The sequence below is a fragment of the Pseudomonas sp. PIC25 genome, assembly GCF_002286785.1.
Classification (GTDB): domain Bacteria; phylum Pseudomonadota; class Gammaproteobacteria; order Pseudomonadales; family Pseudomonadaceae; genus Pseudomonas_M.
The window spans coordinates 1-42,355 of sequence record NZ_MUJY01000167.1 but is presented as its reverse complement, the minus strand read 5'-3'; the positions used below and the strand labels follow the sequence as shown (position 1 = coordinate 42,355).

Sequence of the window (42,355 nt, the reverse complement as noted above, 5' to 3'; positions counted from 1 at the left end):
GGAAGCCAGTTGCGGGGGCGAATGAATTCGCCCCCGCACGGAGTCCGGCTTTGCTTTTGTAGGAGCGAGCTTGCTCGCGAATGGAGCCACGCAAAGCTTCGCCAGCAGAGCTGGCTCCTACAAGCCCGGTGTGAGGCGACGGCCGGCGTATGATTTCCGCCTTTGGATGTACGACCCAGGCGGAAATCGATACTTCGGCAGGGTAGCCGACGAGCGTGCTCACGTTAATATCATCAAGCCAGTATGATCGAAATGTGACAGGGCTGACCGACTGCCCGTTGCCCGGCCCACCTTCTTCACGCCCCCAGAGACGGTCCCGTATGAGCGCCCTGCCCCGTTTTTTCGCGTGCCTGCTTCTGTTGCCCGCCTTCGTTTCCTCCGCGTTGGCCGATGATCGCTGGCAGAGCCAGCCGGAGGGGCCGGTGATTCTGACGGTGACGGGCCAGTTGGGCTGTTGCCCGGAGGGAGTGGCGTTGTTCGACCGGGCGCGGCTGGAGGCGTTGCCGCAGACGAAGGTCAAGACGCTCACGCCCTGGACGGAGCAGGCGGATACCTATGAGGGCGTGTCGATCCGCGATCTGCTCGGGCAGCTCCAGGCCAGTGGCCGGTTCATCGAGGCGAAGGCGCTGAACGACTATCACACCCGTTTCGAGGTGCAGACGGTGCTGGATTACCCGGTGATCCTGGCGACGCGGAAGAACGGCGAGCCGATGCCGGTGCGCAACAAGGGGCCGATCTGGATCATCTATCCGCTGAGTGACTTCCCGCCGCTGCGCAAGGAGCTGCATCACCAGGCGATGGTCTGGCAGCTCAAGTCCCTGACCATCGTCGAGTAGCGACCCATGCTGCGTTTGCGCTATCTGTTCCTGACGCTGGTCACCCTCGGTTTCGCCGGCGGGATCGTGGCGTCGCTGGTGCACAACCAGCGCAGCGCGGAGATGAATACGGCACGCATCCAGCTCTCGGCCTGGTCGCTGGCGCAGTTGGAATTCGAGTATCTGCGGTTCTACGACACGCTGCGTCTGTACCGGGCAGGCGCGGCCGATGCGGGCCGGCTGAGGATGTCGTTCGACCTGCTGTGGAGTCGCCTGGACGTTTTCTTGACCGGCGATGAGAACCGCGCGATTCGCCAGCGTTTCGGCGGGGAGAATACGGCGAAGGCGCTGCTTGCGCAGTTGCAGGCGGACGAGCCGTTGATCTTCGCGCCCGACCTGAAGCCGGACGCGGGCCTCGATGCGGCGATCGCCCGCTATGCCGCGTTCCAGGCGCCAATCCGCGATCTGATGATCCATAACTTCACCGGGCCGGACGCGGCGCACATCGCCGATGAGATCAACCGCCACCATTACCTGACGCAGGTGTTCCTGCTCGGCCTGCTGTTCTGCGGTGGCGCGCTGGCGTTGATGCTGTTCTACGAGGCGCGGCGCAATCACCACATGGCGCGCAACGACGTGCTGACGCAACTGCCCAACCGCTTTCACTTCAAGACCTTGCAGAAGTCCCTCTCCCACCGCCATTGCTGTGCCCTGGCGGTGATCGAGCTGAGCAATTTCCGCGCGGTGAACGAGAACATCAGCCACGATGCGGGGGACCTGCTGCTGACGCGGGTCGGCGAGATTCTCAACAGCCTGAAGCCAGAAGGCAGCTTCATCGCCCGGGTGGATGGGGACGAGTTCGTGATGACGTTTCCGGATGGCTTCTCCGAGGAGCTGGTGAAGTCGACGCTGAACAGTCTGGCCATCGCCCTGTGTTTCGACTTCCAGAACGACAAGCACCTGTTCCAGGTCGGCACCCGCATCGGGCTCTGCTTCAACCCGGACCGGGCGTTCGATCTGCAGAAACTCTACCAGTTCGCGACGCTGGCCGTGCGCGAGCAGCGGTTGAGCAAGCGCAACGGACTGGCGCTGTTCACCGAGGAGATCAACAACCGCTATCTGCGCAGCCAGAGCCTGTTGAGCGACCTAAAGCGCGCCCTGGCGCCGGGTAGCAGGGCCGGTAACGACCTGTTGCTGCACTACCAGCCGATCGTCGCCTGCCATGGCGGGCAGACAGGGGTGGAAGTGCTGCTGCGCTGGCTGCATCCGCAGTTGGGCTATATCTCGCCGCTGGAGGTGGTGGAGCTGGCGGAGAACAACCAGATGGGCCCGGATCTGGGACGCTGGGTGCTGCAACGGCTCAAGCGCGATCTGCTGAACATCCCGCCTTCCGTGCGCAATGCGCTGTTCTATTCGGTGAACATCGCGCCATCGCAATTTACCCGCGAGTTGCCGGAGCAGCTGCGGGCGTGGCTGGCGGAAACGCCGATCCGCGCGGAGCAATTGCAGGTGGAGATGACCGAGTCGATCTCGGTGGCCAATTTCGTCGATGGCTCGCTGATTCTCCGGCGGCTCAACCAGCTGGGTATCCAGGTGGCGCTGGACGATTTCGGGACGGGTTATTCGTCGCTCTCGTACCTGAAGGAGCTGAATATCCAGCGGGTGAAGATCGACAAGTCGTTCATCCAGGGCATCGGCCGCAATGCGCAGCAGCAACAGGTGGTGCGCAGCATTATCGCCCTCTGCCACACCTTCCATTTCAAGGTGGTGTGCGAAGGCATCGAGGACGAGCTGGATGCCCAGCAGGTGTCGAGCCTGGGCAGCGATTTCGCCCAGGGCTACTGGTATGGCAAGCCGATGCCGATGCAGGCACTGCTGGTGTGGCTCACCGTTGCGCAGGAGGCGGCGACACCGAGCTATCCACGTCATGCGCCGGTCGAGGTGCAGTCCGTTCCTCCGGTCGAGTGAGTGTTCGGACGAATGAATTCGCCCGACGGGCAGGCGTTTTTCAGCGGACGAAGGTCTGGGCGAAGCGTTCGGCGCTGCTGCGGATGGCGGCGGTTACCTGAGGGACCTGTTCCGCCAGCGCGATCTGGTCTCGCAGAACGGTTTCGACGGCGAGGAGAAGCCGCTCGATGCGTTCCTGTGGATGGCGGACGTCGCAACGGACGGCGAACTCGAGGATGCCCAGGCGGGAGGCGAACAGGCTCTTGCTGCCGCCGAGTTCCAGTGCCAAGGCGTCGTCCGGAAGGTAGGCGGTGGTATTGACGATATCGAAAGCCGGGGCCAGCCGCGCGTCCCGTGCCGATGGCTGGCTGTAGAGCAACCCGAAGTTCTTCAAGTGGGCATCGCCATTGCCGACGATGCAACTCAGGGCGACGCTGTCGAAAAGCTCGCTCAGGGAGCGTGCCTGGCTCTCGCCGAAGCAGAACAACCGGACGGCCTTGGCGATCAGCTCATAGCTTTTGCTGTACTTCATGGCCGCCGGCAGCCCCATGAGGGCGGCCATGTCTTCGAAGCCGATCGGCTGGCCGCTGTCGTCCCGGTCGAAGCGGCGCATGACGAACATCTGCAGATTGCGCGACAGATAGAACTCAGGCACCGGCAACCCGGCTTGCCTGGCCATGCTCATGCAGAGGAACTCATTGATGGCCAACCCGGGAAATTCGTCGCGCCCGCTCTTGACGATGAGGTCGGAAGTCCGTGCCGTGGCCTTGTCCCGGCTGCCCGCTTCCGGCACCAGGACCTTGGGCTGGACCCCGGAAATTCCAGCCCGCAGGATGTAGCGATCGACCAGTTCGGCGAACAGGTTTTCAGTGCCATCCCAGGCGAGGATATCCTCCAGTCGCTCCCCCGGCCCCGTGCGTTCCTGCCGTTTCAGCAAGGCATCGACCTGCTCCGATTGCACGGCCAGCCGACCGATGGGAGCACTGCTACCGCTCAAGGCAAGCAGCAGCATGGGATCGAGCGGGGTGATCTTGGCCAGGCGATTGCGCAACTGCTCCAGCAGATAGCCTTCCGGCAGGTTCATCTGGAATACCGGGTGCAATTCGCGGGACCGGTATTCCGCCGTTCGTACGGGCATCAGCAAGCTGATGGCACAGTCGCGGGTGGCATCGTCGGCGTAGCGGAACAGGTAGTCGTCGCGGTCGAGCAGCACGCTACCGCTCGGCCCCTGGGGCGTCGAGACCGAAAGACGGCCGATGGTACTCATCCGAAGAGGCCCCGGATGTCGTCAAGGGTCGGTAGTTGCGCCGGCACGACCTGCAGCTCGCCCTCCAGGCTGGCGATCACCCGTGTGTAGAAATTCAGCGCCACCGTACCGTGGCCCTTTTCGACCTCGATCAGCTTCTGGCGGGTAATACCGGCCATTCCAGCCAATTCAGCCTGGGTCAACCCACGCTTGAGGCGTAGCTGGCGGATTTCAGCACCGAAGCGTTCGTTGATGAGCTGATAATCCATGTCATACAAACCTTACATTTAATCTTCAATGTAATTTATGCGTGACATTACGGGTTTGTCAAAGATCGGCTCACGCCGTGCCCGTGCGAGGAAGGCCGCGGACCGCTCCCGTCGGAGACTGGGGCGAAACGCTGTCGATCTGCCGTCATCCGCACTACAATGCGCGGCTCTTTTGCCTCGTGCCGGCCGTTCCAGGCCGCGCCCTCTTCCGCAGGACACGCTTTTGATTTCCACCGCCAATATCACCATGCAGTTCGGCGCCAAGCCGCTGTTCGAGAACGTTTCCGTCAAATTCGGCAACGGCAACCGCTACGGCCTGATCGGCGCCAATGGCTGCGGCAAGTCGACCTTCATGAAGATTCTCGGCGGCGAGCTGGAGCCGTCCGGCGGCCAGGTGATGCTGGAGCCGAACGTGCGCCTCGGCAAGCTGCGCCAGGATCAGTTCGCCTATGAAGACTTTTCGGTGATCGACACCGTGATCATGGGCCACACCGAGCTGTGGGCGGTGAAGGCCGAGCGCGACCGCATCTATTCGCTGCCGGAGATGAGCGAGGACGACGGCATGAAGGTCGCCGAGCTGGAGGTGCAGTTCGCCGAGTACGACGGCTATACCGCCGAGTCCCGCGCCGGCGAGCTGCTGCTCGGTCTGGGCATTCCGCTGGAGCAGCATTTCGGCCCGATGAGCGCGGTGGCGCCCGGCTGGAAGCTGCGCGTATTGCTGGCCCAGGCGCTGTTCTCCGACCCGGAAGTGCTGTTGCTGGACGAACCGACCAACCACCTGGACATCAACACCATCCGCTGGCTGGAGTCGGTGCTCACGGCGCGCAACAGCACCATGATCATCATTTCCCACGACCGCCACTTCCTGAACAGCGTGTGCACGCACATGGCGGACCTGGATTATGGCGAGCTGCGCCTGTTCCCCGGCAACTACGACGAGTACATGACCGCAGCGACCCAGGCCCGCGAGCGCCTGCTGGCGGACAACGCCAAGAAGAAGGCGCAGATCGCCGAGCTGCAAACCTTCGTCAGCCGCTTCTCGGCCAACGCCTCCAAGGCCAAGCAGGCTACCAGCCGCGCCCGGCAGATCGACAAGATCCAGTTGGAGGAAGTGAAGCCGTCCAGCCGGGTCAGCCCGTTCATCCGCTTCGAGCAGTACAAGAAGCTGCATCGCCAGGCGGTGACGCTGGAGAAGGTCAGCCAGGGCTATGACGGGGTGCCGCTGTTCAAGAACCTCAGCCTGCAGATCGAGGCCGGCGAGCGCGTGGCGATCATCGGCCCCAACGGGATCGGCAAGACCACCCTGCTGCGCACCCTGGTCGACGAGATGCCGCCACTGGCCGGCGAGGTGAAGTGGACCGAAAGCGCTGACGTGGGCTATTTCGCCCAGGATCACGCCGAGGACTTCGCCGACGACATGACGCTGTTCGACTGGATGGCCCAGTGGACCCAAGGCGGCGAGCAACTGGTGCGCGGCACGCTGGGCCGCATGCTGTTCTCCAACGATGAGATCAAGAAGTCGGTGAAGGTGATTTCCGGTGGAGAACAGGGCCGGATGCTGTTCGGCAAGCTGATCCTGAAGAAACCCAACGTGCTGGTGATGGACGAACCGACCAACCACTTGGACATGGAGTCCATCGAGGCGCTCAACCTGGCGCTGGAGAACTATCCGGGCACGCTGATCTTCGTCAGCCACGACCGCGAGTTCGTCAGTTCCCTGGCGACGCGCATCATCGAGCTGTCGGAAAACGGCGTGACCGACTTCAGCGGTACCTATGACGACTACCTGCGTAGCCAGGGCGTGATTGTCTGAGGATCGCCAACCGGTGAACAAGAAGCCCGCACATGCGGGCTTTTTTGTTCACAGCAGAGACGCGGATATGCGAAGGGCGAATGAATTCGGCTCAGGACGGCTTGCCGAGGAAATCCATCTTGCCGATGTCCAGGCCGTTGTGGCGGAGGATGGCGTAGGCAGTGGTGACGTGGAACATGAAGTTGGGCAAGGCAAAGGCGAGCAGGTAGTTCTGGCCGTCGAATTTCAGTTCGATGCTGGGGAACGTTAAGGTGATCGGCTTGCCCTCGCTGCCGTCGATCTGTTCGGCCGTCACGCTCTTGAGGAAGCTCTGGGTCTTGTCCAGGCGGGCCTGGAGTTCGGCGAAGGTGGTTTCGGTATCGGGATAGCTGGGGTTCTCGACACCGGCCAGGCGTGCGGCACAGCCCTTGGCGGTGTCGGTGGCAATCTGCACCTGACGCGCCAGCGGCAGCATGTCCGGCGCCAGACGGGCGTTGATCAGCACGTTCGGGTCGATCTTCTTCGCTTCGGCGTAGGCGACCGCCTTGTCGAGAATCTGTGCGAGGTTGCCCAGCATGCGCTGGAACACCGGAATCGAAGCCTGGTACATGGAAAGGGACATGACGTACTCCTGCAAGGTTTGGAGGAATGCGATAAGCAGCCAGCCTAGCCGATAAAGCGCTGGACAAAAGAGCTGCCAAACACGGCGCGAAGGTACAGATAGTCGATCCAGATGGCCTGGTGCAACGCGACGATGATCCAGAACGGAATCTGGAAGGACAGTTTGCGGGTCTTGTGGCGGAACGCCTGCTGGGCGAGCAAGGCGCCCGGCCAGCCGCCAAGCAGTTCGGCGAGGTGCAAGGTGCTTTCCGGGGTGCGCCAGTGGCCGTTGCGGGCGCTGTGCTTGTCGCGCCAGTAGAGAAAGAAGGCGACCGGGCTGGCGAGCCCATAGAACAACGCGGGCCAGAATGTGCCCTTGCCCAGCCAGAGTTGCAAACAGCCCCACAGCGGCAACGTGCATAGCACCGCCAGGGCCAACAGCTTGAGACGGGCGTTGCGGATGCCTTCGTTGCGCGTGGAGCGTCGTGGCTGTCGGTTGCGGTCGTTCATGAACCTGTCCCTCTATCGAGTCCGTCCCTGTGGCATGCTTGGCGGCGCTCCAACAACCCACCGCGAGAAAGGAGACCCGCCATGAATGCCGACGACATTGCCGCCTTCTGCCTGAGCCTGCCCGGCGCCCGGGAAGACCTGAAATGGGGCGGTGTCCGGGTGTTTTCCGTGGCCGGGAACAAGATGTTCGCCGTGCTCGATTTCATGGGCGAGGGCCTGGGCTTCAAGGTGGACAAGGAGCTTTTCCTGGGTTTCTGCGACCGTCCGGGTATTCAGCCTGCGCCTTATCTGGCACGGGCCCAGTGGATTCGGATGGAACCACCCTACCCGCTCGGCGACCAGGAGCTGCGCGAGTTGCTGACACGCTCCCACCAGTTGGTGGTGGGCAAATTGCCCAAGCGCCAGCGCATGGGGTTGTTGTTGGATTAGCGCGGTACAGGGCGAATGAATTCGCCCGGCTCTCCCCTGACGATCAATCCACCGCCGTGGACCAGTCGATCACACCCAGTTGCCAGGTCGCCAGGATCAGCAGGCCGAAGGCGATCCGGTACCAGGCGAAGGCCGCGTAGCTGTGGCTGCCGATGAACTTGAGCAGGGCCCGCACCGCCAGCATGGCGAAGATGAAGGCGGTGACGAAGCCGATGGCGAACACGCCGAAGTCGCCCGGCTGGAACAGTTCGCGATGCTTGTAGCCGGAATAGACCGCCGCGCCGACCATGGTCGGCATCGCCAGGAAGAAGGAAAACTCGGTGGCCGCCTTGCGCGACAGGCCGAACAGCAGCCCGCCGATGATGGTTGCGCCGGAACGCGAGGTGCCAGGGATCAGCGCCAGGCACTGGGCGCAGCCGACCTTCAAGGCATCCTGCCAACGCATGTCGTCCACCGTTTCGGCGCGGATGCGATGCTCCCGGCGCTCGGCCCAGAGCATGATCACACCACCGACCACCAGCGCCGCCGCCACGGTGATGGGGTTGAACAGGTAGTGCTGGATCAGATCGGCGAAGGTGACGCCCAGCACCACCGCCGGAAAGAACGCGACCATCAGGTTGACCGTGAAACGCTGCGCCTGGCGCTCGGTGGGCAGGCCGATCACCACATCGAGAATCTTGCGACGGTATTCCCAAATCACCGCGAGGATGGCACCGAGCTGGATGATGATGTTGAAGGCCTTGGCCCGCTCGCCGCCGAAGCCGATGAGGTCGGCAACGATGATCTGGTGGCCGGTGCTGGAGACCGGCAGGAATTCGGTCAGTCCCTCGACAATGCCCAGAATCAGCGCCTGAGCGGCAGTCCAAAGATCCATCAATCCTCCCATGGGGTGCAAAACATCATCGAACGCGTGAGCGTGCTTCAGGGGACGGGCCCGGCGAACGCATCGCCTGGCCGACAGGCGGCAAAAACGGCAGGAAATTAACCGGCGGGCGCTCAGGTTTACCGTTTTGCGGCCGAAATGCTAACAGACAGGCGTCCTCGCCGCAGCTGTCCCGTCGAACCTCGGCGGGATTACGCATAAGAATGATCGGAGCCCCGAATGAGTATTCTTCGCAACCTGCCTATCAACCGCCGCCTGTGGCTGATCCTGGCGCTCGCCGTCTTCATGCTCTTCATCCTCGGCGTGATGATGCTGCGGCAGATCCACACCGATCTGTACTTGGCCAAGGAGGAAAAGACCCAGCACGTGGTGGAAAGCGCGACAGGTATTCTCCGCTACTACCATGGCCTCGAGCAGGCCGGCGGTCTGAGCCGGGAAGACGCCCAGAAGCAGGCGATGGAGCTGATCCGCGGGTTGCGCTACGACAAGGACGATTATTTCTGGATCAACGACCTCGCCCCGCGCATGGTCATGCATCCGACCAATCCGAAGCTGGAAGGCCAGGACCTCTCGGGCATCAAGGACCCGGATGGCAAGGCGCTGTTCAACGAGATGGTGCGGATCGCCAAGAGCCAGGGTGCCGGCATGGTCGACTATCGCTGGCCGAAGCCGGGCAGCAGCGACCCGGTGCCGAAGATTTCCTATGTCGAACTGTTCCAACCATGGGGCTGGATCATCGGTTCGGGCGTGTATGTGGACGACGTGCAAGACGAGTTCCGCCAGCAAGCCTTGCACGCAAGCGGCGTCGGCATTGCCATCGTGGTGGTGATGGCGCTGCTGCTCGGCGTCATCGTGCGCAGCATCACCCGCCCCTTGCAGGAGGCGGTGCATGCCATGGCCGACATCGCCAGCGGTGAAGGCGACCTGACCCGCAACCTCGATCCGCAGGGCCAGGACGAACTGAGTGCCCTGGCCAGCCACTTTAATGCCTTCACCGACAAATTGCGCCGGGTGATCCAGCAATCCCTGCAGGCAGCAGGTACGCTCGACCAGGCCGCCCGCTCGCTGGGCGGGGTCGCCGGCGACGCGTTGCAGCACAGCCAGCAGCAGTCGCAGCAGATGGAACTGGTGGCCACGGCGATCAACGAAGTCACCTACGGCGTGCAGGACGTGGCGAAGAACGCCGAGCACGCGGCCAGTGAGGTCCGTGCCGCCGAGGAACAGGCCCGGCACGGCCAGCAGAACATCGATACCAGCCTGCGGCAGATCGATCAGTTGTCCGCCACCATCGACCAGGCCGTGCAGGTGATCCAGTCGCTCGCCCAGGAAAGCACCCAGATCGGCAGCGTCCTGGAAGTGATCCGTTCCATCGCCGAACAAACCAACCTCCTCGCCCTGAACGCGGCCATCGAGGCGGCGCGGGCCGGCGAGCAAGGACGGGGCTTCGCCGTGGTAGCCGACGAGGTACGCCTGCTGGCCCAGCGTACCCAGCAGTCCACCGCGGAAATCCACTCGATGATCGAGCGCCTGCAAACCAATTCCGAAGCGGCGGTGAAAGTGATCCACGACAGCAGCCGCGCTTCCCAGGCCACCGTCGAGCAGGCCAGCCAGGCCGGCGAAAGCCTGACGCAGATCGCCCAGGCGCTGCGCAACCTCAGCGGGCTGAACGCTTCCATTGCCAGTGCTACGCTGCAACAAGCGCATGTGGTCGAAGACATCAACCAGAACGTGACCCAGGCCGCCGGGCTGGCGCACAACAACGCACTAGCGGCCGAGCAGTCCAGTTCGGCCAGCCAGAACCTTAATCAACTGGCCGAACAATTGAATCGGCTCTTGGGTCAATTCCGCGTATGAGATAGGCTCTGCCGGCATTTTCTCCCGAGGGGGCGAAAGTGCCGGTGAAGCAGGCGGGACGGGCATTCCGGACCGAGATATCCGTCACAGAAGACGGGTGAAGCGTATCAACAGAAAGAGCCCTGAATGAGCAGTATGGAACATCAGGAAGTCGACCTCAGCCGGCCTCAGAATCAGGACTTGGTCTGGGACCTGGACAGCATCGCCCGGCGCGAACTCGCCGAGCGCTTCATCCGGCTGTTCGAGAATCGCCTGTGCGTCTATTCCGAGTCGGTGCGCCAGCTCTATACCAATTACAACCTGCACTTCCCGTCCGATCTCGGTCGCAAGATGGTAGTGCTGCCTAACCCCTATGCCTTCCACGATACCCTGCACGGCATCGAATCCTCCGCCGTGCGCCAGACCGGCCTGTGTGTGCTGCCCGGCCTGGTTGCGGGCAAACCGGGCCTGCTGCTGACCACCCAGTCCAAAGAAGGCGGGCCAACGCCGAAGACCATGCCGTTCAAGCAAGCCCTGGCGCAGATCATCAGCAACCAGAAGAAGATCGGCGATGTGTTCCTGCCGATCCTGATGAAGGGCGACCTGCGCGAATTCGACCAGCGCACGCCCTACCTGCACCTGCACCGCCTGCAGGTGCACAAGCTCACCCACTTGTCCGAATTCGAACGCGACGACATCCAAGACACCATCACTCGCAAGCTGTTGCTGCTCTATCGCCAGGCCGACAGCCTGGTGTGCTGAGCAGGCGGAGCGCCGTCCGCGAGCAAACGCATTACTTCGTGGGAGCAAGGACCGCTCCGGTCGCGAAGGATTCGCGCCTGTAGAGGCCGATCGCTACAATCGCGTCTTTTCCGCCCTCCCCGCCGAACCTGGATTTCCGCATGTCCGCACTCGAACTCTTCGCTGCCGCCCTCGGCGTGCTGGCCGTCTGGCTTACCGTCCGGCAGAACCCTTGGTGCTGGCCGATAGGGCTGGTGATGGTGTTGCTGTATAGCTGGATCTTCTTCGAGGTGAAGCTGTATTCGGACATGCTGTTGCAACTGGTCTACGCCGTGCTGCAACTCTACGGCTGGTGGCAATGGACCCGCGGCGGCGACGCGCACCGGGGCCGCGAGGTCAATCGCCTGAGCGCTGGCGGGCTCGTCCTCAGCCTCGGTCTCGGCGCCGTCGGCAGCCTGGGGCTGGGCTATCTGATGGCCACCTACACCGACGCAGCCCAACCCTGGCTGGATGCCACCCTGACTGCCTTCAGCTTGGTGGCCCAGGCCTGGATGGCGCAGAAGCGCCTGGAATGCTGGCCATTGTGGCTGGTGCTGGATGTGCTCTTCGTCGGCCTGTTCGTCTACAAGGCGCTGTACCTGACCGCCGGGCTCTATGCCCTCTTCACGCTGTTGGCGGTCCAGGGCTGGCTGGCCTGGCGACGTGACCCGGCGCTGGCGGCGGCATGAAGACCCTGGTGCTCACCGGGCCGGAGTCCAGCGGCAAGAGCTGGCTGGCCGGGGAACTGCAAAGCGCCTTCGGCGGCATGGTGGTCGGTGAGTACGTGCGCCATTTCATCGAGTGCAAGGCGCGCGATACCTGCTACGCGGATATCCCCGCCATCGCCCGGGGCCAACTGGAGTGGGAAGACCGCGCCCGCCTGGCCGCCCCGCCGCTGCTGATCCTGGACACCCATCTGCTCAGCAACCTGCTGTGGAGCCATACGCTGTTCGGCGATTGCCCGGCCTGGATCGAGGAAGCCTTGCTGACGCGTCGTTACGACCTGCACCTGCTGCTCGCCGCCGATGGCGTGCCCTGGGTCGCCGATGGCCAGCGCTGCCAGCCGGATATCGATACCCGCCGGGCTTTCCAGCAGGCCTGCCGGGACTGGCTGGAGCACCGCCGCCAGCCCTTCGTCGAAATCGGTGGGGATTGGGAGGCACGCCGGCAGCGTGCGCTGCACGTTGTCGGGGATTGGTTAGTCGCCGGGTAGCAATACACTGGCCCAAGCCAGCAACAGACAAAGCACCACGATGATGGTGAGCGGTTTGCGTAGGGCCGGATACCAGCGCGGCGCCAGGCCGATGGACACGGCGTGGACATCCGCCATGTAGAGTCCGATAAAAGCCACCAGGAACACCGGCAGGGCCAACGCCACCGGCAGCCCGCTGGCCACCGCGGCCCAGCCGAGCATCGGCGGGATGACCGACAGCCCGAGCTGAATCCGGGCATGTTCGTCGGTTTCCCTGGCGCGCATCGCCAGCCCCCAGTGGATCGCCCCCATGAAGGCGAGGGTCACGGCCGAGTAATCCAACAAGGCGGCCATCACCATCGGCCGCCAGCCGACCGGAATCACCCAGATACCGAGGGCGCCGCTGACAAAGGGGATCAGCCCGGCATAGCCAAGCAGGAGGGCCAGTTGGTGGGGATCTTTAGCTTCGAATGGGTGCATTGCGAACTCCTGAACCATCTAGTCCGCAGGTTAGCAGCCGTGGTGGTATCCGCCCATGCGCCGAAAGATGTGTTTCCGTGGAAATATGACCCTGGAGCCGTTGGCTAATAATTTGCCCCACAGGTGGTCCGCTGGCTGGCGAAATCTCTCGCTGTCCATTTCGCGAGCAGCGCTCGCCCCTACAACTATCCGGACCGCGACGTGCCAAACCGTAGGAGCCAGCTCTGCTGGCGAAGCCAGGTCGCGCCTCATCCACATGCGGAGCCCTGCAACAAAGGCAACGCCGACTTTGTAGGGGAGATTCCTTCTCCCACCCCACCCTCACTGGGCGGATAATTTGTCCCCTTAGGATGGCCCCTCAGAGCAACTGATGCTTGTGCAACAGCCGGTAGAACGTCGGCCGGGATATCCCCAGCATGCGCGCGGCCAGGCTGAGGTTGTTGCTGTAGCGGGTCAGCGCATCGCAGAGGGCCTGGTATTCCGCGCGCCGCTTGTAGTCCTCCAAGGTGCCGAGCAGGCCGATGCCGGGCAGGCCGCCCTCCAGGCCGAGGTCGTTGGCCTCGATGGTGTCATCGGCCAGAGCGAAGCCGCGACGTACCCGCGTGGCCAGTTCGCGCACGTTGCCCGGCCAGTGGTAGCGGGCCATGGCGGCCAGTGCCCGGTCGCTGAACGTCGGCGGATGCCGTCCACTGTCCGCCCCGTAGAGCGCCAGGAAATGCGTGGCGAGCAAGGCGATGTCGCCCTGACGCTTGCGCAAGGGGGCGATGTCGACCGTCTGCTGCCCCAGCCAGCCGAACAGCCCGACATCGAACCGGCCCTGGGTCACGGCCTCGTGCAGGCTGCTCCGGGTCGTTGCCAGGATGCGGACATCGGCCCGCCCGCGGCGCGGCATGCTCAGCCGCTCGAACAGGGCCTGCTGGACGGTCAGAGGCATCGCGGCGATGTCGTCGAGCAACAGCGTTCCACCCCGGGCAGCGAAGAGCCGGCCGTGGTCGTCACCGCTGCCGAACAGGGTCTGGCCCAGGCGCTCTTCCGGAAATACCGCGCAATCGACCACCACGAAAGGCCCACCCACCCGGCGGGAATGGCGATGCAGGACACGGGCGGCCAGTGTCTTTCCGGTGCCGCTCTCGCCCTGGATCAGCACGGGTGCATCGCCCGGTCCGAGCTTGGCGAGCTGCTTGCGCAAGCCGCGCAGTGCACGGCTATGGCCGATCAATTCCTGCTCATGCAGGCGGCTGAGCCCCCGTAGCCGGACCAGGCTCATGGCATGCCCCAGGCTCTGCTGGAACAGCAGCGGATCGCCCGGCAGGGCATGGCCGTCGAAGAACCATTCGCCGATGAAGTCGTTGACGCCGGGTGCCGGCAGCAGCTCGGGATCGAATACTGTCATCCATTCCGTGCCGCTCTGGCTGATCAGTGCCCTGATGCTGCCCAGGTGGGAAAGATGCTCCGGGCGCAGGCAGAGCAGGCCGATCTCGTAGCCCGCCGTAGGCGCCGAATCCAGCTCGCAGCGCTCGATGCCCCAGGCACAAGCGCCCAGCGCTTCCAGAAGCGGCTCGCACTCATCGTCCGGATCGACTACCAGTACGCGTCGAGAGGTAGGGGTTACTGCTTCCAACATGCTCCATCCTTTGACGCCATTTTTTTGAAACTTTCAATAAAAACAAATGCTTGGCGTGGCTGGATGTAACACTAGCAATATTTTTGACGCGTTATGAATCAATTCGCTATAGGGTCAATGCCGTTTGGTTCTCGGACCAAGGCTGCCCCTGGCGCTTGAGCTCCAGGCGGCGGACGAACTCCATCAGGATGATGGCGTAGAGCTCGTCCTGCAGGTGGGCGTCCTCGATGCCGGCATCGACGTTGGGGTTGTCGTTCACTTCGATGACCACCACCTTGCCGTTCGCCTGCTTGAGGTCGACGCCATAGAGGCCGTCGCCAATCAGGTTGGCGGTTTCCACGGCCAGCTCGATCACCTCCGGCGGCACCTCTTCTACCGGCAGTGTGGTGAAATCCCCGCTGGACTCCTCGGCATCCGGGCTATGGTCGTAAATCTGCCAGTGCCCCTTGGACATGAAGTACTTGCAGGCGAAGATCGGCTTGCGGTTGAGAATACCGATGCGCCAGTCGTATTCGGTGTAGAAGAATTCCTGGGCCAGCAGCAACACCGAATGCTCGAACAGCTCTTCGCTGACCTTGAGCAAGGCGGCCTGGTCCTCCACCTTGATCACCCCGCGCGAAAAGCTGCCATCGGGAATCTTCAGCACCAGCGGGAAGCCCAGGCGCTCGCCGACGCGTTCCAGTTCCAGCGGCCGCTCCTTGTAGAGAATTTCGGTCGCCGGCATCCCCAGCTTGTGCGCCCTCAACAAGTCGGTGAGGTAGACCTTGTTGGTGCAGCGCAGGATCGATGCAGGATCGTCGATCACCACCAACCCTTCGCTTTCCGCCTTCTTGGCGAAACGGTAGGTATGGTCGCCGACGCTGGTGGTTTCGCGGATGAACAGCGCGTCGTATTCAGCCAGGCGGGAATAGTCCTTCTTCTCGATCAGGTCGACTTCGATTCCTAGGCGCTTGCCGACGCGGATGAAGTTCTTCAGGGCTTTGGTGTTGGAGGGCGGCAGCTCTTCCTCGGGGTTGTGCAGGATTGCCAGGTCGAAACGCACCAGGCGCCGCGACCGGGGTTTGCGCCAGATCTTCCGACTGAAGTTGTCCAGCGCATTGGCGAACAGGTCTTCCTGGTCCTCGCGCAGCTTGTGCAAGGCGCCTGGCTTGATTCCGGTGATGTGCCAACTGTCGTTGCGGCGGAACTCCACCAGCAGCAGCGGACAGGGAAAGGCTTCGAACAACTGCCGCGCCAGCTCCTGCAGCGGCTCGATGTCGGTCCGGCCGAAATAAAGCGTCAGGGTGAACCCGTCGGTGCTGCCGAACGGGTGATCGGCCAGCGCCTTGTCCAGCGTCCGGTCCAGATCCTCCAGGGCCAGGCTGTAGAGCGCCTTGCGCGCCAGTTCGCTGATGGTGCGTACCGAGGGGATGACCCGGTGGCCACGCGCCTCGGCCAGCAGCGAGCAGTAATAGCCGTGGCCAAGGTACTTGTAGTTGCGGCACAGGTTGATCACCTGCACACGCTTGCCGCTATCGTCTTCGTTGGGTTGCTCCAGGTATTCCTGGACGCTGATGACATCTTCGCTGGGGTAATAGGAGGTCCAGTCCTCTTTGCGTTCGACGACGATGACCAGTCTGCTCACGATGTTTTCCCACTCCCCGCAGGCATGCCTGCCGTCCTACTTCAATCATAGTGCGGCCTTGCTGAGTCGGCCCTCAGCGCCAATACTCGGCCTTAGGGTCGATCGACATGGCCCGTCCTTTCCGGATGCAGGTGCAGTCCCGTCCATGAAACTCGATTTGCGCCCCGCCACCAGCGAGGATCTGTCCGCCTTGGTGGAGTTGGAAAACCGCTGCTTTGAAATAGACCGACTGTCACGGCGAAATTTCCAATGGATGATCAGCCGTGCCCACGCCAGCCTCATCGTCGCGGAAGGCGAGGCCGGGGTGCTCGGCTATGCCTTGGTGCTGTTCCATCAGGGCACGTCGCTGGCGCGGCTCTACTCCATCGCCGCCGATCCTCGTGCGCGCGGCATCGGTCTCGGCCAGCGCCTGCTGGATGCCGCCGAGAATGCCGCCCGCGAACACGATTGCGCCTACTTGCGCCTCGAGGTACGACCGGACAACCGTACCGCCATCACCCTCTACGAGCGCAATGGTTACCGTCCCTTCGCCACGGTCAGCGATTACTACGAGGACCACAGCGAAGCCCTGCGCTTCGAGAAACGCATCCACCAGCTCAGCGCGAGCCGGCGGCGGCTCGCCCCCTTCTACCGGCAAACTACCGAGTTCACCTGCGGTCCGGCCTGCCTGATGATGGCCATGGCGGCGCTCGACTCCAGCTATCGCATGACCCGCCGTGACGAGCTGCGTCTGTGGCGCGAAGCCACCACCATCTATATGACCGCCGGGCATGGCGGCTGCAGCCCGCACGGCCTTGCCCTGGCCGCCTGGCGACGGGGCTTCCGGGTCGGCCTGCAGGTGAACGTGAGAGGGCCGCTGTTCCTCGACGGCGTACGCAGCGAGGAGAAACGCGCGGTGATGCGGGTGGTGCATGAGGACTTCTGCTCCGAGCTGGAACAGAGCGGCGTGGAGGATCTGCGCGGTGGCCCGCTGGACATCCCCTCCCTTCTCGCCGCCGGCGGCAAGCCGCTGGTCTTGATCAGCAGCTACCGCCTGACCCGCTCGAAAGCCCCGCATTGGATTCTGGTCACGGATTGCGACGAGGATTTCGTTTATCTACATGACCCCGACGTCGACCACAGCCTGCATCGCCAGCCCCTGGATTGCCAGCACGTGCCTGTCAGCCACGGAGAATTCGAGAAAATGAGCCGCTTCGGCCGTAGCAAACTGCGCGCGGCCGTCGTGCTCTACAAGGGCGGGCAGGAGCGTGATCAATCAGCCGCTAAGAAATAGAGGTATGTCACACTGATAGCATATTGCCAATCACCCTAAAGCTTGGCATAAACGTTCGCCATTGAATCCAAGAAGGCTACAAGGAAGTAATCTGATGCGTATTCTTCGTCGCGCCCTTCTGTCGATCCTTCTGATCGTGCTGGCCGGGCTGGCCGTCGTGCTGTACTACGTCGCCAATCCCAACTTGCCCACTTACCAGCGCCCCGAGCAGCTTCACTACCTGGACCAGTGGAGCCCGCAAGCCCGCCAGACCTACTACTACACGCCTCAGGGGACCCAGGTGAAAGGCCTGCGCTACGATTGGTTCACCGCGCTCGAACTACCCTTCTCCCGCGAGCGCTTCGCCACCCCGGAATACTTGGCGCGTTTCGGTTTCCTGATCGATCCCGAGCAAAAGCCCAGCGAGGTGAACCCCGGCAACCTGCCGGTCGGTTTCGCCCGTCACCAGGATGACGAAACCGGGGCCAATTACCTGGATGTCACCTGCTCGGCCTGCCATACCGGCGAGCTGCGCTACAACGGCCAGGCCGTGCGCATCGACGGCGGCTCCGCGCTGCACTCGCTGGCCTCCACCGTTCCGACCCTGCGCGGCGGCAGCTTCGGCCAGGCGCTGGGCATGAGCATGGCCTTCACCTACTACAACCCGCTGAAATTCAGGCGTTTCGCCGAGGCGGTGCTTGGCGACGACTATCCCCAGGGCAAGGACCAACTGCGCGCCGACTTCAAGGCGGTGCTGGACCGCCTGCTCGGCCAAGCCTGGAACGATACCCACCGGGGGCTCTACCCCACCGAGGAGGGCTTCGGCCGCACCGACGCCTTCGGCCGTATCGCCAATACCGTGTTCGGCGACGCCATCGATCCCGCCAACTATCGGGTCGCCAATGCACCGGTGAGCTACCCGCAGGTCTGGGATATCTGGAAATTCGACTGGGTGCAGTGGAACGGCTCGGCCATGCAGCCGATGGCACGCAACATCGGTGAGGCCCTGGGCGTCGGCGCCACCCTGCGCCTGTTCGAAGAGAATGGCCACACCCTGCCGGTCGACCAGCGCTACCCGTCCGGGGTGCGCCTGAACGATCTCTACACCGTGGAAGAGACCCTCAAGCAGCTCAAGCCGCCGACCTGGCCGGAAGAGATGTTCGGCAAGGTCGATCTGCGCCTGGCCAGTCAGGGCCGTGCCCTGTTCACGGAAAACTGCGCCTATTGCCACGCTCCCGATCCCAAGCCGGTCGAGGAGCGCCTCGCGCCGAGCCGCGATCCGGAATGGAAGATGCGCATCGTGCCGACACGCATCGTCGGCACCGACCCAACCACCGCCGACAACATTGCCGACCACCGTTTCGACATTCGCAAGCTGGGCTGGACCAAGGACGAGCTGAGCAAGCTGGACGTTCATCTGTACGGTTCCAGCCTCGACGAAGTGGACTTCTCGAACATCTCCAGCGCCAAGGGCCTGGCCTATCTCACCGCCTACGTGGAAGACCGGGCCTACCGGGATGCCGATATTTCCCCGGCGCGCCAGCAGGTGATGAATGGCTTCGGCATGGACATCGGCGTACAGGAGAAACGCGGCTACAAGGCGCGCCCCCTGCATGGCATCTGGGCCACGCCGCCGTTCCTGCATAACGGCTCGGTGCCCAACCTGTTCCAGCTCCTCTCCCCGGTTTCCGAACGCGCCAGCGAGTTCTGGGTCGGCAGCTTCGAGTTCGATCCCAAGCAGGTGGGCTTCCGTACCGAGAAATTCGACGGCGGCTTCCTGTTCCGCACCTCGGTCACCGGCAATGGCAACGGCGGCCACGAGTTCCGCGACGGTTGTCGCCAGGATGGGGTGATCGGTCGTGCCCTGGCACCCGAGGAGCGCTGGGCGCTGATCGAGTACCTCAAGGTGCTGGGTGACGAGCGCCTGGAGAATCAGTTGGAGTCGGTCGAGCCGAAACCCTGGAGCCCGGGACCGAACTGCCCGGGCTGATCCGCCCATCAACCGATTCGACGGAACGATAACGACAAGAGGGACCGCCCCATGCTCACACGCTTCTGGCTCTGGCTGGGCCGCCTGCTCGGCAAGCTCCTGCTGGCCCTGCTGCTCGTCGGCCTGCTCGGCTGGGGAATCGGCGAAGCCTATTACAGTTGGAAATTCTCCGGACCGGTGTCCGTCGAGGAGCAGATTCCGCCGGGCGAAGCGGCAATAAGCCGGGGCATCATCGAAGATGCCATCCGCATCGTCGAACAGCACCGCGACAACACCCGCGTCCTGCGTGATGCCCATGCCAAGGCCCACGGCTGCGTCAAGGCCGAGGTCCGGGTGCTGGACAATCTCGACCCGGACCTGCGCCATGGCGTACTGGCCGCCCCCGGGAAGACCTGGCAGGCGTGGATGCGTCTGTCCAACGGCAACGCCTACCCGCAGTTCGACAATTTGCGCGACGCCCGCGGCATGGCCATCAAGCTCCTCGACGTACCCGGCGAGAAACTACTGCCACTTCCCGCCCACGCCGGCGAACAGGACTTCGTGATGTTCAACCACCCGGTGTTCTTCGTGCGCGACGTGGCCGAATACAAGCAGAACTTCGCCGCCCAGGCCGACGGCAAAAAGGTCCTGGCGTTCTTCCCCGGCTGGGACCCGCGCACGTGGGAAATCCGTCATCTGATCATCGCTATGAAGACCCTGGCACCGCCGCCGGATAGCCCGACCCTGGCGACCTACAACTCCATCGCCCCGTTCAAGCTCGGCCCGCACAACATCAAGTACCGTGTGGTGCCTGCGCCGGAGAACTGCCCGGCCTATGAGCTGCCGAAGCAGAACACGGACCTGCCCAACTTCCTGCGCAATGCGCTCTACCAGCAACTCTCGCTGGACCGGGTGCCGGCCTGTTTCGCCCTCCAGATCCAGCGGCAGAAACCCGAGCACTTCATGCCCATCGAGGACACCAGCGTGGAATGGGACGAAGACCTCTCGCCCTTCGAGACCGTCGCCACCATCCAGGTGCCGGCACAGGACTTCGATAGCCGCGAGCAGAACCTGTTCTGCGACAACCTCTCGTTCAACCCCTGGCACGCCTTGCCGGAGCATCGTCCGATCGGGGGCATCAACCGCCTGCGCAAGGCGGTCTACCAGGCCGTCAGTACCTATCGGCACCAGCGGAACCAGGCCATCCCCAATCAGCCGTGAGATCGTTCTCGCTCCGCCTGAATGGGCAGCAGGCGGAGCGTTCAGCAAGCCGAACGGCGGATTAGACGGTGCCGGAGCCTTCCAACCATAGGGCTTCGTAAAACAGTCGTTTTACGCCACTATTTAGCCATGGAGCCGCAACGCCCGCCCCGTGCGGGCTGTGGCTTTAAGCCATCTTTGCGCCAAAAAATTTTCGTCAGAAAAGCGCGAAAAACGTCTCACCCGAAGCAGCACAATGCTACAGTCTCCAAACCAGTGGTCAGGCTAGCTCCCTCTCCCTGAACATACTGGGCCGAGGAGCCGCGGTCCTTCTTATTGCGTTGCCTGTAGGACTGCACGTTGAACAGACTCACCTTCGCCAAAGCGCTCGAGTTGATGAAGCTTCATTTCCACCCGTTCGGATTCGAAGCTACCCTTGAAACCCCCACCAGCCTCCTCGTCCGTGTCTTCGATCTGACCACCGGCGACACCCTGCTGACCGTCACGGGCATTCGCTGCTCGACAGCTCCCAGCCTGGACGATGTGGAACGCATCATTCGTACCGTCGAGTCCGATCTGGAAGTCATCCTCGAAGACCGCATCCCCCGCGCTATGTAAGGCGTGCCGGCCTGCTCCGCGCGAGGCCTTCGTCGTCGCGCGCGAAGGTCTATCTTTCAGCAATACGACAATCGCGATTATTTTTGCGACCCCCTGTGACTTTGGGGTCAGGTCTCTCCATCCATATGCGTAACTGGCCGCCGATGACGGCGGCCCGTCCATGATTGGGCACACCTACGGAGAATCCGACCCATGAACGCCCCGCTCCGTGTCAACGAAGCACTCTTGATTGCAGGCCGCGCTTTCCAACCGTTCCAGTGCGTGGCCTGGGCGCCGCAAGACGGCAACGGTGAACTCAACCTGAGCGTCATCGACCGCACCTGCAACCGCCTGCTGGGCCGCAACCGGATTTCCCGCAGCATCTATTCCGACCCGCAGCGCTTGGCCGAAATCCTTCGGGAAGCCCGTCAGGAACTGTGCCAGGAAGGCTTCAGCCTCGCTCCCTGGCAGATGCCCGAGTAAAGCGTCTACGCTGACAAGAGAAAGGCCGGGGATTGGTCACCCGGCCTGCTCTCGATAGCTCCACTTCGGCAATACCGACCGATCCGTCCAATTCGGGGTCTATCGAAAAGACGCTGAAAAGGAGACCGTCATGAAAGGTGCCGAAGCCTATGTGAACGACCAGTGGCAGACCTGCGGCCTGAACGATCTGCCCCAAGGCCCCGGACCGCTGGACGTCACCCTGCATTTCGCCATTCCTGGCGATACTCAGTTCACCGGCCTGCTCAACCACATCTGCGAAGTCGCCGAGCGCCATCTGTGCGAGGCCTATCCAGGACGCAGCGTTCATCATCAACCCATTGTCGGCTCGGTCGTCGGTGACGGCAGTGGCAACGGTATCGTGCTCCATTACCGGATCGGCCCTGCAGCCGAGTGATATCGAGCCGAGCAACGACGAACTCCAAGCGCGCCCGCTGTCTACTTTTGAGAGCGCTCCGATCTCGCCGGCCAAGGCCGCCGAGCCCGGTCGAATCCGCAACCCGTGGCTTCCGCCCGCTATCCCGCGTACAGGAGAACAGCATGGCAACCCCTTCTTTCACCCTCGATGAGGCCATGAGCATCGCCAGCCAGGCATTCCTGCCGTATCGCTGCGTGACGTTGCCACATGCCGAGGATGCGAGTTTCGCCATGCACATTCACGATGACACCGACCGGGAAATCCTCTCGGTCCCGCATGTGGCCCGCTCGCAGTACTGCGACCCGGTTCGCCTGGCCGGCATGCTGGAGCAGGCGCGACTCGACCTGAGCAAAGATGGCTACAGCCTGCTGCCCTGGTCCATGCCCTTCCAGCCGGACCTGGTCTTCGTCAATCACTGACGGTTGCATGCTGACAATCGGGTCGAACTGGTGCCCGCCCGTATCGGTCATTAGCAATGACGCCGGACATCCTGGCGCCGCGTGAGCCATGGCCACGTTGTCATATCCAGCGCAAAGGAGAACAGAATGCTTGGTGATCACTCCGAACTGCTGCAGCACCTCAACACCGCACGCAAGCATGCCGATCAGGCAGAAACCCAGAACAATCCCGCGCTGTATCGGGAAGCCATCGATGAACTGGTGGTGGCTGTAGAGCTGTTGGCACGCAACACGCCGGAACTGGAGGGCGAAATCCGCAAGGCCGCTTCCGAGCCGGAACTGCCCGCCTTCAAATAGCACCCGGAGCCCGGCGCCGTCCCCCGGCGCACCGGGCTCGCCCCATTCGCAGGGAGACCGCATGCGCTTCGACAGCGATGCTGCGACACAGGAGGCCCTACGCGGCCTTCTTCCCGCCGAAACAGAAGAGCCGGAGCCCCCCTCCGCCCCCCTCCTGCCACCGGACCTCCACTACGTCGACGACAGCCAGCCCGGCATTCGACGGCGTTCGTTGCGCGGCCGGTTCATCTATATCGATGCTCGAGGAGAACGCATCCGCGATACCGACGAGATCCGTCGGATCGAGCGCCTGGCGATTCCCCCGGCCTACCGAGATGTCTGGATCTGCTGCGATCCGCAAGGTCACCTGCAAGCCACCGGCCGCGACGCGCGCGGCCGCAAGCAGTACCGCTACCACCCGCGCTGGCGGGAAATCCGCGATGCCAACAAGTACGGGCGCATGCTCCAGTTCGGCCACAGCCTGCCAGCCCTGCGCGCCCAGATCGAAAAGCACCTGGCCCTGCGCAGCCTGTGTCGGGAAAAGATCATGGCCACGGTGGTCGCGCTGCTCGACGCCACGCTGATCCGCATCGGCAACCCGCAGTACGCCCGCGACAACCGCTCTTACGGCCTAACCACCCTGCGCAACCGCCATGTCGAGGTGAAAGGCGCCTCCATTCACTTCCGCTTCCGTGGTAAGAGCGGCGTCGAACACTGCCTTCGCCTCGATCATCCACGTCTGGCGCGGGTCATGCGGCGCTGCCGGGAGTTGCCCGGCCAGCACTTGTTCCAGTACCTGGATGACCAGGGAGAGCGCCGTGCGGTGACGTCCACCGACGTCAACGCCTACCTGCGTGAAATCAGCGGCGCCGATTTCACCGCCAAGGATTACCGGACCTGGGCCGGCAGCGCTCTGGCACTGGCCCGGCTCCGCGAGCAGCCCTGGGAGCCGGAGAGCGAGGCGCGGAAGAATCTGGTGGAGACGGTCAAGGTGGTGGCCAAGACCCTCGGCAACACCCCGGCCGTCTGCCGCAATTGCTATATCCATCCCAGCCTGCTGGATGCTTTCGGTCGGGGCGAACTGGCCCGCTTGCCAAAATCGCGCAAGCGCAAATGGCTGAACCCCGAGGAAGTCGCCCTGCTGCGCTTCCTCGAGCAGCAATCGGAAGATGCATGAGCTGATTTTCTCCTTAGAGCAACTGATCCAATACGTAATACAGCAGGTTGAACGGCTTCTGCCGGTCGGCCTGATCGCTGGTTTCGGAGGCTTCCAGTACCGGGCCGCTACCGTTGAGCACACTGCTGACGAAATCGTCCAGCTCCAGGTCCTGCTCCTGGATATCCGCGTTGGCGAACTCGATGATGCTGGTGCAGTGACTTTCGTTAACCGCCCGGTACTGCGGGAAGTAGCCGCCGAAGTTGCTCAGGTTGGCCAGTTCATTGCGCAGCCGGGCGGTGTCAACATCCCAACGGCCATGGATCAGTGCCTGCTTCGTTGCCAGGTCCGGCGCGTTGATGATGTCGGCATAGAAGCGCTCGTAGGAGTAGGACGAGTAGTTCAGGTCTTTCCAGAAATGGGTGTGCCCCATGCGGTCCCCCGGCAGGTTGGCCGACAGCGCCGAATACAGCGTGCCGAGGTCGTTGAGGTTCAACCCCGGCAAGCGGCTCTGCAGATAAGGCAGCGGTCCGGCGTCCAGTCCCCAGGCCTGGCGGATGAACCCCTGCAGCGGCAGCGATGGATAGTCCTGCGGATTGCCACTGGCGATGGCGCTGAACACCGGACCGGAATCGTCGATGAGGAAGCCGCGGTCCGGCGCGATGTCCTGTCGGATCGCCGCATGGTTGGTCAGGCTGCCCGCCCCGCCGGCGCTGCAACCAGTGGTGAGCATCTGGGTCGGACGTTGCAGGTTGTCCTTCAGCCAGCCGACCACCGCGCGCACGTTGCGCAACCCGTTGTGATGCCAGACCAGAGGCTGCTGCTCCGGGTTCTGCGGGTCCTGGTAGATCGCTACGCGGTCGCCGGAATAGATGTCCCCAGTGCAGTAAGGCACGTAGACCATGTTCCAGTTCTGCGTCTTTACCCGGCTCCAAGGGTGCAGGCGCACGACGAAGGGGCTGACCAGGCTGGCGCCCGGATTCAACAGGGCCATGTAGTCGTCGGGAATGCCGTTCGGGTTGCGCGCACCGCGGATACCGCCCTGCCCGCTACAGCTGGGGTAGTCCCAGCAGGCGCCGCCACCTTCCAGGTAGATGATGGTGTTGCGTGTGTTCGGCACGCGGTTGACGAAGAACTTATAGGGCGAGCCGTTACCGCAGACCGCGCCGGTCTGCGGTGCCAGTTGGATGGTCTGCCAGGCATAGTAGCTGCCCGGGCGGAAGCCGCTGTCGAAACCGGCGGGGTTGGCCAGCAGCGGATATGGCCCGAGCCGTTGTGCCGGCGTGACCGGGTTGTCCGCCGCCGGGGGCGAGACCAGGTTGATCATCGTTTGCCAAGCGCTGTAGTCCCCCGGTTCGGCGCGTAGCGACGCGAACGGAAGCAGCAGCAACGGCAGGACGAAAGCGGACAAGCGGAACGGCTTGGCTGCAGGCATAGCGAATCCCTCTTTTTGTCGTTATGCAGGGTCGACATGCCACAGGCAGCGGCTACCGCGCAGACCCGGGTTTCTCTCCTTGGCAAGGTAAATGGCAGGCGGGAGATTTTAGTACGTTAGTACAGCTTAGAATTCAAAAAATACCGTTTGGCTATAGCGCTCCCTCTCCCCGGGAACGCCGGGTTATGGCGGTGACAGCCCGTCCGCGACCGTAAAACCACGCTGTAACATCTCGCAACCGCTCTATATCAAGGGCTTCGCTGGCATAGGCCCGAGCAAATTTTTCTCGGCAAAAATTTCCTTACCCGGAAAGGCCCGCCTACACTCGAATTGACTCAACCGTTAAGAAACCGATTAGCGTCACTACGATCAAAGAAAAACCGTCCGTTGCCCAAGGAGCATCGGCATGCCTGATGTGGCCAGTTTGTCCCATCACTGGGGCTTTGCAGTTTTTCTTCTGGGGGTCTTCGGCCTCTGTGCGTTCATGCTCGGCGTCTCCAGTCTGCTGGGTAGCAAGGCCTTCGGCCGCAGCAAGAACGTCCCCTTCGAATCCGGGATCGTTCCCACCGGTGGCGCCCGCCTGCGCCTGTCGGCCAAGTTCTACCTGGTCGCGATGCTATTCGTGATCTTCGACGTGGAAGCCCTGTTTCTCTTCGCCTGGGCCGTTTCCGTACGGGAAAGCGGCTGGGCCGGCCTCATCGAGGCAAGCATTTTCATAGCCATTCTGCTGGCGGGTCTTGTCTATCTCTGGCGCATCGGGGCCCTCGACTGGTCTCCCGAATCGCGCCGCAGACGGCAGGCGAAGCTCAAACCTTGAGGCGTGGGTAATGCAATACAAACTCACCAGGATCGATCCCAACGCAGCTAACGCGCAGTACCCAATCGGTGAACGGGAGACCGTGCCCGACCCGCTGGAAAGCCAGGTTCACCGCAACGTTTTCATGGGCAAGCTGGAAGAGGTGCTGCACGGCGCGGTGAACTGGGGCCGCAAGAACTCCCTGTGGCCATACAACTTCGGCCTGTCCTGCTGCTACGTGGAAATGACCACGGCGTTCACCGCTCCTCACGATATCGCCCGCTTCGGCGCCGAGGTGATCCGTGCCTCGCCGCGCCAGGCGGATTTCATGGTCATCGCCGGCACCTGTTTCATCAAGATGGCGCCGGTCATCCAGCGCCTCTACGAGCAGATGCTGGAACCCAAGTGGGTGATTTCCATGGGCTCGTGCGCCAACTCCGGCGGCATGTACGACATCTACTCGGTGGTCCAGGGGGTCGACAAGTTCCTCCCAGTGGACGTCTACGTGCCCGGCTGCCCGCCCCGCCCGGAAGCCTTCCTGCAGGGGCTGATGCTGCTGCAGGAGTCGATCGGAGAGGAGCGCCGGCCGCTGTCCTGGGTGGTCGGGGACCAGGGCATCTACCGCGCCGAAATGCCGTCGCAACGCGAGCAGCGGCGCGAGCAGAGGATCAAGGTCACCCAGTTGCGCAGCCCCGACGAAGTCTGAGCCGGGACCGGCTCCTTACGACGCTGACCGGAAGCAGGTATCCATGACGTCTAGCAGCGCATTGCACACACCGCCGTACCCAGCCTCGCCGCCTGACGTGGTGGTCGAGTTGAAAGCCCGTTTCGGTGCCGAGACCTTTACCGTCCAGGTCACCCGCACCGGCATGCCGGTGCTCTGGGTGCCGCGCGAACAGCTGATCGAAGTACTGCGTTTTCTCCGCCAATTGCCGCAGCCCTACGTCATGCTCTACGACCTGCACGGTGTCGACGAGCGCCTGCGGACCCAGCGCCGGGGGCTTCCCGAGGCGGACTTCAGCGTCTTCTACCACCTGCTCTCGGTGGAACGGAACAGCGATGTGATGATCAAGGTCGCCCTCGCCGAGGGCGATCTGTCGCTGCCCAGCGCCACGTCCATCTGGCCCAACGCCAACTGGTACGAGCGGGAAGTCTGGGACATGTATGGCATCCGCTTCGACGGCCATCCGCACCTGATCCGCATGCTGATGCCGCCGACCTGGGAAGGTCACCCACTGCGCAAGGACTATCCGGCGCGCGCCACCGAGTTCGATCCCTACAGCCTGTCCGCCGCCAAGCAGGACTTGGAACAGGAAGCCCTGCGCTTCAAGCCGGAAGACTGGGGCATGCAGCGCCACGGCGACCACGAGGACTTCATGTTCCTCAACCTCGGCCCGAACCATCCCTCCGCCCACGGCGCCTTCCGCATCATCCTGCAGCTGGATGGCGAGGAAATCGTCGATTGCGTGCCGGAAATCGGCTACCACCACCGCGGCGCCGAGAAAATGGCCGAGCGCCAGTCCTGGCACAGCTTCATCCCCTACACCGACCGCATCGACTACCTCGGCGGGGTAATGAACAACCTGCCCTACGTGCTGGCAGTGGAGAAGCTCGCCGGCATCAAGGTGCCGAGCCGGGTCGACTTCATCCGCGTGATGCTGGCCGAGTTCTTCCGCATCCTGAATCACCTGTTGTACCTGGGCACCTACATCCAGGACGTCGGCGCCATGACGCCAGTGTTCTTCACCTTCACCGACCGCCAGCGCGCCTACCAGGTGGTCGAGGCCATCACCGGCTTCCGCATGCACCCGGCCTGGTTCCGTATCGGCGGCGTAGCCCACGACCTGCCGCGCGGCTGGGACAGGCTGGTGCGCGAGTTCCTCGACTGGATGCCCAAGCGCCTGGCCGAGTATGAGAAGGCCGCGCTAAAGAACAGCATCCTGCGTGGCCGGACCATCGGCGTGGCCCGCTACAACACCCAACAGGCCCTGGAATGGGGCGTCACCGGCGCCGGCCTGCGCGCCACCGGCTTCGACTACGACATCCGCAAGGTTCGTCCCTATTCCGGCTACGAGCACTTCGAATTCGAGGTGCCCCTGGCGGCCAACGGCGACGCCTACGACCGCTGTCTGGTTAAAGTAGGCGAAATGCGCGAAAGCCTGCGCATCATCGAGCAGTGCCTGAAGAACATGCCCGAGGGCCCGTTCAAGGCCGACCATCCGCTGACCACACCGCCGCCGCGCGAACGCATGCTGGAGCACATCGAGACCCTGATCACTCACTTCCTGCAGGTGTCCTGGGGACCGGTGATGCCGGCCAACGAAGCCTTCCAGATGATCGAGGCGACCAAGGGCATCAACAGCTACTACCTGATCAGCGACGGCAGCACCATGAGCTACCGCACGCGCATCCGTACGCCCAGCTTCCCGCACCTGCAGCAGATTCCCGCGGTGATCCGCGGCAGCATGGTGTCGGACCTCATCGCTTACCTGGGCAGCATCGATTTCGTAATGGCCGACGTGGACCGCTGACCATGAGCCAGAACAGCCTGATCCAGACCGACCGCTTCACTCTAAGCGCCGCCGAGCGCGCGGCCATCGAGGCCGAGATGCACCACTACGAGGATGCCCGCGCGGCATCCATCGAAGCGCTGAAGATCGTCCAGCAGCAGCGCGGCTGGGTACCGGATGGCGCCATCCCGGCCGTGGCCGAGGTGCTGGGCATCCCGGCCAGCGACGTCGAAGGCGTCGCCACCTTCTACAGCCAGATTTTCCGCCAGCCGGTGGGCCGTCACATCATCCGTCTGTGCGACAGCATGGTCTGCTACATCAACGGCCACGAGACGATCCAGGCCGCGCTGGAGAAAGAGCTTGGAATCGGCCTTGGCCAGACCACCCCCGACGGCCGTTTCACCCTGTTGCCGGTGTGCTGCCTGGGCAACTGCGACAAGAGCCCGACGCTGATGGTGGACGACGACACCCACAGCCATCTGGACACCGCGGCCATCGCCCGGCTGCTGGAGGCCTACCCATGAGCTGCGTGTCCCTTTCCACGGCCAACCGGGTGCCGCGCAGCGCGGAAACCCATCCGCTGACCTGGCGCCTGCGCGACGACGGTGAACCGGTCTGGCTGGACGAGTACCAGGCGCGGGACGGTTACACCGCCGCGCGCAAGGCGCTGACTTCCCTGAGCCCGGACGAGATCGTCCAGCAGGTCAAGGACGCGGGGCTAAAGGGCCGGGGCGGTGCCGGCTTCCCCACCGGAGTGAAGTGGGGCCTGATGCCCAAGGACGAATCGCTGAACCTGCGTTACCTGCTGTGCAATGCCGACGAAATGGAGCCGAACACCTATAAGGATCGGCTGCTGATGGAGCAACTGCCGCACCTGCTGATCGAGGGCATGCTGATCAGCGCGCGGGCGCTCAAGGCCTACCGTGGCTACATCTTCCTGCGCGGCGAGTACGTCGACGCGGCGCGCACCCTGCGCCGTGCGGTGGAAGAAGCACGGGCGGCAGGGTTGATCGGGCGAAATATTCTCGGCTCGGGTTTCGACTTCGAACTCTTCGTGCACACCGGCGCCGGCCGCTACATCTGTGGCGAGGAAACCGCGCTGATCAACTCCCTGGAAGGACGCCGCGCCAATCCGCGCTCCAAACCGCCGTTCCCCGCCGCCGTCGGCGTATGGGGCAAGCCGACCTGCGTGAACAACGTGGAAACCCTGTGCAACGTGCCGGCGATCATCGGCAACGGGGTGGACTGGTACAAGGCCCTCGCCCGCCCCGGCAGCGAAGACATGGGCACCAAGTTGATGGGCTTCTCCGGCAAGGTGAAGAGCCCCGGCCTGTGGGAGCTGCCATTCGGCATTAGTGCCCGCGAACTGTTCGAGGAACATGCCGGCGGCATGCGCGACGGCTATCGCCTGAAAGCCTGGCAACCTGGCGGGGCCGGCACTGGGTTCCTGTTGCCGGGGCACTTGGATACCCCGCTTTATGCAGCCGGCGTCGCCAAGGTCGGCACCCGCATGGGCACCGGGCTGGCCATGGCGGTGGACGAGACGGTCAACATGGTCGGCCTGCTGCGCAACATGGAAGAGTTCTTCTCCCGCGAATCCTGCGGCTTTTGCACGCCCTGCCGCGATGGGTTGCCATGGAGCGTGAAGCTGTTGCGCGCACTGGAGCGCGGCGAAGGCCAGCCCGGCGACATCGAGATTCTGGAACAACTGTGCGACTTCCTCGGCCCCGGCAAGACCTTTTGCGCCCACGCACCGGGCGCGGTGGAGCCGCTGGCCAGTGCTATCAAGTATTTCCGACCGGAGTTCGAAGCGGGCATCGCCCGGCTGGAGGCGGTCGGCGTGTAAAGCGGGGCCCCTCCGCACGGAGGGAATACGAACGACGGCCCGCGATGCGGGCCCTACGACGAAACCGGGAACCATGGCCACCATCCACGTAGACGGCAAATCGTTCGAAGTCGACGGAGCGGACAACCTGCTGCAGGCCTGCCTGTCGCTGGGGCTGGACATCCCCTACTTCTGCTGGCACCCGGCGCTGGGCAGCGTCGGCGCCTGCCGTCAGTGTGCGGTCAAGCAGTTCAGCGACGAGAACGACAAACGCGGCCGCCTGGTGATGTCCTGCATGACCCCCGCCAGCGACAACACCTGGATCTCCATCGACGACGAGGAAGCCAAGACCTTCCGCGCCAGCGTGGTGGAGTGGCTGATGACCAACCACCCGCACGACTGCCCGGTATGCGAGGAAGGCGGCCATTGCCACCTGCAGGACGTCACCGTGATGACCGGCCACAACCGCCGGCGCTACCGCTTCGCCAAGCGCACCCACGAAAACCAGGACCTCGGCCCCTTCATCGCCCACGAGATGAACCGCTGCATCGCCTGCTACCGTTGCGTGCGCTACTACAAGGACTACGCCGGTGGCACCGATCTCGGCGTGTTCGGCGCCCACGAGAACGTCTACTTCGGCCGGGTCGAGGATGGCGTACTGGAAAGCGAGTTCTCCGGCAACCTCACCGAGGTCTGCCCGACCGGTGTGTTCACCGACAAGACCCATTCCGAACGCTACAACCGCAAGTGGGACATGCAGTTCGCCCCGAGCATCTGCCACGGCTGCTCGTCCGGCTGCAACATCAGCCCCGGCGAACGCTACGGCGAGCTGCGCCGCATCGAGAACCGCTACAACGGCTCGGTGAATCACTATTTCCTCTGCGACCGCGGTCGCTTCGGCTACGGCTATGTCAACCGCCGCGACCGCCCGCGCCAGCCGCTATTCGATGGCCACACCCTGGGTCTCGACGCGGCGGTGGACAAGGCTGCCGAGCTGCTTGCTGGCAAGCGGGTGATCGGTATCGGCTCGCCACGCGCCAGCCTGGAAAGCAACTTCGCCCTGCGCGAACTGGTCGGCGAGGAGAACTTCTCCTGCGGCATCGGCGCCATCGAACTGGATCTCCTGCGACTGACCCTCGACATCCAGCGCAACAGCCCGCTGCCCATCGCTTCGATCCGTGAGATGGAGGACCACGACGTCGTCTTCGTCCTCGGCGAAGACCTGACCCAAACCGCCGCGCGCATCGCCCTCGCCCTGCGCCAGACGGTCAAGGGCAAGGCTGAAGCCATGGCCGCCGCGATGAAGCTGCAGCCCTGGCTGAACGCCGCGGTGCAGAACATCGGCCAGCACGAACTGTACCCGCTGTTCATCGCCAGCCTGGAGGAAACCCGCCTCGACGACGTGGCCAAGGAATGCGTGCACGCCGCACCGGAAGACCTCGCCCGCCTCGGCTTCGCCGTGGCCCATGCGCTGGATGCGGGGGCGCCGGCGGTGACCGGCCTGGAGCCGGACGCCGAAGCGCTGGCCCGACGCATTGCCGATGCGCTGCTGGCGGCGCAGCGTCCGCTGCTGATCTCCGGCATGTCCCTTGGCAACGCGGCGCTCATCGAAGCCACAGCCAACATCGCCAAAGCCCTGCACCAGCGCGGCAAGGCGGGCTCGATCAGCTTGGTCGTCCCGGAAGCTAACAGCCTGGGGTTGGCCTTGGTCGGCGGAATGTCGCTGGACGAAGCCTTGCAGCGTTCCAGCGATGGCCATGCCGACGCCCTGGTGGTGCTGGAAAACGATCTCTACCGCCGCGCAGACCGCGCGCGGGTGGATGCCGCCTTGCAAGCAGCCCGTCCGGTCATCGTGCTCGATCACCAGCGCACTCCTACCGCCGAGCGCGCCCACCTGCTGCTACCGGCCGCCAGCTTCGCCGAAGGCGATGGCACCCTGGTCAGCCAGGAAGGCCGCGCGCAACGCTTCTTTCAGGTGTTCGACCCGACCTACTACGACGCCGGCAATCTGATCCGGGAAAGCTGGCGCTGGCTGCACGCCGTGCACAGCACGCTGCAAGGCAAACCAGTGGACTGGACCCAGCTCGACCAGGTCACCGATGCCTGCGCCAATGCGCTACCGGCCCTGGCCGGCATCCGCGACGCGGCGCCCAAAGCCAGCTTCCGCATCAAAGGTCTCAAGCTGGCGCGCGAACCGCACCGCTACAGCGGTCGCACCGCCATGCGCGCCAATATCAGCGTGCACGAGCCGCGCACACCGCAGGACAGCGACACGCCCTTCGCCTTCTCCATGGAGGGCTACGCCGGCGCCGCGCTGCCACGCCAGCAGATCCCGTTCGCCTGGTCGCCGGGCTGGAACTCGCCGCAGGCCTGGAACAAATTCCAGGACGAAGTGGGCGGCCATCTGCGGGCCGGCGATCCCGGAATACGCCTGATCGAGCCCCACGGTGATGGCCTCGGCTGGTTCACCGCGCCGACCGCCTTCGAACCCCAGCCCGGCCGCTGGCGGGTGGCCCCGCTCCATCACCTGTTCGGCAGCGAGGAAACCTCTGCGCGTGCCGCGCCGATCCGGGAGCGCATATGCGCATCCTATGTGGCATTGTCCGAAGCCGATGCGGCGCGCCTTGGCGTGAACGACGGCGCCTGGCTCAGGCTGACCCTCGACGGCCGGACGCTGCGCCTGCCGCTGCGCATAAGCCAGGAACTGAGTGAGGGGCTGGTCGGGCTGCCGGCCGGCTTCGACGGTATTCCGCCGCTCACCGGGCAATGGGCGACCGAGCTGCAGGAGGCCACGCAATGAGCTGGCTGACTGCGGACGTGATCGCCGTGCTGGTGGCCGTGCTCAAAGCCATCGTCATCCTCCTGGTGGTGGTGGTCACCGGTGCCCTGCTGAGCTGGGTGGAGCGGCGCCTGCTCGGGCTCTGGCAGGACCGCTATGGGCCGAACCGGGTCGGTCCGTTCGGTGCTTTCCAGCTCGGTGCGGACATGATCAAGATGTTCTTCAAGGAGGACTGGACGCCGCCGTTCGCCGACCGGCTGATCTTCACCCTGGCCCCCATCGTCGCCATGAGTGCGCTGCTGATCGCCTTCGCCGTGGTGCCGGTGACACCGACCTGGGGCGTCGCCGATCTGAATATCGGCCTGCTGTTCTTCTTCGGCATGGCCGGCCTGGCGGTCTACGCGGTGCTCTTCGCCGGCTGGTCGAGCAACAACAAGTTCGCCCTGCTCGGCGCTCTACGCGCGTCGGCGCAGACGCTCTCCTACGAGGTGTTCATGGGCCTGGCGCTGATGGGCGTGGTGGCCCAGGCCGGTTCCTTCAACATGCGCGACATCGTCCAAGCCCAGGCGGATGGCGTGTGGTTCATCCTTCCGCAGTTCCTCGGCTTCGCTACCTTTTTCATCGCCGGCGTCGCGGTGACGCACCGTCACCCGTTCGACCAGCCGGAAGCGGAACAGGAGCTGGCCGACGGGTATCACATCGAATACGCCGGCATGAAATGGGGCATGTTCTTCGTTGGCGAGTACATCGGCATCGTGCTCATCTCTGCGCTGCTTGTGACCTTGTTCTTCGGCGGCTGGCACGGGCCGTTCGGCCTCCTGCCCTCACTGTCCTTCGTCTGGTTCGCGCTTAAGACGGCGTTCTTCATCATGCTGTTCATCCTGCTACGCGCTTCGGTGCCGCGGCCGCGCTACGACCAGGTGATGGCGTTCAGTTGGAAAGTTTGTCTGCCGCTGACCCTGATCAACCTGCTGGTGACCGGTGCCTTCGTGCTGGCTGCCCGCTGAGGAGACGGAGATGAAAGAAATCCTGCATATTCTCCACGGCACTTACACCCAGTTGCGCAGCCTGGTGATGATCTTTTCCCACGCCTTCCGCAAGCGCGACACCCTGCAGTATCCGGAAGAGCCGGTGTACCTGCCGCCCCGCTACCGTGGCCGCATCGTCCTGACCCGCGACCCCGACGGCGAGGAGCGCTGCGTGGCCTGCAACCTCTGCGCGGTGGCCTGCCCGGTGGCCTGCATCTCCCTGCAGAAGGCGGAAAAGCCCGACGGCCGCTGGTACCCGGAATTCTTCCGCATCAACTTCTCCCGCTGCATCTTCTGCGGCCTGTGCGAGGAAGCCTGCCCGACCAGTGCCATCCAGCTCACGCCGGACTTCGAGATGTGCGAGTACGACCGCCAGCAACTGGTGTACGAAAAGGAAGACCTGCTCATCTCCGGGCCGGGCAAGGACCACGGCTACAACTTCTACCGCGTAGCCGGCATGGCCATCGCCGGCAAGCCCAAGGGCGCTGCGAAGAACGAGGCGGAGCCGGTGAATGTGAAGGGGTTGATGCCATGAGGCGGGCGTCGGGTCTTGGGTTTTCGGGCTGGATAGTTGGGACGGTACCTGGGCTTGTTCGGAGTGGGATTGAGGTTCTTCGTCTGCCGGGAGTCCGTCCCCTCACCCCAACCCTCTCCCCAGAGGGGCGAGAGAGTTGGTATGTGCAGTCCGGTAGTACGATGTATGACTCTCCTCCGGCCTGCGGGCCCTGCCCAAAGGAATCCAGGCACGGATGGAGCAATCCCACTCGGATACCCCTTCGCCCCATTGGGGAGAGGGCTGGGGTGAGGGGGCGGAGCATCGCCTTACACACAAACAAGGCCACCCTCCATCCACTACCCTGCCTATGCCAGCAGGCGAACGCCCATAAGCCCTACCCTGTCTCCATGCCAAGGAGCGCCTGATGCAATTCGCCTTCTACTTCTCGGCCGGCATCGCCTTCCTCGCCACCTTGCGGGTGATCACTCACACCAACCCGGTGCATGCCCTGCTCTACCTGATCGTCTCGCTGCTGGCGGTGTCCATGTGCTTCTTCGCACTCGGTGCACCCTTCGCCGGGGTGCTGGAGATCATCGTCTACGCCGGGGCGATCATGGTGCTGTTCGTCTTCGTGGTGATGATGCTCAACCTCGGCCAGGCGGCCATCGAGCAGGAACGTCGCTGGCTCCGTCCGGGTATGTGGATCGGTCCGGCGCTGCTCTCCCTGCTGCTGTTCGGCGAACTGACCTGGGTATTGGTGAAGGGCTACCTGGGCATACCGGCCGGGCTGGAAACCGTCGATGCCAAGGCAGTCGGGATCAGCCTGTATGGACCTTACCTATTGGCGGTGGAGCTAGCCTCCATGCTGCTGCTCGCCGCACTGGTTGCCGCCTACCACCTCGGACGCCACGAGGCGAAGGAGTAATTCATGCCCGGATTGCCCATGGAACACGGCCTTGCAGTCGCCGGCCTGCTCTTCAGCCTGGGGCTGGTCGGCCTGCTGGTACGGCGCAACATTCTGTTCGTACTGATGAGCCTGGAGATCATGATGAACGCCGCCGCCCTCGCCTTCGTCGTGGCCGGTAGCCGCTGGGCCCAGGCCGACGGGCAGATCATGTTCGTCCTGGTGCTCAGCCTGGCCGCGGCCGAGGCCAGCATCGGGCTGGCGATCCTGCTTCAGCTCTATCGCCGTTTCGACACCCTGGATATCGACGCTGCCAGCGAGATGCGCGGATGAACCTGCTCTTTCTGTCCATTGCCTTTCCCCTGCTCGGCTTCGTCGTCCTGGCGCTATCCCGTGGGCGTCTGTCGGAAAACCTCGCGGCGCTGATCGGCGTCGGTTCGGTGGGGCTGTCGGCGCTGGTGGCGCTGTATGCCGGCTGGCAGTTCCTCGCAGCGGGTGGCGCTCCCCATGTGCAGATACTCTGGCAATGGCTGGTGGTGGAGGACTTCCGCCCTGCAGTCGCCCTGCATCTCGATGGCCTGTCGCTGACCATGCTCGGCGTGGTGACCGGCGTCGGCTTCCTGATCCACCTGTTCGCCTCCTGGTACATGCGCGGCGAGGAAGGCTACTCACGCTTCTTCGCCTACATGAACCTGTTCGTCGCCAGCATGCTGTTCCTGGTTCTGGCCGATAACCTGCTGCTGCTCTACCTCGGCTGGGAAGGCGTGGGCCTGTGCAGCTACCTGTTGATCGGCTTCTACTACAGCAACCCGGCCAATGGCGCGGCGGCGCTGAAGGCGTTCATCGTCACCCGCGTCGGCGATGTGTTCATGGCCATCGGCCTGTTCATCCTCTTCCACGCGCTTGGCACCCTGCACATCCAAGAGCTATTGACCCTGGCGCCACAACGCTTCGCCAGCGGCGATCCGCAACTGACCCTGGCCACGCTGTTGCTGCTCGGCGGGGCGGTCGGCAAGTCCGCGCAATTGCCGTTGCAGACCTGGCTGGCCGACGCCATGGCCGGCCCGACGCCGGTTTCCGCCTTGATCCACGCGGCGACCATGGTGACTGCCGGCGTCTACCTGATCGCCCGCTGCCACGGCCTATTCAGCCTGGCGCCGGCGACACTGGAGCTGGTCGGCATCGTCGGCGCGTTGACGCTGCTGTTGGCCGGCTTCGCCGCCCTGGTGCAGACCGATATCAAGCGTATCCTCGCCTACTCCACCATGAGCCAGATCGGCTACATGTTCCTCGCCCTCGGCGTCGGCGCCTGGAGCGGCGCGATCTTCCATCTGATGACCCATGCTTTCTTCAAGGCCCTGCTGTTCCTCGCCTCCGGTGCTGTGATCCTTGCCTGCCACCATGAGCAGAACATCTTCAAGATGGGCGGCCTGCGCCGGCCGCTGCCGCTGGCCTACGCCTGCTTTCTCGTTGGAGGCTCGGCGCTGGCGGCATTGCCGTTCATTACCGCCGGTTTTTACTCGAAGGATGAGATCCTCTGGGAAGCCTTCGCCAGCGGTCATCGGACCCTGCTGTTGGTGGGCCTGATCGGCGCCTTCCTCACCTCGCTGTACACCTTCCGCCTGATCTTCATCGCCTTCCACGGCGAAGCGAAGACCGAGGTCCATGCAGGCCACGGCGTCAGCCACTGGCTACCGCTGGGCGTACTGCTGGTGCTGTCCACGTTCATCGGTGCGCTGATCCACCCACCGCTGGCCACGGTGCTGCCAACCAGTGCGGGGGAAGCCGGCGGCGAGGCCAAGCACAGTCTGGAACTACTGTCCGGCGTGATCGCGGTATCCGGCATCGTCCTGGCCGCCCTGCTCTTCCTCGGCCAACGGCGGTTCGTCACGCGCCTCGCAGAAAGCGCTCCGGGCCGCTTCTTCGCTGCTTGGTGGTATGCCGCCTGGGGCTTCGACTGGCTCTACGACAGGCTGTTCGTGCAGCCCTACCTGTTGCTCTGCCGATTGCTCGGGCGCGACCCGTTCGACCGGGGCATCACCCAGATTCCGAAGCTGGCGAAAGGCGGCAACCGGCTGATGAGCCAGACCGAAAGCGGCCGCTTGCGCTGGTACGCCGCTTCCCTGGCCGGCGGCGCGGTCCTGCTGCTCGGCGCTCTGGCGTTGGTGTAGACATGAACATGGGCCGGCGAGCGACCGCCATTGGCGACACGGACTGAACGGAGAACGAGCCCGAGATGATTCTGCCCTGGCTGATCCTGATCCCCTTCATCGGCGGCCTGCTCTGCTGGCTGGCCGAGCGCTTCAGCCTCACCCTGCCGCGCTGGCTGGCGCTGGCCACCATGACGCTGGTGCTGCTGCTCGGCCTCTGGCTGTGGAGCCAGGGCGAATTCCACCTCGCGCCCACACCCGGCGACGGGCAGGCCTGGGAACTGGAATTCAAGTACCCGTGGATTCAGCGCTTCGGCATCAACCTGCACCTGGCCCTGGACGGACTGTCGCTGCTGATGATCCTGCTCACCGGCCTGCTCGGCGTGCTCTCGGTGCTCTGCTCGTGGAAGGAAATCCAGAAGCACGTCGGCTTCTTCCACCTGAACCTGATGTGGATTCTCGGCGGCGTGATCGGGGTATTCCTCGCCCTCGACCTGTTCCTGTTCTTTTTCTTCTGGGAAATGATGCTGGTGCCGATGTACTTCCTCATTGCGCTCTGGGGGCACAGCGCGGAGGACGGGCGGAGTTCGCGGATCAACGCGGCGACCAAGTTCTTCATCTTCACCCAGGCCAGCGGTCTGATCATGCTGGTGGCGATCCTCGGTCTGGTGTTCGTCAACTTCAACGACACCGGCGTGCTCACCTTCGATTATTCGCTGCTGCTGCAAGCCAACCTCTCCCCCGGCACCGAGTACCTGCTGATGCTTGGCTTCTTCGTCGCCTTCGCGGTGAAGCTGCCGGTGGTGCCGGTGCACTCCTGGCTGCCCGATGCCCATGCCCAGGCCCCCACCGCCGGTTCGGTGGACCTCGCCGGCATCCTCCTGAAGACCGCCGCCTACGGCCTGCTCCGCTTCGGCGTGCCGCTGTTTCCCAACGCCTCGGCGGAATTCGCGCCGATCGCCATGTGGCTCGGCTTGCTCGGCATCGTCTATGGCGCCCTGCTGGCCTTCGCCCAGACCGACATCAAGCGGCAGGTGGCGTACACCAGCGTGTCGCACATGGGCTTCGTGCTGATCGGCATCTACTCCGGCAATCCGTTGGCACTGCAGGGCGTGGTGGTGCAGATGGTCGCCCACGGCCTGTCCGCCGCCGCGCTGTTCATCCTCTGCGGCCAGCTCTACGAACGCCTGCATACCCGCGACATGCGCCAGATGGGCGGGCTCTGGGGCCGGTTGAACTATCTGCCGGGGGTAATGCTGTTCTTCTCCGCCGCCTCCCTCGGGCTGCCTGGCACAGGCAACTTCATCGGCGAATTTCTCATTCTGCTGGGCAGCTTCCAAGCGGTCCCCCTCGTCGCGGCCCTCGCCACCGGCGGGCTGGTGCTGGCCTCGATCTACTCGCTGATCGTGATGCAGCGCGCCTTCTACGGTCCCGCCCGCGACGAGTCCGCGCTGGTCGGGCTGAACGGCCGCGAGCAGGCCATGATGTTCGGCCTGATCGGCCTGCTGGTACTGCTCGGCCTCTATCCGCAGCCGCTGCTGGACACCTCGGCGGCCAGCATGCACGGCGTCCAGCAGTGGCTGGGCGCGGCCCTCTCTCAACTGGTTTCGACCCGGTAGTCAGCGCATGGACCTGAGCACTCCCCACTTCGTCGCCCTGCTGCCTCTGCTGGTGCTGTCCGCCACCATCGTCGCGGTGATGCTGGCCATCGCCTGGCGGCGGCACCACAGCCTCACGTTCGTGCTGTCGGTGATCGGCCTGAACCTCTCGCTGCTGTCGGTCATCCCGGCGCTGGGCGTGGCGCCCCTGGAAGTCACGCCCCTGCTGCTGGTGGACCGCTTCGCCTGCTTCTACATGGCCTTGGTGCTGGTCGCCACCCTCGCCTGCCTGACCCTGGCCCATGCCTACCTCGGCGACTCCGGCCGTTCCGGCTATCCGGGCAACCGCGAGGAGTTCTATCTGCTGATGCTGCTGGCCGCCGCCGGTGGCCTGGTGCTGGTCAGCGCGCAGCACCTGGCTGGATTGTTCATCGGCCTGGAGCTGCTGTCGGTGCCCACTTACGGCCTGGTCGCCTACGCCTTCTTCAACCGGCATTCGCTGGAAGCCGGCATCAAGTACATGGTGCTGTCCGCCGCCGGTTCGGCCTTTCTGTTGTTCGGCATGGCGCTGCTCTATGCCGGGTCCGGCACACTGGGCTTCACCGGTGTCGGCGCAACGCTGGAAAGCACTGCCGGAACCGCCCCGCTGATCCAGATCGGCATGGGCATGCTGTTGGTCGGGCTGGCGTTCAAGCTGTCGCTGGTGCCCTTCCATCTGTGGACGCCGGATGTCTACCAAGGCGCACCGGCGCCCGTCACCGCGTTTCTCGCCACGGCCAGCAAGGTGGCGGTATTCGCCGCGCTGCTTCGGCTGTTCCAGCTCGCCCCGGCCGGCGCCAACCCCTGGCTGCACGATCTGCTGGCGCTGATCGCCATCGCCTCGATCCTAATCGGCAACCTGCTGGCGCTGCTGCAAAGCAACCTCAAGCGGCTGCTCGGCTACTCCTCCATCGCCCACTTCGGCTATCTGCTGGTGGCGCTGGTGGCCAGCCAGGGCCTGGCGGTGGAAGCCGTGAGCGTCTACCTGCTGACCTATGTGCTCACCAGCCTCGGCGCGTTCGGCGTGATCACCCTGATGTCGACCCCCTACAGCGGTCGCGATGCCGATGCCCTGTACGAGTATCGCGGGTTGTTCTGGCGCCGCCCGTATCTGACCGCGGTGCTGACCGTGATGATGCTTTCACTCGCCGGCATCCCGCTCACCGCCGGGTTCATCGGCAAGTTCTACCTGGTCGCAGTGGGTGTCGAGGCGCGGCTCTGGTGGCTGATCGGGGCATTGGTGCTGGGCAGCGCGATAGGCCTGTTCTACTACCTGCGGGTCATGGTGACGCTGTTCCTGCTCGAACCCAACCTGCGCCGCCATGATGCGCCGTTCAACTGGGGTCAGCGGGCCGGGGGCATCATGTTGCTGGCGATCGCTGTGCTGGCATTCTTCCTTGGTGTCTATCCGCAGCCATTGCTGGAGCTGGCGCGGCAGGCCGGTATCGCCGCCCTCGGCTGAGGCAAATCAGGATGTGATGATGCGGTCGCTCTTACCATCGGTGAACAGGCCCCAGCAGGATACGAACAAGGCCGCGATCAGTGGGCCGATGACGAATCCGTTGAGGCCGAACAGGCTCAGCCCACCGAGCGTAGAGATCAGCACCAGATAGTCCGGCATTCGAGTGTCCTTACCCACCAGGATCGGCCGCAGGATGTTATCTACCAGGCCGATCACGCAGATCCCAAACAAGGCCAGTACCATACCCTTCCACAACGCGCCGCTGAGCAGGAAGTACACCGCCACCGGAGCCCAAACCAGGCCGGCGCCAATGGCCGGCAGCAGCGAAAGAAACGCCATCAGCACGCCCCAGAGCAAGGCGCTGGGAATACCAAGGACCATAAAGATCAGCCCACCCAGCGCTCCCTGGGCCGCTGCCACCACAATGTTGCCTTTCACCGTGGCCCGTACCACTCGGGTGAATTTACTGAACAGCCGGCGCTTCTGCGCTTCGCTGAGGGGAATGGCGCGCTTGATCTGCCCACTTAGTTCGCCGCCGTCGCGGATGAAGAAGAACAGCAGGTAAAGCATGACGAAGAAGCCGACCACGAACTGGAAGGTGTCCTGGCCGAAATTGAACGCCTTGGTGGCAAGGAACTGACTGCCCTGCAACGCCCCGCTAGACATCTTGTCACGCAAACTACCGAGGTCGTTCAAGCCGAGACGGTCGAGCATCTGGCGAATGGTCAATGGCAGCATATCTTTCATCTGCCCAAGGAAAGCGCCAATATCTAGCTCCCCGCTTTCGATGCGCTTGTACAGGCTGGCCCCTTCCTGCACCACCAGACCGGTCACGATCATCATCGGCACCACAGCCAGCAGCACGCAGACCGTCAGGGTGAGCAAAGCGCTCAAGTTGCTGCGGCTGTGGAAGCGCCGATAGAGGCGACGTTGGAGAGGCGCAAATAGGATGGCAAGTACCGCCGCCCAGAACACCGCACCGGAGAATGGCAGCAGTACCCAGCCAAACGCTACGGAAACCGCAACCAGCAGCAAAAGAAAAGTCTTGTGTTCCAGACTTGAATTAGACATCGGACTCGCTACGGAAAGAGTGGCTCTCTCCGTTTAGTCAACGAACGGCCGAACGAGTGCCAAGACGGGAACGGCGGAGCGACATGACCGCGCACCAGAGACTAGGACGAGGCCTGAAAAGCGTTTGGCCAGGGGCTGTAGAAGTGGCGTGCTCGACGGTGAAGGAGCCGGAGCAGCGAAGAGATCGTTGGAGAAAGCCCAAGATACTGACCAATATCCAATCGCCGGCCTGTCGCGGCCTTTGCAGCCCTCGTTATCGGCAATGCCGTTTCGTTGAGTTTTTCCAGGCGCAAAGACAAACCCCAACCCGATTGCTCGGATTGGGGGTTTGGGATAGGTGCTTGACGATGACCTACTCTCACATGGGGAAACCCCACACTACCATCGGCGATGCGTCGTTTCACTACTGAG

General features: G+C 63.7%; 40 protein-coding genes and 1 pseudogene. 31 read left to right on the top strand and 10 right to left on the bottom strand.

All coding sequences use genetic code 11. The annotated features are described in order from the left end of the window. Nucleotides 1-320: 320 nt before the first annotated feature. Both BZL41_RS21080 and BZL41_RS21075 read left to right on the top strand, forming a co-directional pair. A complete protein-coding gene (locus BZL41_RS21080) occupies nt 321-836 on the top strand; it encodes a molybdopterin-dependent oxidoreductase (protein WP_095601082.1) in 516 nt (171 codons plus the stop codon). A gap of 6 nt (nt 837-842) precedes the next feature. Then, entirely contained in the window at nt 843-2,783 is a 1,941-nt protein-coding gene (locus BZL41_RS21075) for a bifunctional diguanylate cyclase/phosphodiesterase (RefSeq protein WP_095601081.1), read from the top strand. A gap of 40 nt (nt 2,784-2,823) precedes the next feature. On the opposite strand, the gene BZL41_RS21070 is transcribed toward BZL41_RS21075, so the two are convergent. Continuing rightward, the gene (locus tag BZL41_RS21070; RefSeq protein WP_095601080.1) at nt 2,824-4,029 is read right to left on the bottom strand and encodes a type II toxin-antitoxin system HipA family toxin; all 1,206 of its coding nucleotides are present in this window, start codon (nt 4,027-4,029) and stop codon (nt 2,824-2,826) included. Further along, complete coding sequence (locus BZL41_RS21065; protein ID WP_095601079.1) at nt 4,026-4,277, bottom strand: helix-turn-helix domain-containing protein; 252 nt, start codon at nt 4,275-4,277, stop codon at nt 4,026-4,028. The genes BZL41_RS21070 and BZL41_RS21065 overlap by 4 nt, the downstream gene beginning before the upstream one ends. A 223-nt stretch (nt 4,278-4,500) precedes the next feature. Here BZL41_RS21065 and BZL41_RS21060 point away from each other — a divergent pair, with 223 nt between their 5' ends. Then, nucleotides 4,501-6,090 carry an ABC-F family ATPase gene (locus tag BZL41_RS21060; RefSeq protein ID WP_095601078.1) on the top strand — a complete coding sequence of 530 codons (1,590 nt, stop codon included), beginning with the start codon at nt 4,501-4,503 and terminating at the stop codon, nt 6,088-6,090. Between the two features lie 91 nt (nt 6,091-6,181). Here the strand turns inward: BZL41_RS21060 and BZL41_RS21055 are convergent, their stop codons facing one another. Beyond that, nucleotides 6,182-6,691: a DUF1993 family protein gene (locus BZL41_RS21055; RefSeq protein WP_095601077.1), complete on the bottom strand. Its 510-nt coding sequence runs from the start codon at nt 6,689-6,691 to the stop codon at nt 6,182-6,184. Between the two features lie 44 nt (nt 6,692-6,735). Continuing rightward, nucleotides 6,736-7,179, bottom strand: a complete 444-nt coding sequence (locus tag BZL41_RS21050; RefSeq protein WP_095601076.1) for a DUF1294 domain-containing protein — start codon at nt 7,177-7,179, stop codon at nt 6,736-6,738. An 81-nt stretch (nt 7,180-7,260) separates the two neighbouring features. On the opposite strand from BZL41_RS21050, the gene BZL41_RS21045 reads away from it, so the two are divergent. After that, a complete protein-coding gene (locus BZL41_RS21045; protein ID WP_095601075.1) occupies nt 7,261-7,608 on the top strand; it encodes an MmcQ/YjbR family DNA-binding protein in 348 nt (115 codons plus the stop codon). Between the two features lie 43 nt (nt 7,609-7,651). On the opposite strand, the gene BZL41_RS21040 is transcribed toward BZL41_RS21045, so the two are convergent. Continuing rightward, nucleotides 7,652-8,482, bottom strand: coding sequence for an undecaprenyl-diphosphate phosphatase (locus BZL41_RS21040; RefSeq protein ID WP_095601074.1), 831 nt, complete (start codon nt 8,480-8,482; stop codon nt 7,652-7,654). Between the two features lie 228 nt (nt 8,483-8,710). On the opposite strand from BZL41_RS21040, the pseudogene BZL41_RS29510 reads away from it, so the two are divergent. The 5 genes and pseudogenes from BZL41_RS29510 to BZL41_RS21020 all read left to right on the top strand — a co-directional run. Beyond that, nucleotides 8,711-9,487 (top strand): annotated as a pseudogene (locus BZL41_RS29510) (cache domain-containing protein); the annotation flags it as partial. Nucleotides 9,488-9,610: 123 nt separating this feature from the next. Then, entirely contained in the window at nt 9,611-10,345 is a 735-nt protein-coding gene (locus BZL41_RS29505) for a methyl-accepting chemotaxis protein (RefSeq protein WP_371916558.1), read from the top strand. A 126-nt stretch (nt 10,346-10,471) separates the two neighbouring features. Beyond that, nucleotides 10,472-11,086, top strand: coding sequence for a hypothetical protein (locus tag BZL41_RS21030; protein ID WP_095601072.1), 615 nt, complete (start codon nt 10,472-10,474; stop codon nt 11,084-11,086). 140 nt (nt 11,087-11,226) lie between these two features. Further along, nucleotides 11,227-11,793, top strand: a complete 567-nt coding sequence (gene pnuC / locus BZL41_RS21025) for a nicotinamide riboside transporter PnuC (RefSeq protein WP_095601071.1) — start codon at nt 11,227-11,229, stop codon at nt 11,791-11,793. Further along, the gene (locus BZL41_RS21020) at nt 11,790-12,317 is read left to right on the top strand and encodes an AAA family ATPase (RefSeq protein WP_095601070.1); all 528 of its coding nucleotides are present in this window, start codon (nt 11,790-11,792) and stop codon (nt 12,315-12,317) included. The genes pnuC and BZL41_RS21020 overlap by 4 nt, the downstream gene beginning before the upstream one ends. Here the strand turns inward: BZL41_RS21020 and BZL41_RS21015 are convergent. From BZL41_RS21015 to BZL41_RS21005, 3 genes are all read right to left on the bottom strand, one after another. After that, nucleotides 12,303-12,776 carry a DUF3429 domain-containing protein gene (locus BZL41_RS21015; protein WP_095601069.1) on the bottom strand — a complete coding sequence of 158 codons (474 nt, stop codon included), beginning with the start codon at nt 12,774-12,776 and terminating at the stop codon, nt 12,303-12,305. The genes BZL41_RS21020 and BZL41_RS21015 overlap by 15 nt on opposite strands. 358 nt (nt 12,777-13,134) lie before the next feature. After that, nucleotides 13,135-14,400, bottom strand: coding sequence for a sigma-54 dependent transcriptional regulator (locus tag BZL41_RS21010; RefSeq protein WP_095601068.1), 1,266 nt, complete (start codon nt 14,398-14,400; stop codon nt 13,135-13,137). A gap of 106 nt (nt 14,401-14,506) precedes the next feature. After that, a complete protein-coding gene (locus BZL41_RS21005; RefSeq protein ID WP_095601067.1) occupies nt 14,507-16,024 on the bottom strand; it encodes a RimK family protein in 1,518 nt (505 codons plus the stop codon). Between the two features lie 145 nt (nt 16,025-16,169). On the opposite strand from BZL41_RS21005, the gene BZL41_RS21000 reads away from it, so the two are divergent. The 9 genes from BZL41_RS21000 to BZL41_RS20960 all read left to right on the top strand — a co-directional run bounded on the left by BZL41_RS21000 (nt 16,170) and on the right by BZL41_RS20960 (nt 23,872). Continuing rightward, entirely contained in the window at nt 16,170-17,297 is a 1,128-nt protein-coding gene (locus BZL41_RS21000; RefSeq protein ID WP_095601066.1) for a GNAT family N-acetyltransferase/peptidase C39 family protein, read from the top strand. Between the two features lie 94 nt (nt 17,298-17,391). After that, nucleotides 17,392-19,266: a di-heme-cytochrome C peroxidase gene (locus tag BZL41_RS20995; RefSeq protein WP_095601065.1), complete on the top strand. Its 1,875-nt coding sequence runs from the start codon at nt 17,392-17,394 to the stop codon at nt 19,264-19,266. A gap of 51 nt (nt 19,267-19,317) precedes the next feature. Further along, on the top strand, nt 19,318-20,466 hold the full coding sequence (locus tag BZL41_RS20990) for a catalase family protein (RefSeq protein WP_095601064.1): 1,149 nt from the start codon (nt 19,318-19,320) through the stop codon (nt 20,464-20,466). A gap of 339 nt (nt 20,467-20,805) precedes the next feature. After that, nucleotides 20,806-21,063, top strand: coding sequence for a DUF1652 domain-containing protein (locus BZL41_RS20985; protein ID WP_095601063.1), 258 nt, complete (start codon nt 20,806-20,808; stop codon nt 21,061-21,063). A 192-nt stretch (nt 21,064-21,255) separates the two neighbouring features. Next, nucleotides 21,256-21,525, top strand: a complete 270-nt coding sequence (locus BZL41_RS20980; RefSeq protein ID WP_084338483.1) for a hypothetical protein — start codon at nt 21,256-21,258, stop codon at nt 21,523-21,525. Nucleotides 21,526-21,655: 130 nt separating this feature from the next. Next, complete coding sequence (locus BZL41_RS20975) at nt 21,656-21,940, top strand: hypothetical protein (protein ID WP_084338485.1); 285 nt, start codon at nt 21,656-21,658, stop codon at nt 21,938-21,940. A 143-nt stretch (nt 21,941-22,083) separates the two neighbouring features. Next, nucleotides 22,084-22,380, top strand: coding sequence for a hypothetical protein (locus BZL41_RS20970; RefSeq protein WP_095601062.1), 297 nt, complete (start codon nt 22,084-22,086; stop codon nt 22,378-22,380). A 126-nt stretch (nt 22,381-22,506) separates the two neighbouring features. Then, nucleotides 22,507-22,716, top strand: a complete 210-nt coding sequence (locus BZL41_RS20965; RefSeq protein ID WP_084338489.1) for a hypothetical protein — start codon at nt 22,507-22,509, stop codon at nt 22,714-22,716. A 61-nt stretch (nt 22,717-22,777) separates the two neighbouring features. Continuing rightward, entirely contained in the window at nt 22,778-23,872 is a 1,095-nt protein-coding gene (locus BZL41_RS20960) for a DNA topoisomerase IB (protein WP_095601061.1), read from the top strand. A 13-nt stretch (nt 23,873-23,885) separates the two neighbouring features. On the opposite strand, the gene BZL41_RS20955 is transcribed toward BZL41_RS20960, so the two are convergent. Further along, on the bottom strand, nt 23,886-25,286 hold the full coding sequence (locus tag BZL41_RS20955) for a pectin acetylesterase-family hydrolase (protein WP_095601060.1): 1,401 nt from the start codon (nt 25,284-25,286) through the stop codon (nt 23,886-23,888). A gap of 406 nt (nt 25,287-25,692) precedes the next feature. Here BZL41_RS20955 and BZL41_RS20950 point away from each other — a divergent pair, with 406 nt between their 5' ends. The 13 genes from BZL41_RS20950 to nuoN all read left to right on the top strand — a co-directional run bounded on the left by BZL41_RS20950 (nt 25,693) and on the right by nuoN (nt 40,873). Then, nucleotides 25,693-26,103 carry an NADH-quinone oxidoreductase subunit A gene (locus BZL41_RS20950; protein ID WP_095601059.1) on the top strand — a complete coding sequence of 137 codons (411 nt, stop codon included), beginning with the start codon at nt 25,693-25,695 and terminating at the stop codon, nt 26,101-26,103. A gap of 10 nt (nt 26,104-26,113) precedes the next feature. After that, a complete protein-coding gene (locus tag BZL41_RS20945) occupies nt 26,114-26,788 on the top strand; it encodes an NADH-quinone oxidoreductase subunit B family protein (protein ID WP_084338496.1) in 675 nt (224 codons plus the stop codon). A gap of 43 nt (nt 26,789-26,831) precedes the next feature. Further along, entirely contained in the window at nt 26,832-28,613 is a 1,782-nt protein-coding gene (nuoC, locus tag BZL41_RS20940; RefSeq protein ID WP_095601058.1) for an NADH-quinone oxidoreductase subunit C/D, read from the top strand. 2 nt (nt 28,614-28,615) lie between these two features. Then, entirely contained in the window at nt 28,616-29,116 is a 501-nt protein-coding gene (nuoE, locus tag BZL41_RS20935) for an NADH-quinone oxidoreductase subunit NuoE (RefSeq protein WP_095601057.1), read from the top strand. Beyond that, complete coding sequence (gene nuoF / locus BZL41_RS20930) at nt 29,113-30,438, top strand: NADH-quinone oxidoreductase subunit NuoF (protein ID WP_095601056.1); 1,326 nt, start codon at nt 29,113-29,115, stop codon at nt 30,436-30,438. The genes nuoE and nuoF overlap by 4 nt, the downstream gene beginning before the upstream one ends. A gap of 73 nt (nt 30,439-30,511) precedes the next feature. Continuing rightward, entirely contained in the window at nt 30,512-33,217 is a 2,706-nt protein-coding gene (gene nuoG, locus BZL41_RS20925; RefSeq protein WP_095601055.1) for an NADH-quinone oxidoreductase subunit NuoG, read from the top strand. Continuing rightward, on the top strand, nt 33,214-34,203 hold the full coding sequence (gene nuoH, locus BZL41_RS20920; protein WP_095601054.1) for an NADH-quinone oxidoreductase subunit NuoH: 990 nt from the start codon (nt 33,214-33,216) through the stop codon (nt 34,201-34,203). The genes nuoG and nuoH overlap by 4 nt, the downstream gene beginning before the upstream one ends. Nucleotides 34,204-34,213: 10 nt before the next feature. After that, nucleotides 34,214-34,759 carry an NADH-quinone oxidoreductase subunit NuoI gene (gene nuoI / locus BZL41_RS20915; protein ID WP_095601053.1) on the top strand — a complete coding sequence of 182 codons (546 nt, stop codon included), beginning with the start codon at nt 34,214-34,216 and terminating at the stop codon, nt 34,757-34,759. Between the two features lie 385 nt (nt 34,760-35,144). Further along, nucleotides 35,145-35,645 carry an NADH-quinone oxidoreductase subunit J gene (gene nuoJ, locus BZL41_RS20910; RefSeq protein WP_095601052.1) on the top strand — a complete coding sequence of 167 codons (501 nt, stop codon included), beginning with the start codon at nt 35,145-35,147 and terminating at the stop codon, nt 35,643-35,645. Nucleotides 35,646-35,648: 3 nt separating this feature from the next. Then, complete coding sequence (gene nuoK, locus BZL41_RS20905) at nt 35,649-35,957, top strand: NADH-quinone oxidoreductase subunit NuoK (RefSeq protein WP_095601051.1); 309 nt, start codon at nt 35,649-35,651, stop codon at nt 35,955-35,957. Then, entirely contained in the window at nt 35,954-37,795 is a 1,842-nt protein-coding gene (nuoL, locus tag BZL41_RS20900; protein WP_095601050.1) for an NADH-quinone oxidoreductase subunit L, read from the top strand. The genes nuoK and nuoL overlap by 4 nt, the downstream gene beginning before the upstream one ends. A gap of 65 nt (nt 37,796-37,860) precedes the next feature. Further along, nucleotides 37,861-39,393, top strand: coding sequence for an NADH-quinone oxidoreductase subunit M (nuoM, locus tag BZL41_RS20895; protein WP_095601049.1), 1,533 nt, complete (start codon nt 37,861-37,863; stop codon nt 39,391-39,393). A gap of 7 nt (nt 39,394-39,400) precedes the next feature. Continuing rightward, a complete protein-coding gene (nuoN, locus tag BZL41_RS20890; RefSeq protein WP_095601048.1) occupies nt 39,401-40,873 on the top strand; it encodes an NADH-quinone oxidoreductase subunit NuoN in 1,473 nt (490 codons plus the stop codon). A 6-nt stretch (nt 40,874-40,879) separates the two neighbouring features. Here the strand turns inward: nuoN and BZL41_RS20885 are convergent, their stop codons facing one another. Then, on the bottom strand, nt 40,880-41,944 hold the full coding sequence (locus tag BZL41_RS20885; protein ID WP_095601047.1) for an AI-2E family transporter: 1,065 nt from the start codon (nt 41,942-41,944) through the stop codon (nt 40,880-40,882). Nucleotides 41,945-42,355: the final 411 nt, after the last annotated feature.

Bases quoted from the DNA above. Each gene is read 5' to 3' on its own strand.
- BZL41_RS21080 (WP_095601082.1), top strand. From the start codon at position 321: ATGAGCGCCCTGCCCCGTTTTTTCGCGTGCCTGCTTCTGTTGCCCGCC.
- BZL41_RS21075 (WP_095601081.1), top strand. From the start codon at position 843: ATGCTGCGTTTGCGCTATCTGTTCCTGACGCTGGTCACCCTCGGTTTC.
- BZL41_RS21070 (WP_095601080.1), bottom strand. From the start codon at position 4,029: ATGAGTACCATCGGCCGTCTTTCGGTCTCGACGCCCCAGGGGCCGAGC.
- BZL41_RS21065 (WP_095601079.1), bottom strand. From the start codon at position 4,277: ATGGATTATCAGCTCATCAACGAACGCTTCGGTGCTGAAATCCGCCAG.
- BZL41_RS21055 (WP_095601077.1), bottom strand. From the start codon at position 6,691: ATGTCCCTTTCCATGTACCAGGCTTCGATTCCGGTGTTCCAGCGCATG.
- BZL41_RS21050 (WP_095601076.1), bottom strand. From the start codon at position 7,179: ATGAACGACCGCAACCGACAGCCACGACGCTCCACGCGCAACGAAGGC.
- BZL41_RS21045 (WP_095601075.1), top strand. From the start codon at position 7,261: ATGAATGCCGACGACATTGCCGCCTTCTGCCTGAGCCTGCCCGGCGCC.
- BZL41_RS21040 (WP_095601074.1), bottom strand. From the start codon at position 8,482: ATGGATCTTTGGACTGCCGCTCAGGCGCTGATTCTGGGCATTGTCGAG.
- BZL41_RS29505 (WP_371916558.1), top strand. From the start codon at position 9,611: ATGGAACTGGTGGCCACGGCGATCAACGAAGTCACCTACGGCGTGCAG.
- BZL41_RS21030 (WP_095601072.1), top strand. From the start codon at position 10,472: ATGAGCAGTATGGAACATCAGGAAGTCGACCTCAGCCGGCCTCAGAAT.
- pnuC (WP_095601071.1), top strand. From the start codon at position 11,227: ATGTCCGCACTCGAACTCTTCGCTGCCGCCCTCGGCGTGCTGGCCGTC.
- BZL41_RS21020 (WP_095601070.1), top strand. From the start codon at position 11,790: ATGAAGACCCTGGTGCTCACCGGGCCGGAGTCCAGCGGCAAGAGCTGG.
- BZL41_RS21015 (WP_095601069.1), bottom strand. From the start codon at position 12,776: ATGCACCCATTCGAAGCTAAAGATCCCCACCAACTGGCCCTCCTGCTT.
- BZL41_RS21010 (WP_095601068.1), bottom strand. From the start codon at position 14,400: ATGTTGGAAGCAGTAACCCCTACCTCTCGACGCGTACTGGTAGTCGAT.
- BZL41_RS21000 (WP_095601066.1), top strand. From the start codon at position 16,170: ATGAAACTCGATTTGCGCCCCGCCACCAGCGAGGATCTGTCCGCCTTG.
- BZL41_RS20995 (WP_095601065.1), top strand. From the start codon at position 17,392: ATGCGTATTCTTCGTCGCGCCCTTCTGTCGATCCTTCTGATCGTGCTG.
- BZL41_RS20990 (WP_095601064.1), top strand. From the start codon at position 19,318: ATGCTCACACGCTTCTGGCTCTGGCTGGGCCGCCTGCTCGGCAAGCTC.
- BZL41_RS20980 (WP_084338483.1), top strand. From the start codon at position 21,256: ATGAACGCCCCGCTCCGTGTCAACGAAGCACTCTTGATTGCAGGCCGC.
- BZL41_RS20975 (WP_084338485.1), top strand. From the start codon at position 21,656: ATGAAAGGTGCCGAAGCCTATGTGAACGACCAGTGGCAGACCTGCGGC.
- BZL41_RS20970 (WP_095601062.1), top strand. From the start codon at position 22,084: ATGGCAACCCCTTCTTTCACCCTCGATGAGGCCATGAGCATCGCCAGC.
- BZL41_RS20965 (WP_084338489.1), top strand. From the start codon at position 22,507: ATGCTTGGTGATCACTCCGAACTGCTGCAGCACCTCAACACCGCACGC.
- BZL41_RS20960 (WP_095601061.1), top strand. From the start codon at position 22,778: ATGCGCTTCGACAGCGATGCTGCGACACAGGAGGCCCTACGCGGCCTT.
- BZL41_RS20955 (WP_095601060.1), bottom strand. From the start codon at position 25,286: ATGCCTGCAGCCAAGCCGTTCCGCTTGTCCGCTTTCGTCCTGCCGTTG.
- BZL41_RS20950 (WP_095601059.1), top strand. From the start codon at position 25,693: ATGCCTGATGTGGCCAGTTTGTCCCATCACTGGGGCTTTGCAGTTTTT.
- BZL41_RS20945 (WP_084338496.1), top strand. From the start codon at position 26,114: ATGCAATACAAACTCACCAGGATCGATCCCAACGCAGCTAACGCGCAG.
- nuoC (WP_095601058.1), top strand. From the start codon at position 26,832: ATGACGTCTAGCAGCGCATTGCACACACCGCCGTACCCAGCCTCGCCG.
- nuoE (WP_095601057.1), top strand. From the start codon at position 28,616: ATGAGCCAGAACAGCCTGATCCAGACCGACCGCTTCACTCTAAGCGCC.
- nuoF (WP_095601056.1), top strand. From the start codon at position 29,113: ATGAGCTGCGTGTCCCTTTCCACGGCCAACCGGGTGCCGCGCAGCGCG.
- nuoG (WP_095601055.1), top strand. From the start codon at position 30,512: ATGGCCACCATCCACGTAGACGGCAAATCGTTCGAAGTCGACGGAGCG.
- nuoH (WP_095601054.1), top strand. From the start codon at position 33,214: ATGAGCTGGCTGACTGCGGACGTGATCGCCGTGCTGGTGGCCGTGCTC.
- nuoI (WP_095601053.1), top strand. From the start codon at position 34,214: ATGAAAGAAATCCTGCATATTCTCCACGGCACTTACACCCAGTTGCGC.
- nuoJ (WP_095601052.1), top strand. From the start codon at position 35,145: ATGCAATTCGCCTTCTACTTCTCGGCCGGCATCGCCTTCCTCGCCACC.
- nuoK (WP_095601051.1), top strand. From the start codon at position 35,649: ATGCCCGGATTGCCCATGGAACACGGCCTTGCAGTCGCCGGCCTGCTC.
- nuoL (WP_095601050.1), top strand. From the start codon at position 35,954: ATGAACCTGCTCTTTCTGTCCATTGCCTTTCCCCTGCTCGGCTTCGTC.
- nuoM (WP_095601049.1), top strand. From the start codon at position 37,861: ATGATTCTGCCCTGGCTGATCCTGATCCCCTTCATCGGCGGCCTGCTC.
- nuoN (WP_095601048.1), top strand. From the start codon at position 39,401: ATGGACCTGAGCACTCCCCACTTCGTCGCCCTGCTGCCTCTGCTGGTG.
- BZL41_RS20885 (WP_095601047.1), bottom strand. From the start codon at position 41,944: ATGTCTAATTCAAGTCTGGAACACAAGACTTTTCTTTTGCTGCTGGTT.